Below are 53695 nucleotides of genomic sequence, written 5' to 3'. Positions count from 1 at the left end.
GCCCCGGTCGCGGAACACCAGCGCGCCTTCTTCCGCGCTCACGGCCAGCCGCATGCCGATGCCGAAGCGCACGTACTCGATCACCTCGCTGCCCCGGCGCGCGTCGTGCGCCATGTACGAGCGGAAATGGAAGGGCGGCCTGCCCGGAAAGCGGAAGACCCGGTCCCAGTGGAGCGTGGCGTCGTCGGGGCGGCAGCTGTAGTGCACTTCGATGGGCACGTCCTTGCCCTGATGCGGCACCAGCGCGCCGAACAGCCGGCCGAGGGGCATCAGCAGCGCGGCCCAGCGGGCGTGCCAGACCTCGCTCATGGTGCCGCGCACGCACACGTGGTCGTCGGAGAACGGTGCCATCGCGTAGTGGCGGCGGATGACGTCGCCGAGTCGTTCCCAGGCGGGGCCGAGCGCCTGCTGGAAGACCGGTGCGGTGGGCGGCATCGTCGTCATCCGGCCGCCGCCGCGCCGGCCGTGGCTTCGGCGCGTGCCTTGTAGAAGCGCAGGATGTTCTCGGACGCGTCTGCCAGCAGCAGGTGCATGACGCGGTCCGCATACCAGTTGAAGCTGGTGCTCATGCGCCACGACACCGCAACGCGCAGCTCGGTGCCGCCGTCGCGCGGCGTCAGCGTGTAGGTGGCGTCGCGCAGGTCGAAGTACTGGCCGCCGATCATCACGTGATCGTCGAGCGCACCGGCCGGGAAAGAGTCGGGCGAGAAGCGGAAGCGCCACTTCAGCTGGCGCTTGGGCTGCCATTCGGTGATGATTTCCTCGAAGTGCACGTTCTTCTGCCACTGCACCTGGCGCACGCGGCCTTCGGGCGTGTCGACCGTGACGCCCGACACCGGCATCGGCACGCCGATGCGGTAGGCCCAGGCGTCGCCGACTTCGGCGGGACGGATGTCGCGCGCGGCGTTCAGCTCGTGCCACACGCGCTCGGCCGGCGCGGCGATGAAGAGCGTGCGCGACGTGTTCGACAGCCGTTCGGGGTTGGGCAGCTGCGGCTCGATGGCGCCGAGCACCAGCGGCAGCACCGCGAAGCTGTAGATGGCCTGCTTCGGCCAGTTGGTGATGCGGCACACGATGCCCATCGCCAGTCCGCCGACGCTGCCCATCACCGCGAACAGCGGCACGATGACGACGGCGCAGATCAGCCCCTCGATGAACACCGCCAGCGTGCCGCCGACGAAAAGCGCCGTTGCCACCCACGGCGCCCAGAGGTAGTAGCCCCAGCTGCGGCGCTCGATGCGCTCGGCCATGTACACGGTGACGGCGCCGCACAGCGCGGGCACGAAGTACACGAAGGAGCCGAGCATCGGCGAGAAGCGCTGGCCCGGGCCGCCGCTGAAAATGATGCGAAGCACCAGCGCGATGGCCGCGCCCGCCAGCATCGGCCAGAACCATGCGAAGGGCATGGCGCCGCGGGATTGGGGCGGCAGTTCGCCGGGTGCCTGGTCTGGCGCGAGTGCGGCGAGCCTGCTGTCCTGGTTGTCGTCTTGCATGCGTAGCTTTCTGCTGGTTGTTTCTTCTCGTGTTCGCTCAGCCGGCACTGCGCGTGGCCGTGACCATGCAGTAGTCGAAGTCGCGCCAGAACATGCCCAGCGCCAGCGCGCAATAGCTGGCCACGATGTGCTTGCGCCGCCACGCGCCGAGCTTGCCGCGCGCCTTCCAGAGTTCGACCAGGGTGAAGCGCGTGGCCAGCACCGGAATGTGCAGCGCGCTGGGCGCGACGCGCCAGCGCAGCGACTTGCACTCGATGTCCTCGAAGCCGTTGTCGCGCAGGGCGGCGATGAAGTCGTCGCGAACGGCCAGCGTTGGCACGGCCCAGCTGTCGGCCCACAGGCGGTGCAGCCAGCCGGCCACACGGCCAGGCTTGCGGCGCAGCAGGAAGCCGTCGGCCACCGCCAGCCGGGCGCCGGGCTTGAGCAGGCGCGCGGCCTCGCGGATGAAATCGGCCTTGGCGGTGCCCTCTGCATAGCAGGCGCTCTCCAGGGCCCAGGCGCCGTCGGCCTGCGCGGCGGGCAGGCCGGTGCGGGTGTAGTCGGCCTCCACGTGGGCCATGCGGTCGGCCACGCCCGCCGCCGCATCGAGCCTGGCGGCGATGCTGTTCTGCACGGCCACGTTGGTCACGGTCACTGCGTACAGCGACGGGTTGTCGCCCACCAGCGTGCGCGCGGTGGCGCCGGCGCCGCAGCCCATGTCGATCACGCAGCGGCGGGGCGCGGCGCCGGCTTGCGCATCGCCAAGCCGCAGCGCGCGGCCGACCACGCGGTTCATCTCGACCAGCATGCCTTCGCGCCTGAACGGGTTCAGCCCGGCGCGCCAGAAACCGAAGTGCATGTTGTAGCTGGGGCTCCAGGCGCTGTAGTCGAACGCGACTTCGGTGAAGTAGACCTGGGTGTCTTCGGCGGTGATGGAGGCGCCGGCAGGTGCCTGTGCGGGCGCTTCGAGCGGAAGGTGGAAGTCGGGCTGGAAAACTGTGGGCATGGCTGTTCCCTCGGGTGGTGTTTTTTCTTCAGAGGCGGCAGTTGCCGTCGTTGCAGGTAGGCGCGACGCGCCCCGCCAGCCGTGTCGCCAGCCAGCGCGGAATGCGGTAGCGGTTGCGCGCCAGCAGGGCATAGGCGCGGTCGGCCAGCGGCGCGACCAGCGGCAGGTCGAGCAGGCCGCCGCCGCTGGGCAGGCCCACCGCCGCGCGGCTCGCGCGGATGGCCGGCACGCCGACCAGCACCCGGCCCGTGGCATCCACCGCGTGGATCGCGGCCATGAGCGCGTCGCGCGGCGCCGGCCCGTCGCTGAACGATGCCGGCGAGCAATCGACGAAGCGCAGCCGGCCCGCGGTGTCGCGCGCCCCCAGGTTGCCCATTTCGGCCGAGCAGATGGCGCAGCTGGCGTCGAAGTACAGGGTCAGCGGATAGGCGGGGAGGGCGTCGCGGCTCATGGAATCCTTTGTTCTCGATATTTCTGTCAAAACAGAAATTAAAGGGCAAAAAAAGAGACGGGTTCAGATCATCGGCAGGCTGGCGTGGTGTGCGTCGGGGTCTTCGTCCTTGCCGGCCTTGTCGCCGCGCACGAACTTCTGCACGCTGGCGCCCAGTGTCAGCACCTTGTCGAGCGTGCCGGGCGACAGCCGCAGCATTTCGTCGGCCCAGGTGGCGAGCTTGTTCATGAGGTCCATGGTGGAGCGGATGCGGTCCTGCGCATCGGGCGGTTCCTTCTGGAAATCGGGGCTCGAGACCAGTTCGCGCAGCACGCGGATGGTCGGGTCGAACTCGCGTTCCTTGCGCTCGCGCACCACGGTGCGGAACAGCTCCCACACATCGACGCTGGTCTCGAAATAGTCGCGCCGGTCGCCCAGCGTGTGGGTGACGCGCACGAGGTTCCAGGCCTGCAGTTCCTTCAGGCTGTTGCTGACGTTGGAGCGCGCGACGCCCAGGGTTTCGGACAGCTCCTCGGCATGCATCGGCTTGCCGTGGGCGAAGAGCAGCGCGTGGATTTGCGAGACGGTGCGGTTGACGCCCCACATGGACCCCATTTCGCCCCAGTGGAGGACGAACTTGCGTTGAATTTCTGTGAGTTCCATGGCTTGGAGTTTAGGATTTGCGAAATTTCTGTCAAGAGAGAAATGTAAAAAGCGGGCGGCCACAAGAAAACAGTGAAATACTGTACAAATACACAGTAATGAGGTTCCGCCATGCCCGCAGCCCACATCCCCATCCACGCCATCAAGGGCCGCGGCGCGGCCACGCAGCTTGCGCATCGCTTCTCCAAGGACGAGCGCAATGCCTTCGACGACGGCTGGGGCACGCTCGAAGACGGCGTGGCCGAGGCGCAGGAGCTGCAGCCCATCGCCACCGAGGTGCGCTTCGAAGACGTCAAGTCGGCGCTCAACGAGAACGACTCGCCCGACATCTACTTCGACCGCTCACTCAACCCCTACCGCGGCTGCGAGCACGGATGCATCTATTGCTTCGCCCGGCCCACGCACAGCTACCTCAACCTGTCGCCCGGCCTCGACTTCGAGACCAAGCTGATCGCCAAGCGAAACATCGCCGACATGCTGCGCACCGAGCTCGGGCGCAAGAGCTACCGGCCCAGCTACATCGCCATCGGCACCGCCACCGACTGCTACCAGCCCATCGAGCGCGACTTGAGGCTCACCCGCTCGGTCATCGAACTGCTGCAGGAAGCGCGGCATCCGTTCGCGCTGGTCACCAAGTCGAGCGCCATCGAGCGCGACCTCGACGTGATCGCGCCCATGGCGGCCGACCGTCTTGCGGCCGTGTACGTGACCGTGACCACGCTCGACGGCGAACTCGCCCGCAAGCTGGAGCCGCGCGCCGCGGCGCCGCACCGCCGTCTGCGCACCATCCGCACGCTGACCGAGGCGGGCGTGCCGGTCGGCGTGAGCGTGGCGCCGCAGATTCCCTTCGTGACCGAAGACATGGAACAGGTGCTCGAGGCCGCATGGGAAGCCGGCGCGCGCAGCGCCTTCTACACGGTGGTGAGGCTGCCGTGGGAGGTGGCGCCGCTCTTCAAGGAATGGCTGGCACTGCACTATCCGCAGCGCGCCGACCGCATCATGGCGCGCATCCACGAGATGCGCGGCGGCAAGGACTACGACGCCGACTTCGCCACGCGCATGAAGGGCTCGGGCCTGTGGGCCGACCTGATCCACCAGCGCTTCGAGAAGGCGACGAACCGACTGGGCTACAACCGCGAGCGCATTCCGCTGGACATCACGGCGTTCCGGCCGCCTGGCGCCGCGGGGCAGGGCAGCCTGTTCTGAACGGCGGCGTGGCCGCTTCGCGAACCTTCTACACGTAACCCAGCGGCAGCGCCGTGGTCTGCTTCAGTTCCTGCATGGCGAAGCTGGAGCTGACGTCGTGCAGGTTCGTGCCCGAGATCAGTCGCTTGTAGACGGCGTCGTAGGCGGCGATGTCCGGCACCACCACGCGCAGCAGGTAGTCCACGTCGCCGCTCATCCGATAGAACTCGACCACTTCCGGAATGGCATGGACCGTGGCCGTGAAGCGGTCGAACCACTCCTGCGAGTGCGTGCTGGTCCGCACCGACACGAAGACCGTCACCGCCACGTTGACCTTGCGCGGGTCGAGCAGGGCCACCGAGCGCGTGATGACGCCCCCCTCCTTGAGCCGCTGGATGCGCCTCCAGCATGGCGTGGCAGACAGGCCCACCTGCTCGGCGATCTGCGCCACCTGCAGCTCGGCGTCTTGCTGCAGGAGATCAAGAATCTTGATATCTATGGAATCCAGTTTCATCAAATATCCTTGATTGAGCATTGGATTCCAATCTTATCGGCATAGGCAGCATAAAAGGCAAGCCGCTGCTCCGCCCCGGGCGGCAGACTCTACCGGGTGCGCGGCGTGGTCGCCCGCCACGCCCGCCAAGCCTGCAAACGCTTGCATCTCTTCTCCCGGAATCACCTGAATGGACATCTACCTCGACGCCAACGCCACCACGCCCGTGCTGCCTCGCGCCCGGGCCGCGGCACTCGCAGCCATGGCCGACGACTTCGGCAACCCCAGCAGCGTCCACAGCACCGGGCTGAAGGCGCGCGCGCTGATGGATTCGGTGCGCTCCCGCGCGCGGCGGCTGCTCGGTGCGCCCACGGGCGACCTGCTTTTTCTCAGCGGCGCCACCGAAGGCATCCAGACGGCGGTGCTGTCGGCGTTGAGCGCGCTGCGCGGCCGCGAGGACGTCGACTGCGTGCTGTACGGCGCGACGGAGCACAAGGCGGTGCCGGAAGCGATCAGCCACTGGAACAAATTGCTGGGCCTGAACCTGCGCGTGCTGCCCATCCCGGTCGGCCGCGACGGCCGCCATGACCTGCACTGGCTGCGCGCGCATGCCGCACGTGCCGGGCTGGTCTGCACCATGGCCGCCAACAACGAGACCGGCGTCGTCAGCGACCTGGACGGCATCGCCCAGGCGCTCGACGGGAGCCCGGCCTTGTGGATGGTCGACAGCGTGCAGGCGCTGGGCAAGCTCGAGCTCCGGCTCGAGGCCCTCCGCATCGACTACGCGCCGTTCTCGGGGCACAAGCTCTATGCCCCCAAGGGCATCGGCCTGCTGTACGTGCGCGCCGGCGCGCCGTTCACGCCGCTGATGGCGGGCGGCGGCCAGGAGGGCGCATTGCGCTCGGGGACCGAGAACATGTCCGGCATCGCCGCGCTCGGCGCCGTGCTGGAAGCGCTCAAAGACGGCCAGACCTTCCGGGACGCTCTCACGCTGGAGGCGTACCGCGACCGCATCGCCGCCGCGCTGAAGAATGCGTTCCCCGGCGTGGTGTTCAACGCGCCCTTTGAACTGAGCTTGCCGACGACCCTCAATTTCTCGGTGCCCGGCCTCGACTCGAAGCTCCTGCAGGACCTGTTCGACGCGGCCGACGTGCGGGTGAGCGGAGGCTCGGCCTGCGGCGCGTCGAAGGCGCTGCCGAGCCACGTGCTGCAAGCCATGGGGCTGCCCGCCTGGCAGGCGGCCTCGGCCGTGCGCCTGTCGTTCGGGCCGGCCAGCGACGCGGCCTTCATCGACGAAGCCTGTGAAAGGATCGGCTCCTGTGGCGCTTCGCTGCGCGCAAGCTGCCTCAATACCGGCGCCGACACCTCCCGTCCGGGCGACGCGCTCGACGGCCTGACCCGCTTCGTGGCCGGCGGTGCATGCTGCTACCTCCTGGCCGACGCCGGCAGCCGGCGCTGCGTGGTCATCGATCCGCTGCCCGAGTTGACCGGCCGTATCGCGCAGCTGCTTCGCTGCCAGGACTACACGCTGGCCGCCGTGCTCGACACGCACAGCCATGGCGATCATGTTTCCTCGGTGGGCGAATTGCGCGCCGCGCTGCCGGAACGCCTTGTCCAGCAAGGCGAGGTCGATGCGCTCGGCTGGCCCCTGGGCGCCGATGCCATCTGCCTGGGCGCGCAGACGCTGACCCGGCTGGCAACCCCCGGGCACACCGCCGACTCGACCGCCTACCTGCTGCACGACGAGCAGCTGAAGATCCGCCTGGCATTCGTCGGCGACACGGTGATGCCCGGCGCCCTGGGGCGAAGCGATTTCGCGCAAAGTGCGCCGCTGGCATTCGGCCCGTCGCTCAAGAAACTGGCGCAGGCCGCGGGCCCCGGCACGCTGCTGCTCCCGGCGCACGACTACGACGACCGCTTCGCGAGCACCCTGGCCCGCGAATGCGCGGCCCAGCCGCTGCTCGCGCAGGTGCTGTCCGGCAGCATCGACGCGGCAGGCTTCGCCTCGGCAAAGGCCGAACTCGAGAAAGACCTCGCGCTGACCGAATACCAGACCCTTGCCTGCGGTGCGCGCATCGACAACGGCTGCGCCGGCGCGGGCCACGAGATGAACGCCACGCAGGCGCAGCGGCTGCTGCTCGAGCATCCGGGACTTGTGCTGGTGGACGTGCGCGAGCCCTACGAGCAGCGCGTGAGCGAATCGTCGCCCTTCGGTGCCGACACCCACCGCGAGGCGGTGCCGCTGTCGGGGCTTCTGAATGCGCTGCCCGGCTGGATGGCGCTGCCGGCCGGTGCGCCGGTGCTCTTCTACTGCCGAAGCGGCAATCGCAGCGCGCAGGCGGCCAAGGCGCTGCGCCGCCTCGGCCATGCGCAGGCATGGAGCCTGGCGGGCGGCCTCGCGCTGTGCTCCGCTGCGGGCGCCGTCGCGCAGCCGGCGGCGTCAATGCACTGAGCCAGGAGAGCTCGAGCGGAATCGCTCCGACAGTGACGACGTGTGTCGATCGACCAGCAAGGCACCAAGTCGCGCGAACAGAGCCTTGCCGTTCAACCGGCCTTCGCAGTCCGGTCGATGCCGACGGCGGGGCAAGACGACGCCGGGGCCTTGCCGGGCTCATCCGCGCCGCACCAGTCGCCACCCAGCGCCTTCACCAGGAACACCGCCGTCAGCAGCCGCTGCCCCCGCAGCTGCGCGGCCTGGCGTTCCACCGTCAGCAGCGACTGCTGCGCGGTGATCACGTCGAGGTAGGTCGACGCGCCGCCCTCATAACGGCTGGTGGCCATGTCGAGCACGCGGCGCGCGGCCGTGACGGCGGCCTGCGCCTGGGTCGTTGCGCTGTCGAGCGCGGCAAGCCCGGTGATGCCGTCTTCCACTTCCTGCATTGCGGTCAGCACGGTGCGGCGGTAGTTGCCCACGGTGACGTCGTAGCCGGCCTTCGCGAAATCGACGTTGGCGCGGATGCGCCCGCCGTCGAACAGCACCTGCGTGGCCGACACGCCCACCGACCACAGCAGGCTCGGGCCGTTGAACAGGGTCTCGATCATCCGGCTGTCAACGCCCACGGTGGGCGAGATGAAGATGCTCGGGTAGAAGGCCGCGGTGGCGACGCCGATCTGCGCGTTGGCGGCGGCCATCGCGCGCTCGGCCGAGGCCACGTCGGGGCGGCGCTGCAGGATTTCGGAGGGCACGCCCAGCGGCACGGCCGGCGGCCTGATCTCGCGCAGGTCCACCGGCAGCGAGAAGCTGGGCGCCGGCGTGCCGGTGAGCGTGGCCAGCGCATGCTCGTACTGCGAACGCTGCTTTCTCAGCACGTCGACCTGCGTCAGCGTGGTTTCCAGCAGCGCCTGCTGCTGCGCCACGTCCAGGCCCGACACGGCGCCCAGGTCGTGGCGCGCCGTGACAAGCTCGAGCGCGCGGCGCTGCAGCGCGATGGAGCGGGTGAGCACGTCGAGTTCGACGTCGGTCGAGCGCAGGTTGAAGTAGCTGCTGGCCACGTCGGCGCTGAGCAGCAGCCGGGTGTTCTGCAGGTCGGCGGCCGATTGTTCCGCCGACGCCTTGGCACCCTCTACCGTGCGCTGCACGCGGCCGGCCAGGTCGACTTCGTAGCTCGCGTTCAGCGACAGCGCGAAGTCGCTCTGCACGGTCGTCGAATTGGGCGTCGCGTAGTTGGTGAGCGGGCGGTTGGCGGAAATCCTCAGGCGCGAAGCGCGGGTGCCGAGGCCGACCTGCGGATACTGCCCGGCCGCATTGGCCGCGAGCGTGGCGCGCGCCTGCGCCAGCCGGGCATTGGCGATGGCCAGCGTGGGGCTGCCGGCCAGCGCCTGCTGCTGCAGCGCGTCGAGCTGCGGGTCGCCGAAGCGGCGCCACCATGGGCCCTTGTCGGCTGTGTCGCTCGGCGTGCTCACGCGCCAGGGCTCCTCCAGCTTCCAGCTGACCGGCAGCGGCGTGTCCGGCGTCCTGTAGTCGGGGCCGACCGCGCAGCCCGACAGCAGCATGGCGGCCAGCAGCGTGAGCGGAGCGGCCAGGCGCGGCGGCGTCACGCCGGGGCCTTCGGTGTCGGCGCCTTCGCCGGCGGCGCTTCGGGCGCCACCGCCACCACGTCGCCTTCGGCCAGCGAGTCGGACGGGTTCAGCACCATGCGGTCGGTTTTCTCGAGGCCGTCGATCACCTCGACGTTCTCGCCGTAGTTGCGGCCCAGCGTCACGGCGCGCAGGTTGACGCGGCCCTGCGCATCGACCACCGCGATGCGCGTGCCCTCGGCGCGGAACAGCAGCGCGTTCGACGGCACCGAGAGCGTGCGGCTCGCGGCCAAAGGCAGCGAAACCTGCACGTAGGCGCCCGGCAGCAGCGCGCCGTCGCTGTTGGGCAGCGACACCTCCACCTGCATCATCCGCGTGGTCGTGTCGATGGAGCCGGCGGTGCGCGCCACCTGGCCCTTGAAGGTCTGGCCGCGCAGTTCGGCCTGCGTCACTACCACGGGCTGGCCGGTCTTCACGAGCTGGGCGTAGGCCTGCGGCACGTTGATGTACACGCGCAGCGGATCGGTCTGCGCAAGCAGGAACAGCGCGCGACCGGCACCGCCGCCCGCGCCCGCGTCGATCAGGTCGCCCACGTCCACGTTGCGCCGCGTGATCACGCCCGCGAACGGCGCCACCACGCGCTTGAAGCCCTCGGTCTGCTTCAGCCGCTGCACGTTGGCGTCGGCCGCCGCCACGTTGGAGGTGGCCTGCGCCACCGCGCTGCGGCGCTCGTCCAGTTCCTGCTGCGAGACCACATCCTTCTTGCGCAGCGCTTCCCAGCGCTCGGCGGTGCTGCGCGCCAGTTCCAGGCCGGAGGCGGCCTGTGCGCGCGCGGCCACGGCCTGCGACAGCTGCTGGTCGATCTCGGGCGTCTCGATCTCGGCGAGCAGCTCGCCCTTTTCGACGCGGCTGCCGATGTCCTTGGTCCAGCGCTTGAGGTAGCCGCTGGCGCGCGCCGAAATGGGCGACTGCACGAAGCCCTGCAGCGTGCCCGGCAGCGACAGCGTCTGGCCGGCGGTGGTCACGCGGGGCAGGGCGGTCTGCACGTACTGCTTCGCGCGTTCGGTCGTGCCCGCTTCGAGCGCGCGGGCGTTGGCGATGCGCACGAACACGGTGCGCGCCGCGCCCAGCCCCAGCAGCACGAGGACGATCAGCACCAGCCAGCGCGTGCGCCGCACGATCTGCCGGCGGCGCAGCAGCTCGCCGTCGCTCTCCCCGGTGGGATGGATGGTCAATGCCGCGTGGCGTTGCTCCGTCATGAAATCAATTCTCCTGGGGCGTTGCGCCCGCTGGCGGTTGATGCTGCTGCTGGGAGGCTTCGCGCGCCGCCCGGCGGCGGGCAAGCCGACTGTGCACTCCCGCGAACACGGCGGGTACGAAAAACAATGTCGACACCGTGGCAAAGACCAGGCCACCGATCACCGCGCGGCCCAGCGGCGCGTTCTGCTCGGCGCCTTCGCCCAGGCCGAGGGCCATCGGGATCATGCCGATGATCATCGCCAACGCCGTCATCAGCACCGGCCGGATGCGGGTGGCGCCTGCTTCCAGCGCGGCCGACAGCGGCGGGATGCCGGCCTGCAGCCGCTCGCGCGCGAAAGACACCAGAAGAATGGAGTTGGCCGTGGCCACGCCCATGGTCATGATCGCGCCCGTGAGCGCCGGCACGCTCAGCGTGGTGCCGGTGATGAACAGCATCCACGCGATGCCCGCCAGCGCGGCCGGCAGCGCGGTGATGATGATGGCCGCGTCCAGCCACGACTGGAAGGTGACCACGATCAGCAGGTACACCAGCACGATGGCCATCGCCAGCCCCACGCCCAGGCCGATGAACGACGACTGCATGGTCTGCACCTGGCCGCGGATGTCGACCCGGCTGCCGCGCGAGAGCCTGGGCCGCATCTCGTCGACCAGCTTCTGCACCTTGGAGGCCACGCTGGCCAGGTCGGTGCCCTGCACGCTCACGTACACGTCGATCACCGGCGCGATGTTGTAGCGCGACATGACGGCCGGCAGCCGGTCGGCCTGCGCGCTCACGAGATTGCCCAGCAACTGCTGCGAGCCCGGCCCGCCCGCGCCGCCGCTGGCGCCCACCGGAATGTTGAGCAGCGAATCGAGCGAATCGACCGTGTATTGCGGCGTCTGCACCGCGATGCTGTAGACCACGCCGTTGGCCGGGTTCAGCCAGAAGGCGGGTGCCGTCTGCGAGCTGCCCGACAGCGCGATGAGCACGTTCTGCCCCACGTTGGCGGCGGTCAGGCCGTATTGCTGCAGGCGCGTGCGGTCCATCTGCAGGCTCAGCGCGGGGCCGTCCAGGCGCTGGTGCACGTGGGCATCGACCGCGCCCGGAATCTGCCGTATCGCCTTGGTCAGCTCGGCCGCGCGCGCCGCGTTGCCGGCGATGTCGTTGCCGCTGAACTGCACGTCAATGGCCGCGGGCAGGCCGAAGTTCAGGATCTGCGTGACGATGTCCGCCGGCTGGAAGAAGAACTCGATGCCCGGAAAGCGCTTGGGCAGCTCGGCCCGCAGCAGCGACACGTGCTGCTCGGTCGGCTTGTGGCCTTCTTTCAGCGACAGCAGCAGCTCGCCGTCGAAGGTGCCGATGGTGCCGGCGTTGCTGTACGACAGGTTGATGCCGCTGTTGGGAATGCCGAGGTTGTCCAGGATGGTTTCGAGCTGGTCTGGCGGCACCAGCTCGCGGATGGCGGCCTCGACCTTGTCGGTGAGGCGCGCGGTTTCCTCGATGCGGGTGCCGGTTGGCGCGCGCAGGTGCAGGCGGATCTGGCCTGCATCGACGGTCGGGAAGAAGTCGCGGCCCAGTGCCGGGTAGAGCAGGCACGACAGCAGGCAGAAGCCGAGGAACAGGCCGATGAAGCCGGCGCGCCTGGAGAGCACCGCCGACAGCACCAGCGTGTAGGCACGGCGCACGCGCTCGAAGCGCTGGTCGAAGGCGCGGTACAGGCGCTGCAGCGCGCTCTGCCTTGCGCCTTCGCCCGGCTGCGGTTGCTGCGGGCCGTGCGAGCCGCCCATCAGCAGCATCACCAGCGTCGGCACCAGCGTGCGCGAGAGCAGGTAGGAGGCCAGCATGGCGAACACCACCGCCTCCGCCAGCGGCACGAACAGGAAGCGCGCCACGCCCGAGAGAAAGAACATCGGCACGAACACGATGCAGATGCACAGCGTGGAGACGAAGGCGGCCGAGCCGATCTCGCCCGCGCCGACCTCGATGGCCTCCTTCAGCGGCGTGCCCATGTGCAGGTGCCGCTCGATGTTCTCGATGGTCACGATCGCCTGGTCGACCAGGATGCCCACCGACAGCGCCAGCCCGCCCAGCGTCATGAGGTTGAGCGTTTCGCCCAGCGAGTACAGCACCAGGATGGACGCCAGGATCGACAGCGGAATGGTCAGCCCGATGATCAGCGTGCTGCGCCAGTTGCCCAGGAACAGCAGCACCATCGCGGCGGTGAGCGCGGCGGCCAGGATGGCTTCGAACACCACGCCCTTCACGGCCGCCTTGACGAACACGGACTGGTCGAACAGCGGCGTGATCTTGATGTCCTCGGGCATCGTCTGCGCGGCGACGGGCAGCATGGCGCGGATGTTCGACACGATGTCCAGCGTGGAGGCGCCGCCGTTCTTCAGCACCGACAGCAGGACGCCGCGCACGCCGTCCTGGCGCACCACGTTGGTCTGCGGCGAGAAGCCGTCGCGCACGTAGGCCACGTCGCGCAGGTAGGTGGTGGCGCCGTTCACCGTGCGGATCGGCAGGTCGTTCAGGCCCGCGATGGCGTCGGGCGAGCCGTTCATCTTCACGTTGTATTCGGTGGCGCCGAACTTGGCCGTGCCCGAGGGCAGGATCAGGTTCTGCGTGTTCACCGCGTTCACCACGTCGGCCGGCGAGAGGCCGCGCGCCTGCAGCGCCTGGGTGTCGAGGTCGACCGAGATCAGCCGGTTCTTGCCGCCGTAGGGAAAGGGAATGGCCGCGCCCGGCACCGTGATGAGCTGCGGGCGCAGCTGGTTGACGGTGGCGTCGAACAGGGAGTTTTCAGAACGCGTGGGGCTGGAGAGCGCCAGCTGGATCACCGGCACGCTGGAAGCCGAATACTTGATGACCAGCGGCGGCGTGATGCCCGGTGGCAGCTGCCGCACCTGCGCCTGCATGGAGGCCACTACCTGCGAGATGGCCATCTCGATGTTGGCCGTGGGCTGGAAGAACACCTTGATGATCGACACGCCCGCCAGCGACTGCGACTCGATGTGCTCGATGTCGCTCACGGTTGTGGTCAGCCCGCGCTCGACCTGGCCCGAGATGCGCTGCCCCATTTCCTGGGCCGGCAGGCCGGTGTAGTTCCAGATGACGCTGACCACCGGAATGTTGATTTCCGGAAAGATGTCGGTCGCCATGCGCGCCAGCACGAAGGGCGTGGCCAGCACGATCAGCATCGCCATGACGATGAAGGTGTACGGACGACGCAACGCAAGCTGGACCATGGCGGGGGCTCTCTGCTTCCGACGGAAAAAGGTTTCGCATCATAAGGAAGTAGATTTAAGTTTGCTGGCCAGGTCAGGGCGGCTGTCGCGCTTTACCAAATGGGTGTCGAATGACACCAGATGCCATTCGCACAGGGCACTCTCAGGCCTTGCCCGCCCGCATTGCCTCGAGAGCCACGGACACGCGGTTCATTGCGTCGGCGACGATTTCCAGTTCTTGCGCAGTGGCTGGCGCAACCATCGCACTCACGAGTTCGGCCTGGATCGCCAGGCACTTCCGGGCGATTGCCATGCCGTCATCGGTCAAGGTCAGGCGCCTGATTCGCGCGTCGGCACCGTCGCTGTCGCGCCGCACCCATCCCCTGGTCTCCATCTGCGTGAGCAGCATGCTGACGCCACTCTTGGCGACGAAGCAACGAGCGGCCAACGCCTGCTGCGTGATGCCCGGCGTGGTCGCGATGGTGGCCAGCACCTCGTGTTCGCCCACGCGCAAACCGATCGCGGCGAGTCGTGACGTCATGACCGCGTCGCACAGGTTGTAGGCCCGTACCACCGCCAGCCAGGCTTGGGTTCCATGAGGCGACGAGGGCGCGCGGTCGAGTTCGGTCGGCTTTTTTGGCTTTGGGGTTTTGGTGGTGGCCATGGGGATGGTTCAGTATTGAACATATACTGTTCATTGCTGAACCAATTATGGCCTGCCCATGAATCTCTACTTGCGCCTGCTGATGACTCTGCTGCGTGCCTGGCGTGCACCGCGCCTGGTGCCAGGCGACACGCTGGAGCGGCGGCTTCGGGTGCTGCCCAACGACCTGGACATCAACGGCCACATGAACAACGGCCGCTATCTGACCATCATCGACCTGATGCTGGTCGAGTACTTCGTGCGCACCGGCTTTGCCGCGACCATGTTGCGTCAGGGCTGGCGGCCGATGTCGGGTGGCTCGCTCATCAGCTATCGGCGTGGGCTGAACCCGTTCGAGGTGTACACGCTGCGTTTCCGGCTCGACGCCACCGACCAGCACTGGAACTACATGCGCTTCGAGTTCGTCAAGGGCGACAAGGTATGCGCCGCCGGCTACATGAAGGGCGCGGCCGTAGGGCGCAACGGGCTGGTGCCCAACCTGGAGTCGTACGCCGCCATGGGCCTGGTGCCGCCGGCGCATGCACTGCCGTCGCCCGTGCGCGACTGGATCGCGGCAGAGCAGGGCGTGATGAGCGCGGCCTGGTGATGCAACTCAGGCCTCGGGTGCACCGAGCGCCAGCCGCAACTGCGTGACATTGGGGTTGCCCGGATCGCGCCGCACCTTGAAGCCCAGCTTGCGCGCCAGCGCCAGCATCGCGACGTTGTCGAACAGCGTGATGTCCGCGAGCTGCTTCACGCCGGCCTCGGCGGCCGCATCGATCAGCTTGCGCATGAGCTTGTGGGCCACGCCCCGGTGCTGCCAGGCGTCGGCGATGACCACCGCGAATTCCGCGACGTGCGCCGTCTCGGGTGTGTCGCCGCGCACGTAGCGCGCCACGCCCACCTGCTGCTCGGCGCCGTCGGCCACGGTGGTCGCGATGAGCGCCAGTTCGCGGTCGTAGTCGATGTGGGTCATGCGCCAGAGTTCGTCCGGCTGTGGCTTGCGCGGCGACAGCAGGCGGCGGTAGCCGGTTTCGTTCGACAGGCCCGCCACGAATGCCGCGTGCATGGCCAGGTCGTCGGCGCGGATCGGGCGGATGCGCACCGCCGTGCCGTCGCGCAGTTGCCAGTCCTCGACCAGGTGGCGGGGGTAGTCGAGGGCCGGCATGGCATCGCTCGGGCGACTCAGCCGATGACTTCGGGCCAGTCGGTGTGGAAGAACTGGCCTTCGGGCTTGTCGACGCGCTCGTAGGTATGGGCGCCGAAGAAGTCGCGCTGCGCCTGCAGCAGGTTGGCCGGCAGGCGCTCTGTGCGGTAGCTGTCGTAGTAGGCCAGCGACGCGCTGAATGCCGGCACGGGAATGCCGTTGCTCACCGCCAGCGCCACCACTTCGCGCCAGCTCTGCTGCGTGCGGTTGAGCAGGTCCTTGAAGAACGGGTCGAGCATCAGGTTGCCCAGCGCCGGGTCGGTGCGGAAGGCGTCGGTGATGCGGTTCAGGAAGCGTGCCCGGATGATGCAGCCGCCGCGCCAGATCGATGCGATGCCGCCCAGGTCGAGCTTCCATTCCTTCTTGTCGCCCATCGTCTTGATGAGGTCGAAGCCCTGCGTGTAGCTGATGACCTTGGAGGCGTAGAGCGCGTCGTGCACCTTGGCCACCAGCGCCTTCTTCTCGAGCGACAGCTCGATCTTCGGCCCCTGCAGCTGCTTGCTGGCCGCCACGCGCGCCTTCTTCTGCGACGACAGCACGCGCGCCTCGACGGCGGCGTTGATGGTGCTGATGACCACCGCGTTCTCGGCCGCGTTGATCAGCGTCCACTGCCCCGTGCCCTTCTGGCCGGCCTTGTCGAGGATCACGTCGACGATCGGCTTGCCGGTTTCCGGGTCTTTCTGCTCGAGCGCCTTGGCGGTGATCTGGATCAGGTAGCTCTGCAGCTCGCCGTCGTTCCATTCGTTGAAGATGGCGGCCATCTCGTCGGTGCTGAAGCCGGCCGCCTTGAACAGGCTGTAGGCCTCGCAGATGAGCTGCATGTCGCCGTACTCGATGCCGTTGTGCACCATCTTCACGTAGTGGCCCGCGCCGCCGGGGCCGATGTGAATGACGCAGGGGTCGCCGTCGACCTTGGCCGCGATGCTCTCGAAGATCGGCTTCATCACTTCCCAGGTGGAAAGCGGGCCGCCCGGCATGATCGACGGGCCCTTGCGCGCGCCTTCCTCGCCGCCCGAAACACCGGCGCCGATGAAGCGCAGGCCCTTGCTGCTCAGGTAGGCGTCGCGGCGCTCGGTGTCGGTGTAGAGGCTGTTGCCGCCGTCGATGACGATGTCGTCCTTGTCGAGCAGCGGGATGAGCTGCTCGATCACCTGGTCGACCGGCGCGCCGGCCTTGACCATGATCTGGATCTTGCGGGGCTTGGCCAGGCTCTGGACGAACTCCTCCAGCGTCTTGGTGCCCACCAGCTTCTTGCCGGGGTTGGCGGCAATGAAGGCTTCGGTGGTGGCTTCGGTGCGGTTGTACACGCTGACCTGGAAGCCGCGGCTTTCCACGTTCAGCACGAGGTTCTGGCCCATCACGGCCAGGCCGATCAGTCCGAAATCGCTTTTGGTGCTCATGGCCCTTCTTTCATTCATGTGCGCGGGCGGAGCGCTCCGCGCACGGGGTTTGGTTCCAGAACCATTTTGCCGGGGTCGGGAAAGGGCCGCAGTCGGAGGCGGTCTATACCCGCTTGGCAACCCGGCGGGGCTTGGGTATGTTCGCGCGCATGAGCAATGCCATCCACCGCTGGTCGACCGACGCCGTGCCGCCCGCGCAGCGGCTGGACTACTGGGTGGGCGCGGTGTGCGAGGGCTTCCTGGAGATGGACGTGACCAGCGCCGAGGCCGGGCGCTTCGGGGCCACGCTGGAGTCGGCGCCGCTCGGGTCCATCGTCGTGAACCGGGTGCGCGGCAGCGCGCAGGACGTCTACCGCACCCGCCGCGCCATCGCCCAGAGCCGCCACAACTACTTCTACCTGCTCTGCAAGACCGACTCGGCCTGGGTGGCGGTGCAGGACGGCCGCTCCGCGCGGCTGCTGCCCGGCGACGCGGTGCTGGTCGATTCGCGCCGGTGCTACGAATTTCACCTGCTGCAATCGGCCGACACCCTCTCGCTCGAACTGCCCACCGCCTGGGTCGACGAATGGATACCCGATGCCGGCGACCAGGTGGCGCGGCGCATCGACGGGCAGGCCGGGTGGGGCGGCGTGCTGTGCGGCTTTCTTCGGCAGCTGTCGCCGGAAGTTGCAGTGCAGCCGCCGCTGCCCGCCGGTTTGCTGAGCGACCAGCTCGGCAGCCTGCTGGCGCTGGCGACCGGGCAGGGGCAGTCGAGCGCGCCCGACAGGGGCCGGGAGGCGCTGCGCCGCCGCGTGCTCGACGCCACGCGCGAGCGGCATGCCGAACCCGGCCTCACGGCCGCGAGCGTTGCGCGCGGGCTGGGCATTTCGGAGCGCAGCCTGCACCGCTGCCTGGCCTGCGGCGTCGGCGAGGGTGAAGGTGCCATCACCTTCGCCGGCGCGCTTGCGGGCTTCCGCATGGCGGCGGCGCGCCGCATGCTGGGCGACGCGCGCTTCGACCGGCTGGGCATCGCGGAAATCGGCTTTCGCGTGGGGCTGACGGACGCGTCGCACTTCGTGCGGCAGTGCCGTGCGCACCTTGGCGCCACGCCGGGTGAACTGCGGCGCCGGCGCTGAGCCGGCAGCCGCCGCGCGCTCAGATGGCGCGCAGGTTCACCCGCCTTGAAAGCGCCTGCGCGCTTTCGCGCCGCTCGCTGTAGCGATCGACGAGGTAGCCGGCACAGTCGCGCGTGAGCAGCGTGAACTTGACCAGCTCCTCCATCACGTCGACCACGCGCTCGTAGTACGGCGAAGGCTTCATGCGGCCGGCCTCGTCGAACTCCATGAAGGCCTTGGCCACCGACGACTGGTTGGGGATCGTGAGCATGCGCATCCAGCGCCCGAGCACGCGCAGCTGGTTCACCGCGTTGAACGACTGCGAGCCGCCCGACACCTGCATCACCGCCAGCGTCTTGCCCTGCGTGGGCCGTACCGAACCGACCGACAGCGGGATCCAGTCGATCTGCGATTTCATGATGCCGGTCATGGCGCCGTGCCGCTCTGGCGATGTCCACACCATGCCTTCGGCCCACTGCGCGAGGCTGCGCAGTTCGCTGACCTTCGGGTGGTCTTCGGGCGCGCCGTCCGGCGGGGGCAGGCCGTGCGGGTCGTAGATGCGGGGCTCGGCGCCCATGGCGTCCAGCAGGCGCGCGGCTTCCTCGGTCAGCAGCCGGCTGTAGGAGCGTTCGCGAAGCGAGCCGTAGAGCAGCAGGATGCGCGGCGCATGCGTGGCGCGCTGCGCGGGCAGCAGGGAGTGCAGCCCGGGCAGGCGGAAGGCCTCGGGGTCGAGGTTGGGAAGGTCAGGAGTGAATGACACGCTGGCCTTTCGCATCGATGACGGGCTCGCCATCCTCCTTGGAAAACGCACCCTGCTGCGGGCGCGGGAGGATGTCGAGCACCAACTCCGAAGGCCGGCAGAGGCGAGTGCCCAGCGGCGTCACCACCACCGGCCGGTTGATGAGGATCGGATGCGCCAGCATGAAGCCGATGAGCTGCTCGTCGGTCCACTTCGGATCGTCGAGGCCGAGTTCGTCGTACGGCGTGCCCTTGCGGCGCAGCAGGTCGCGCACCGGCATGCCCATCTGCGCGATCAGCCGCTGCAGCGTGGCGCGGTCCGGCGGGTTCTTCAGATACTCGATGACGACGGGCTCCTCACCCGTGTTGCGGATCAGCGCGAGCACATTGCGGGACGTGCCGCAGCCGGGGTTGTGATAGATCTTGATGTGGTTGTTCATGGCAGTGCGATGCTCAGTCGAAGCGCCAGTGCCGCCAGGGTGACGAACAGCACCGGCAGGGTCAGCACGATGCCGACCCGAAAATATTCGCCCCAGCCGATCAGCGTGCCCTTCTTCGCGAGCACGTGCAGCCAGAGCAGCGTGGCGAGGCTGCCTATCGGCGTGATCTTCGGGCCCAGGTCGCAGCCGATCACGTTGGCGTAGACCATCGCTTCCTTCACCGCGCCGCTCGCGGCCGACGCGTCGATGGAAAGCGCCCCGACCAGCACCGTGGGCATGTTGTTCATGACCGAAGACAGCACCGCCGCGAGAAAGCCCGTGCCCATTGCCGCACCCCAGACGCCGCCTTGCGCGAACACATCGAGCAGCGCCGCGACCTGCCCGGTGAGCCCCGCGTTGCGAAGCCCGTACACCACCAGGTACATGCCGAGGGAGAACACCACGATCTGCCAGGGCGCGCCGCGCAGCACGCCGCGGATGCCGATCACCGGACCGCGCCCGGCCACCGCCAGCAGCACCACCGCGCCGAATGCGGCCACAGCGCTCACTGGCACGCCCAGCGGCTCGAGTCCGAAGAAGCCGACCAGCAGCAGCGCCAGCACCACCCAGCCGGCGCGGAAGGTCGCCGGGTCGCGGATCGCATCGGCAGGCGCCTTGAGCCGGGCCGCGTCGTAGCGTGCCGGAATGCCTCGGCGGAAGTACAGCATCAGCACCAGCAGGCTCGCGAGCACCGCCGCGATGTTCACCGGCACCATCACCGAGGCATACGCGCCGAAGCCGATCCGGAAGAAGTCGGCCGAGACGATGTTCACGAGGTTGGACACGATCAGCGGCAGGCTCGCGGTGTCGGCGATGAAGCCCGCCGCCATGACGAAGGCGAGCGTGGCCGCGGGCGTGAAGCCGAGCGCGGCCAGCATCGCCATCACGATGGGCGTGAGGATCAGCGCGGCGCCGTCGTTGGCGAACAGCGCCGACACCGCCGCGCCCAGCAGCACGACGAACGCGAACAGCAGCCTGCCGCGCCCGCCGCCCCAGCGCGCCACGTGCAGGGCGGCCCATTCGAAGAAGCCGGCCTCGTCGAGCAGCAGGCTGATGACGATCACCGCGACGAAGGTGGCGGTCGCGTTCCACACGATGCCCCAGACCACGGGAATGTCGGACAGCTGGACCGCGCCCAGCAGCAGCGCGATGACGGCGCCGAGCGATGCGCTCCAGCCGATGCCCAGGCCGCGCGGCTGCCAGATGACCAGCACGAGCGTGAAGACGAAGATCAGGACGGCGGTCAGCATGCCGGCCTCAGCAGCCGCATGCCGAAGGAGCCTCGACGGCGCAGGCCTCGCCCTGGCAGCAGTTCTCGCCGAGGTAGCCGAGCAGGGCGTTCATCTGCTCGAAGGCGGCGCGGTACACGAGGTTGCGCCCCTGCCGTTCCTGCGACACCAGCCCAGAATTCATCAGTTCCTTGAGGTGAAACGACAGGCTGGTGCCGGGCACCTCCAGCGATTCGGTGAGTGCACCGGGCGTCAGTCCGGCAGGGCCGGCGACCACCAGCGCGCGGAACACGCGCAGGCGAATAGGTTGCGCCAGGGCGGCGAGGGAGCGGACGACATCGTTTTCTTCCATATTTCAAGTATCGTTGAATAATTGAATGGAAGCAATCGCGTCGGGCCTTGGCACGAATCGGCCATCCGGCTGGCAGGCATGGGCTATTCAAAATGGATCACTGTTTCTAAAGTGCTCATCCGTCGCAACAACGAAAGAGACTTCCATGTCAGACACCTACGTTCTGGTTCACGGCGCATGGCACACCGGTGCCGAGATCGAAGCCGTGGCCGACGGCCTGCGCGCGGCCGGCCACACCGTGCATTGCCCCACGCTCGCCGGCAACAACCCCGGTGACGACCGCGCCAGCACCGGCCTGGAAGACGCCATCGCCTCGGCCGTGCGCTACATCGAGGAAAAGAACCTGACCCAGGTGCGGCTGGTGGGCCACAGCTACGGCGGGATGGTGATCTCCGGCGTGGCGGACCGCATCGCTGCGCGGTTGAAGCGGCTGGTCTACATCAACGCCTTCGTGCCGCTGGACGGCGAATCGCTCAACGACATGGTGCCGCCGCATTACGTGAGCATGTTCGATGCCGTCGCCGAGGCCAACGGCAACGCCGTGACCTTGCCGTTCGAGATCTGGCGCGAAGCCTTCATCAACGACGCCGACCTCGCCACGGCCACCGCCGCCTACGCCAGGCTCAACCCGCATCCGTACCGCACCTTCACCGACAAGATCCGGCTCAAGCAGCCGCTGGCCGCGCTGGCGCTGGGCAAGTCCTACGTCAATTGCCAGCAGGACACGGCGATGCCGCACGGCCTGCCGTGGCATCCGCGCCTGTCGGAGCGGCTGGGGCTGTTCAGGCTGGTGGAGTGCCCCGGCAGCCACGAGATGTTCTTCTCCAACCCGGCGCGGCTGGCGCAGGCCATCATCGAGGCGGGGCGCGACTGAGCGCGCGGGTCAGCGGCTGCTGAAGAGTGCGTCGTACACGCGGATCGACGCATAGGCGTCGTTCGCGGCGTAGCGGATCTGCGCCTCGGTGAGCTGCCTGTTGGCCCAGTTCGAGGTGGTCGCCTTGCGCGACTTGATGAAGCGGCGGTTGAACACCAGCGCCACCGCCGCCTTCACGCCGACCGACTTGCGGTAGCCGCGCCTGCGGAATTCGTCGTCGATGTCGAACACCGCCTTCGGCTCGATGCCGAGGCGGTTGCGTATCAGCGTGAGGTCGCCCGACAGCCCGAAGCCGACCTTGCGCAGCTCGGTCGATGCAATGAGCGCGGCCACCACCGGGTTGCATTCGGTGCGGTGCAGCTGGAACAGCCAGGCCGTGTCGCGGGTGGAGAACTGCACCACGTGCGGGCCGCCCGACACCTCGTTCTTTGCGAAGGTGGGCTTGGATTCGGTGTCGAAGCCGGCAATGCCCGCGGCCAGCAGCGCGCCGGCCGCATGCTCGGCGTCCTGCAGCGTGGCGACGACCACGATGTCTTTGAGGCCGAGGCCTTCGAAGGGTTCGAGCAGCGCGATCTGTTCGCGCTCGGGCAGGGGCGGGAGTGCCGGCTTGTGTTGCTCGCTCACCGGGAGGCTGCTTTCGTTGTCGTCTTTTTCTTCACTGCGGCTTTCTTTGCGGGAGGTTTCTTCTGTTTGGGCGGCTGGCCCGAGCGCAACGCGGCTTCATAAGCGCGGCGGCCCCAGAGGGCTGCCTCGTGCCGGTCCTCGAACAGGTCCGCCGGGGCCAGCCGGTAGGACATCGGCATCGACTGGCCCTGGCGTTCATAGGTGAAGGGCGGAAGGTCCAGCGCGTCGAAGTGCGGCGCGCTTTCTGCGTCGGCCTTGAGATAGAGCGTGTCGTTCACCACGAGGGCGATCATGCGGTCCTCGTGCCAGATGCCGTGGCCGCCGAACATGCGGCGCGTGCGAATGCGCCCAAGCCGCTCGAACACCTCGTGCAGGCTTTCGACGAATGCGCTCATTCGACAACCTTCGTGCTTCGCACTGCGGAGCGAGCTTGCTTGGGGCGGCCCGGCGCTGCGCTCATGCAGTGATCTCGATGCGGTTGCCGTCGGGGTCCAGCACCACGCTCTCGTAGTAGCCATCGCCGGTGCGGCGCGGCCCGTCGAGCAGCGGGTAGCCGTCGGCCTTCAGGCGCTGGGTGAGCGCGTCGACGGCCGCGTCGGAGCCCACGCTGATGGCCAGGTGCGTCCAGCCCATGCGCTGGGCGCCGGCCTCGGCCGTCACCGGGGAGAGCGTGGAGGTGGTCATGGCCTCGATGCGCGCGCCGTCGCCCAGGCTCAGGAAGCACGAGGCGAAGCCCTTGGCCGGGTTGGCGTACCCCGCGCCGGCGGTGGCGCCGAAGTAGTCGACATAGAAGCGCTTGCAGCGTTCGAGATCGGTGGTCCAGAGTGCGATGTGATCGATGCGCATGGAGGGCGGGAAGAGAGGCTGGATCAGCCCACGCGCCACGGCGGGCGAGCGGGCGACCAATGGTAGGCGATGCGTTCGCGGCCGCTGCCCGGATGGCGGTCGACCGTGCCGCGCTCCAGGCCGTAGCGCTCGTAGAAGCGCTGCGCCGAGGTGTTGGTCACTGCCACGTGCAGCCGCCAGCCGGTTGGAATGCGCACGCAGGCCTCGTCGAGCAGCGCCTTGCCAAGGCCCTGGGCGCGCAGGTGCGGTTCCACGAAAAGCTGTGCCACGTACTCGCGCCGCTCCAGCAGCACCATGAACGCCAGCACCTGGCCCTCGCGTTCCGCCAGCACCACGTCGGCGGGCGGGCCGAACTCGGTGTGCACGCGATGCAGCCAGTGGCCGATGGGTTCGATGAAGGCGGCGCCGCGGTTGGCCGCCGTCCAGGCCCGTCGCCAGATGCCGGCCAGCACCATGTTCTCTTCTGCGGAGCCTTCGCGCGACCGCAGGTGGAAGGCGGGAATTTGGGCGGCGGACATGCGGCTCATGATACGGCGCGAGTCCGCCCCGGTCGACCCGGGCCGCCGCTCAGGCGCGCAGGCTCTGCGCGTGGTGCGCGATGTGGTCGGCCATGAAGGTCTGGATGAAGTAGTAGCCGTGGTCGTAGCCCGCGTGGCGGCGCAGCGTGAGCGGCTGGCCGGCGGCGAAGCAGGCCGCCTCGAACGCCTCGGGGTGCAATTGCTCCGCGAGGAATTTGTCGCTCAGCCCCTGGTCGATCAGAATGCCTTGCGGGTAAGGCGCGGCCACCTGCGACTTCATGAGCGCGCTGGCGTCGTGCGAAAGCCATTGCGCGCGGTCGTCGCCGGGCGCGCCCAGGTAGCCGGCGAAGGCCTTCTCGCCCCACGGGCACTGCGTGGGCGCGCAGATCGGCGCGAAGGCAGAGAGCGACTTGAAGCGCCCCGGATGCCGCAGCGCCAGCGTGAGCGCACCGTGGCCGCCCATCGAGTGGCCGAAGATGCCGACGCGATGGCCGTCGATGGCGAAGTGCGCGGCCACCAGCGGCAGCAGTTCGTGCACGATCCAGCTCTCCATGCGCCAGTGCGTGGCCCAGGGCTCGGCCAGGGCGTCGAGGTAGAAGCCCGCGCCGATGCCGAAGTCCCAGTTGTCCTTGGCGCCCGGAATGCGCTCCGCCTCGGCGCCGCGCGGGCTGGTGTCGGGCGCGATCAGCGCAATGCCCAGGCTCGCGGCCATGCGCTGCGCGCCGGCCTTCACCGCGAAGGTTTCTTCGTTGCAGGTCAGGCCCGCGAGGTAGAGCAGGGCGGGCACGGCGCCGATCGCGGCCTGCGGCGGCAGGTAGACCGAGAAGCGCATCGGCAGGCCGATTTCGTGCGAGCGGTGCTCGTGGAAGCTTTGCACGCCGCCGAATGCGTGATGCTCGGAAAGGGTCTTGGGTGTGTTGTCTGTCATGGGGTGTTCTTGCGCAACGCAGGGACCAGTTCGAGCACGGCATCGGCAAAGGTGCGCGGCGCTTCCTGCGGCATGTTGTGGCCCACCCCGGGCACGAGGCGGTGCGAGCGCGGGCCGGAAAAGCGGTGCGCGTGGGCCGACGCCTCCGCGGGCGGGCGCACGCCGTCGTCGATGCCGTCGAAGGTGATGGTCGGCACGGTGATGGCGGGCTGGGCCGCGAGCCGGCGCTCGATGTCCGCATAGGCCGGGTCGCCCGGCACCAGGCCGAAGCGGTGGCGGTACGACTGGATCACCACGTCCACGAAGTCGGGGTGGTCGAATGCGGCGGCGCTGCGCTCGAAGGTGGCGTCGTCGAACTTCCAGGTCGGCGACCACAGCTTCCACAGCAGCTTCGTGAATGCCCTGCGGTCTTTCTCGAGACCCGCGCGGCCGCGCTCGCTGTGGAAGTAGTACTGGTACCAGAGGCTGTGCTCGTTGGCCGGCGTGTCGGGCTCCATCGCCTTCGCGATGTTCTGGATGTTGTAGCTGTTGAAGGACACCAGCCCCGCCACGCGCTCCGGCCACAGCGCCGCCACCACGCAGGCGGCACGGCCGCCCCAGTCGTAGCCGGCCAGCACCGCGCGCTCGATCTTCAGCGCATCGAGCAGCGCCAGCAGGTCGGCGCCGAGTGCTGCCTGCTCGCCCGAACGCGGCGTGGCGTCGCTCAGGAAGCGCGTGGCGCCATAGCCGCGCAGGTACGGCACGATCACGCGGCAGCCCTGGCCGGCCAGCATCGGCGCGACTTCCGCGTAGGTGTGGATGTCGTACGGAAAGCCGTGCATCAGCAGCACCGGCAGGCTGTCTGCCGGACCGGTTTCGAAGTACGCGACCTCGAGGACGCCGGCCTCGATCTTCTGCAAGGGCTCCATGCGTGTCATGGCCGGTGCCTCCGGGGCTTTTAGTAGATGACCACGCCGCGGATGGACTCGCCGCGCTTCATGAGGTCGAAGCCCTTGTTGATGTCTTCCAGCGGCATGGTGTGGGTGATGAGGCTGTCGATGTCGATCTTGCCTTCCATGTACCAGTCGACGATCTTCGGCACGTCGGTGCGGCCGCGCGCGCCGCCGAAGGCCGAGCCTTCCCACTTGCGGCCGGTGACCAGCTGGAACGGCCGCGTGCTGATCTCCGCGCCGGCCTCGGCCACGCCGATGATGATGCTGCGGCCCCAGCCCTTGTGCGTGCATTCCAGCGCCTGGCGCATCACCTTGGTGTTGCCGATGCACTCGAAGCTGTAGTCGGCGCCGCCGTCGGTCAGCTGCACGATGGCATCGACGATGTTCTCGTGGTCCTTCGGGTTCAGGAAGTGCGTCATGCCGAACTTGCGGGCCATGGCTTCGCGCTCGGGGTTCAGGTCGATGCCGATGATCTTGTCGGCGCCCACCATCCTGGCGCCCTGGATCACGTTCAGGCCGATGCCGCCCAGGCCGAACACCACCACGTTGGCGCCGGCTTCCACCTTGGCGGTGAAGATCACCGCGCCGATGCCGGTGGTCACGCCGCAGCCGATGTAGCAGACCTTGTCGAAGGGCGCGTCCTCGCGGATCTTGGCCAGCGAGATCTCGGGCGCCACGGTGTAGTTGCTGAAGGTGCTGGTGCCCATGTAGTGGGCGATGGGCTTGCCGTCGAGGCTGAAGCGGCTGGTGCCGTCGGGCATCTGGCCCTTGCCCTGCGTGCCGCGGATCAACTGGCACAGGTTGGTCTTGCGGCTCAGGCAGAACTTGCACTGGCGGCATTCGGGCGTGTACAGCGGAATGACGTGGTCGCCCTTCTTCAGGGTGGTGACGCCGGGGCCGACGTCGACCACGATGCCCGCGCCTTCATGGCCCAGGATGGCGGGGAAGATGCCTTCGGGGTCCGCGCCCGAGAGCGTGTAGTAGTCGGTGTGGCAGATGCCGGTGGCCTTGATCTCGACCAGCACTTCGCCGAACTTGGGGCCTTCGAGGTCCACGGTTTCGATGGTGAGCGGCGCTCCGGATTTCCACGCGACGGCGGCTTTGGTTTTCATGGTGTTGGGTTCTTCAGAAGGCGGGAGGGGTGAGGATACTCAGGCGGGGCCAGCGGGGAAGATACCCGACATGCCGATGAACCCGCGCACGTGGCGGACATTCCACACCCAGTTTCGCAGTGCGGGAAATTCGTCAAGCGAAATGCCGCCTTCGCCGGCCAGCGCCACGTACGGAAAGCAGGCGACGTCGGCAATGGTCGGCTCGGGCGCGGAGGCCAGCCAGCGCAGGCCCGCGCTGGCCTGTTCCGCCAGGTGGTCGTCGAGCACGCGGAACACGGCGCGCGCGCCGCCGCGGCAGGCCTCGATGTCCAGGTGGTGGTAGCCGAGCGCGTCGTGCAGCCGCGCGGCCGAGGCGGTACGGGTGATCTCGTCGGCGGTGGCGAGCCACATCGCGATCTGGCCGCGCAGCCTGGGGTCGCCGGGGTACCAGCGGCCCTGCGGGTCGTAGCGGCTCGCGAGGTAGACCAGGATGGCCTGCGCATCGCGCAGCAGGAAGCCGTCGTCGTCGAGCACCGGCAGCTGGCCGAGCGGGTTGACCCTGGCCAGGAACGCGGCCGACTTGTGTTCGCGGCCCGGAAAGAAATCGACCGGCACCGTCTGGTATTCGACGCCCAGCCACGCGAGCATCTGCCGCACCTTGAAGCAGTTGCCCGACAGCGGGTAGTCGTACAGCTTCACGGTCATGCCGCCGCCCTCACGCCGAAGCGCATGCCGCGCTCGCGCAGCCAGCGCCGGTAGGTGACGGAGGAGGTGTCGCCGCGCGTCGGCGTCTCTGCGCGGCCTTCGAGCGGCATGCGCTTGAAGGCGTGGTTCTCCAGAATGGGCTTGTCCTGCCCGAAGATGGTGTGCTGGAAGGCGATGAGCTCCGCGTCGGTGGAGTCGTCGTCGAAGCAGGCGAGCATGGTGTGCGCGATGACATGCTCGTCGTCAACGGGCTGCAGGAAAAGGCCGATGGCGTCGAGCTGCCCTTCGCGGAAGCTCGACTTGTAGAGCATGGCCGAGAAGGGCTGCATCACGCGGTACTTGTAGAGCACCTCGCTGCCTGAGCTGTCGTGCGCGGCCGAGGCCCGGGGCTGCCAGAAGCGGCAGTCGGTGGCCCAGATCTCGCCGGTGGCGGGCTCGACCTGCAATTGGTATTGCGCCACCTCGGTGTGCGGCACCTTGCCGAGGTAGTCGGCATGCACGAAGGGAAAGTGCGCCATGTCCAGGAAGTTCTCGATCACGCGCAGGCCCGACACCGCCACGCCGATGCCGCCGCAGTCGATGGTGCGGCGGCCGGGCTCGCTGTATTCGGGAAAGTCGAACAACGGGCGTGCCGGGTTGCCGCTGGGGCAGGCCCAGAGGTAGCCGTAGCGCGACTGCACGGCCAGCGGCTGCTTTCCGAGGCGGCACCGGGGCGTGCCGTCGGAGTCGTCGATCCACAGCTGCACGGTCTCGCCGAGCAGACGGGTGGTGCGAGGTGCGGACGTGGCGGGGCCGATGACAAGCCAGTCGTCGAGCATGTTGGGGTCGTCGGTGACGAAGGGCATGGGATCTTTCAGCCGAGGGCTTCGATGCCGGCGCGCAGGCTGCGCGCGGCGGTGTGCAGGGCCTGCATGGCGAGGGAGCCCGGGGCGGCGTCTGTCCAGAGGTGGACGAAGGCGAGCCGGGGCTGGGCGTCGAGCACGAGCGCGGCGGCGGCCACCCCGTCGAGCTGGCCGCGCCAGGCGCCCGAGGCTGCTTCGGCGATCAAGCCGCGTTGCGCCAGTGCCGCTCGCACGGTGTCGGCGGGCATGTTCACGGTCAGCGTGCGGCAGAAGTGCCAGCCGGCGGGCACGGCGTCGGCCAGGGCCGGTGCCGCAGGCGGTGCCTCCGGCGACAGGCGGACCCAGAGCATTCCGGCAGCCTCCGCCGTTGCGAAGGTCCTGGCGCAGACATTGCGCGGCACCTGCATGGCCGGGTGCGCCGGGATGCGGGTGCATTGCCCGCTGCCGGCCGCGTACTGCCAGCCGTGGTAAGCGCAGGCCAGGTGGTTGTCGACCACCTGGCCCAGCGTGAAGCGCACGCTGCGGTGCGGACAGCGGTTTTCCCAGGCCTGCGCGGTGCCGTCGGTGGCGCGCCAGAGCGCGAGTTCCTGGCCTTCGGCAAAGCCGGCGACGATGTTGTCACCGGGGCGAAGATCGGCCGAGCGCGCGACGGGGTGCCAGACGGCGGTGTTCTGTGTGTTCATGGCGGTGATACCGTACCGCTTCCCACGCACCGATGAAAGCCACATGGAGAGACGCTACTTTTCATTCCTGCAACGCCGGGCCGCATGAGCCGGATCGATCTTGCGCTGGTCGAGGCCTTCGTGCTGGTCGCGAAGAGCGGCAGCCTGACCAGGGCCGAAAGCCTGTCGGGCACGTCCAAGGCCACGCTGAGCCGGCAGCTCACGCGGCTCGAAGAGTTGCTGGGTGCCCAACTGCTGCTGCGCAGCCCGCGCCGCATCGCGCTCACCGAGGCGGGGCGCGCCTTTCTGCTGCGCGGGGAGGGGCTGCTCGACGAAGTGACGGGCCGGCTCGAGGCGGCCAGCACGGAGATCCACGAGCTGACCACCGGCGTGTCGGGCCGCCTCTCGCTGCTGTCGGACACGCAGTTCAGCACCTCCTTCGTCTGCCACGTGGTCAAGCTTTTCCTGGAATCGCACCCCGAGGTGCGCTGCCAGCTCGACGTGGCCAACGGCTTCCATGCCCCGCGCATCGGCGACGTCGACTGCTATGTCTGCGCCGAGCCGCCCGACGCGCCGAACCTCGTGGCCAAGCTGCTGGGGCGGCTGAACTACGGGCTCTATGCGAGTCCGCAGTACCTGGCGCGGCACCGTGCGCCGTCGTCGCCGGCTGAGTTGGCCGCCCACCGGTCCATCGTGATGAAGGAGCCTTCTTCGGGGCGTTTGCAGGTGCTGCTGGTGTCGGGCGCGCAGAGCTTTGCCTTCCAGCCCGAGCCTGCCTTCGAGACCAACGACCACTGGGTCATGAAGACCTTCTGCATCGACGGCCTGGGCATCGCGCTGCTGCCGGCCTTCTTCGTGCGGCCGGAGGTGGAGCAGGGCGTGCTCATGCCGGTGCTACCGCAGTGGCAGCCCGAGCCGCGCCGCATCTACTGCGCCTACCAGCGCCAGCGCTACATGGGGCAGAAACTGCGCGCGTTCGTCGACCTGATGGCGCGCTGCGTGGTCGACATCGACTCTTACAACTACTACGTCGGGTCATCGGCCGCGCGGCGCCGCCGGACGGCCGCGAGACCATAATCGGCGCCTGCCAGACCGACCCTCATTCATACAGCCATCATGAAGAAAATCCTCGTCCTCAACGGCCCCAACCTCAACCTGCTCGGCACGCGCGAGCCCGAACAGTACGGACGCGACACGCTGGCCGACGTCGAACGGCTGTGCAAGGAAACCGGCGCCAAGCACGGCGTGGAAATCGAATGCCGCCAGTCGAACCACGAAGGCGTGCTGATCGACTGGATCCAGGAGGCCGGCCGCGAGGTGGCGGCGGGCAACATGCTGGGCGTGGTGATGAACCCGGGCGCCTATACCCACACCTCCATCGCCCTGCACGACGCCATCAAGGGCGCGAGCGTGCCGCTGATCGAACTGCACATCTCGAACGTGCACGCGCGCGAGCAGTTCCGCCACCACTCGTACATCTCGCCGGCGGCGAAGGGGATCATCGTGGGCCTGGGCGTGAAGGGCTACACGCTCGCCATCGCGGCGCTGGTGCCCTGACCGCCCTGAACTAGTACTGCTGCTTCGGCGCCGCCGCCTTCCAGCTGCGGCTGACGCGGCCCTGGCTGTCGACGCTTTCGAGGTGCACGTCGAAGCCCCAGAGCCGCGCGACGTGCTTCAGCACTTCCTCGGCGCCGTCGTGCAGGGGCAGGTGGTTGCGCTGCGTATGGCGCAAGGTCAGCGAGCGGTCGCCGCGCGTGGCCACGTTCCAGACCTGGATGTCGGGCTCGCGGCTGCCGATGTCGTACTGGCGTGACAGCGATTCGCGCAGCGCGTGGTAGCCGCTGTCGTCGTGGATGGCCGACACCTCCAGCTCCGACTCGCTCTGGAAATCGCGGATCGAGAACAGGCGCAGGTCGCGCATCGTCTTCGGGCTCAGGAACTGGCCGATGAAGCTCTCGTCCTTGAAGTTGCGCATGGCGTAGTCGAGCGTCTTGACCCAGTCGGTGTCCACGAAGTCGGGGAACCAGCGGCGGTCTTCCTCGGTCGGCTTCTCGCACACGCGGCGCAGGTCGGTCATCATCTTGAAGCCGAGCGCATACGGGTTGATGCCGCTGTAGGCGCGGTGCCCCACCGGCGGCTGGTAGATCACGCCGGTGTGCGAGCTGAGCCATTCCATCATGAAGCCGTCGGCCAGCTGGCCCCGGTCGTACATGGTGTTGAGCAGCGTGTAGTGCCAGAAGGTGGCCCAGCCTTCGTTCATGACCTGGGTCTGGCGCTGCGGGTAGAAGTACTGCGCGATCTTGCGCACGATGCGCACCACCTCGCGCTGCCAGGGTTCGAGCAGGGCGGCGTTCTTCTCGATGAAATACAGCAGGTTCTCCTGCGGCTCCGACGGGAAGCGCTTCGACGAATCGGCCTCGGCAGCCTGCTCGCTCTTGCGCGGCAGGGTGCGCCAGAGGTCGTTCACCTGCTGCTGCATGTGCCGCTCGCGCTCGGCGCGCTGCGCGCTTTCCTGCGCCAGCGAACGCTTCTGCGGACGGCGATAACGGTCGACGCCGTAGTTCATCAGCGCGTGGCAGGAGTCGAGCAGCTGCTCGACCGCATCGAGGCCGTGGCGCTCCTCGCATTCGGCGATGTAGTGCCGCGCGTAGACCAGGTAGTCGATGATGGACGAGGCATCCGTCCACATGCGAAACAGATAGTTGCCCTTGAAGAAGCTGTTGTGGCCGTAGGCCGCATGCGCGATCACCAGGGCCTGCATGGCCATGGTGTTCTCTTCCATCAGGTAGGCGATGCACGGATCGGAGTTGATGACGATCTCGTAGGCCAGCCCCATGTGGCCGCGCTTGTAGTTCTTCTCGGTCGAGATGAACTGCTTGCCGTACGACCAGTGGCGGTAGATCATGGGCATGCCCACGCTGGCGTAGGCGTCCATCATCTGCTCGGCCGTGATGACCTCGAGCTGGTTCGGGTACACGTCGAGGCCGTAGCTCCTGGCCGTCCTGGCGATCTCGGCGTGGTAGGTCTCGATGAGTTCGAAGGTCCAGTCGGAGGGGCTGGGCAGGCGTTCGTGAACACGGTCGGTGATCATGATGTCACCCCTTCCTTCTTGAACAGGTCGCGGAAGACCGGATAGATGTCCTGCGCGTCGGACACCTTGCGCATCGCGAAGTTGGGCTGCACGCCTTCGAGCTGCTGGTACTCCTGCCACAGGTTCTGCTCGGTCTCGGCCACCTGCACGTAGGCGTAGTAGCGCACCACGGGCAGGATGTTGTCGACCAGCAGCTCGCGGCAGCGGCCGCTGTCCTGGTGCCAGTTGTCGCCGTCGCTGGCCTGCGCGCCGTACACGTTCCACTCGCCGCTGGGGTAGCGCGCCTTGATGATCTCGTCCATCAGCACCAGCGCGCTCGACACCACGGTGCCGCCCGTCTCGGTGGCGTGGAAGAACTCTTCCTCGGTCACCTCCTGCGCCTGCGTGTGGTGGCGCAGGAACACGAGGTCGATCTTCTCGTAGTGCCGCGTGAGGAACATGTACAGCAGCATGAAGAAGCGCTTGGCCATGTCCTTGCGCGCCTCGTCCATGGAGCCCGACACGTCCATCAGGCAGAACATCACCGCCTTGGCGCTGGGCACGGGCGTCTTCACGCGGTTGCGGTAGCGCAGGTCGATCGGGTCGATGTAGGGCACGTGCCGCATGGTGCGGCGCAGCTCGGCGATGCGCTCCTCGGTCTCGCGGATCTCGTTCTGGACGAGGGCCTGCGCGGCCTGCGGATGCTGCTTCAACTGCTCGAGGTGCGCCTCCAGGCGCTTGAGTTCCTTGCGCGGCTCGCCGCCCAGCGCGATGCGGCGGGCGAGGGCGCCGCGCATCGAGCGCACCACGTGCAGGTTGTTGGGGGAGCCGTCGCTGGTGAAGCCGGCGCGGTGGCTCTTCCACTCGGGCACGTCGGCGATCTGCGTGCGAATGAGGTGCGGCAGCGCGAGGTCGTCGAAGAAGACGCGCATGAACTCCTCGCGCGTGAGGCGGAAGACGAAGTCATCCTCGCCTTCGCCGCCGTCGCTGGCTTCCCCGCTGCCGGAGCCGCCGCCGCCCCCGCCTTCGGGGCGCTTGATGCGGTCGCCCTTCAGGTATTCCTGGTTGCCCGGGTGCACGTATTCGCGGTCGCCGCCGCGCGCATGGCCGAACACGGGCTCGGACACATCGTGGCGCGGCAGGGTCACGTCTTCGCCTTGCTCCAGTTCGCGGATGTTGCGCCCGCTGACGGCGCGCCTCACCGCTTCCTGGATCTGCCCCTTGTAGCGCCTGAGAAAGCGCTCGCGGTTGCCAATGGACTTGTTCTTGCCCGATAGCCGGCGGTCGATGATCTGCTGCAGGATGGCCACGATGTCTGCTCCCTTAATGACGGATCACGCGTTCCTTCGTGAACGCCGTGGAACCGGCTTTGCCGGGCCGCTGGCGTTGCCCCCTGCAAGGGGGTTGGCGAAGCGACACGAAGTGCGCGAAGCCTGGGGGTGTGCCATATCAAGAGCTTTTGCGCACCCGCAGATACCACTCGCAGAGCAGGCGCACCTGCTTGGCGGTGTAGCCCTTCTCCACCATGCGCGTCACGAAGTCCTCGTGCTTCTTCTGCTCGTCGGCGCTGCTCTTGGTGTTGAAGCTGATCACCGGCAGGAGCTCCTCGGTGTTGGAGAACATCTTCTTCTCGATCACCGCGCGCAGCTTCTCGTAGCTGGTCCACGCCGGGTTGCGCCCCGCGTTGCCGGCCCGTGCGCGCAGCACGAAGTTGACGATCTCGTTGCGGAAGTCCTTCGGGTTGCCGATGCCTGCAGGCCGCTCGATCTTCTCGAGTTCGGCGTTGAGCGAGGCGCGGTCGAACACTTCGCCGGTGTCCACGTCGCGGAACTCCTGGTCCTGGATCCAGTAGTCGGCGTAGGTCACGTAGCGGTCGAAGATGTTCTGGCCGTACTCGCTGTAGCTCTCCAGGTAGGCGGTCTGGATCTCCTTGCCGATGAACTCGGCGTAGCGCGGCGCCAGTAGCTCCTTGATGTAGCTGATGTACTTCTGCTCGACCTCGGGCGCGAACTGCTCGCGTTCGATCTGCTGCTCTAGCACGTACATCAGGTGCACCGGGTTCGCGGCCACTTCGGAGCTGTCGAAGTTGAAGACCTTGGAGATGATCTTGAAGGCGAAGCGCGTGGAGACGCCGCTCATGCCCTCGTCGACGCCCGCGTAGTCGCGGTACTCCTGGATCGACTTGGCCTTGGGATCGGTGTCCTTGAGGTTCTCGCCGTCGTACACCTGCATCTTGCTGAAGGTGCTGGAGTTCTCGGGCTCCTTCAGGCGCGTGAGCACCGAGAGCTGGGCCATCATGCGCAGCGTTCCCGGGGCGCAGGGTGCCTTGGCGAGCGACGAATTGCGCACGAGCTTCTCGTAGATCTTGATCTCTTCGGAGGCGCGCAGGCAGTAGGGCACCTTGACGATGTAGATCCGATCGAGGAAAGCCTCGTTGTTCTTGTTGTTGCGGAAGGCCTTCCACTCGCTCTCGTTGCTGTGCGCGAGCACGATGCCGTCGAAGGGGATGGCGCCGAAGCCTTCCGTCCCCTTGAAGTTGCTTTCCTGCGTGGCCGTGAGCAGCGGATGCAGCACCTTGATGGGCGCCTTGAACATTTCCACGAACTCCAGCAGCCCCTGGTTGGCCAGGCACAGGCCGCCGGAGTAGGCGTATGCGTCGGGGTCGTCCTGGGCGTAGGTCTCGAGCTTGCGGATGTCGACCTTGCCGACCAGCGAGGAGATGTCCTGGTTGTTCTCGTCGCCGGGCTCGGTCTTGGCGACGGCGATCTGCCGCAGCACGGACGGGTAGCGCTTGACGACCTTGAACTGGCGGATGTCGCCGCCGTACTCCTCGAGCCGCTTGACGGCCCAGGGCGAGAGGATCCGGTTCAGGTAGCGGCGGGGGATGCCGTATTCCTTTTCGAGGATCTCGCCGTCTTCCAGCGCGTCGAAGAGGCCGAGCGGGGATTCGTTGACCGGCGAACCCTGTATCGCGTAGAACGGCACGTGCTCCATGAGCTGCTTCAGGCGCTCCGCGATGGAGCTCTTGCCGCCACCCACCGGGCCCAGCAGGTAAAGGATCTGCTTCTTTTCTTCCAGTCCCTGCGCGGCGTGGCGGAAATAGGACACCACCTGTTCTATGGCGTCTTCCATGCCGTAGAACTCCTTGAACGCCGGGTAGATCTTGATGACCTTGTTGGCGAAGATGCGCGACAGACGGGGGTCGTTGCGCGTGTCTACCAACTCCGGCTCGCCGATAGCCTTGAGCATTCGCTCGGAGGCCGTGGCATACGCGGTGGGATCGCGCTTGCAGATGTCAAGGTAGTCCTGCAGCGAGATGACTTCCTCGCGTGTGCGCTCGTAGCGGGCGGCAAAGTTGCTGATCACATCCATGGTCACGCCTCCATCAAGAGTCAGTGGGCTTTTGGCCCGATGGCGTGCAACAAAGGCTTTGCGCAACATTTAAGGTGTGCCTGCCCTTGGCTGCATGCCGCGGAAAACTCCCTTACAACAATCTGCTAACAATCAGCATAAAGCAAAGATTGAACCCGGCAAATCATTTGTTAATTCAGAACCACGCTATCAAGTAAAGTTCCGCGAAAAACAAGGAACAAATTTCCGGATTTCGGCTAAATTCAAGGGCTGACTTTTTGATTTTCTCCGGGTGAAAACGCCTATGTCGAACGGCCATTGGCCGTTTTTGATTTTTCTCCGGGAAAAACTCGCCTATTGAGCTTCAAGTCTCAAAAAAGCCTGCCTTCTTCTGCAATAACGCGCGATCTGCCGTTTGGTTTATTGCTCTAACAAAAAAATATAAAAGCAATCCTCGCGCCACCTCGCGATAGGTGGTTTGCGCCAACCGGCGTGGGAACGCTGCCGGTGCCCGCACCAACTTGGTGATCCATGAAAGACAAAGGGCCGCGATCGCGGCCCTTGTAGTGATGTGGTGCGGTCATGTCACCGCGGCGGCATCGAGTTCAGCTGAAGAACTCCTTCGCCTTGTCGAACCACCCCTTGTCGGTCGGGCTGTGCTTCTCGCCGCCCTTCTTGAGGGAGTCGTCGAGGTCCTTCAGCAGCTTGCGCTGGAACTCGGTGAGCTTCACGGGCGTCTCTACGCGCACGTGGCAGTACAGGTCGCCGGGGTAGCTCGAGTTCACGCCCTTGATGCCCTTGCCGCGCAGGCGGAACTGCTTGCCACTCTGCGTGCCTTCGGGAATGTCGATGGCTGCCGCGCCCTTGAGCGTGGGCACGTTGATCTCGCCGCCCAGCGCTGCCGTGGTCATGCTCACCGGCACCACGCAGTGCAGGTTGTCGCCGTCGCGCTCGAAGATGTCGTGCTTCTTGAGGCGGATCTCGATGTACAGGTCGCCCGGCGGGCCGCCGTTGACGCCCGGCTCGCCGCTGCCGGTGACGCGCATGCGCTGGCCGTCGTCGATGCCCGCGCGGATCTTCACTTCGAGCGTCTTGTTGCGCTTGATCTTGCCCTGGCCGTGGCACGCGGTGCAGGGCTCGGGAATGATCTTGCCGCTGCCGTGGCAGGTGGGGCAGGTCTGCTGCACGCTGAAGAAGCCCTGGCGCATCTGCACCGCGCCCGCGCCGTGGCAGGTGGTGCAGGTGATGGGCTTGGTGCCGGGCTTGGCGCCCGAGCCGTGGCAGGTGTCGCACTCGTCCCAGGTCGGGATGCGGATCTCGGTCGTCTTGCCTTCCGCGGCTTCCTCGAGCGTGATCTCCATCGCGTAGCTGAGGTCGCTGCCGCGGAACACCTGGCGCCCGCTGCTGGTGCGGCCGCGGCCGCCGCCGCCAAACACGTCGCCGAAGATGTCGCCGAAGGCTTCCGCGAAGCCGCCGAAGCCTTCCGCGCCCGGACCGCCGCGCATGTTGGGGTCTACGCCGGCGTGGCCGTACTGGTCGTAGGCTGCGCGCTTCTGTCCGTCGGACAGCATTTCGTAGGCTTCCTTCACCTCCTTGAACTTGGCCTCGGCGTCCTTTGCGGTGTCGCCGTGGTTGCGGTCCGGGTGGTGCTTCATCGCGAGCTTGCGATAAGCCTTCTTGATTTCGTCCTCGCTCGCGTTCTTGGGGACGCCGAGGGTTTCGTAGTAGTCGCGTTTGGTGGCCATGGCAGGTCGGTCAGCAGATCAGGGAAGCAGCGGGAACTCGGGTAACTTGAAGCGAGAAAGGCTGGAGCACCTGCGCAGGTGTTCCAGCCTTGCCGAAGGGTCTGAAGATCAGCCCTTCTTGACTTCCTTGACTTCGGCGTCGACCACGTTGTCGTCGGCCTGCGCATGTGCGCCGGCTTCCGCGCCCGCCGGACCCGAAGCCGCCGAGGCGCCGGCCGCGGCCTGCGATTCGGCATACATCTTCTCGCCGAGCTTCTGGCTCGCGGTCATCAGCGTGTTGGTCTTTTCCTCGATCGCGGCCTTGTCTTCACCCTTGAGGGCTTCTTCCAGGTCCTTGATCGCGGCTTCGATCGCATCCTTCTCGGCGGCTTCCAGGCTGGCGCCGTGCTCGCCCAGCGACTTCTTCACGCTGTGGACCATGGCTTCGCCCTGGTTGCGGGCCTGCACGATCTCGAGCTTCTTCTTGTCGTCGGCCGCGTTCAGCTCGGCGTCCTTCACCATCTTCTGGATCTCGTCTTCGCTCAAGCCCGAGTTCGCCTTGATGGTGATCTTGTTTTCCTTGCCGGTGCCCTTGTCCTTGGCGCCGACGTGCAGGATGCCGTTGGCGTCGATGTCGAAGCTCACCTCGATCTGCGGCGTGCCGCGCGATGCCGGCGGAATGCCTTCGAGGTTGAACTCGCCGAGCAGCTTGTTGCCCGAGGCGATGTCGCGCTCGCCCTGGAACACCTTGATGGTCACGGCCGGCTGGTTGTCCTCGGCGGTCGAGAAGGTCTGCGCGAACTTCGTCGGGATGGTCGTGTTCTTGGCGATCATCTTCGTCATCACGCCGCCCATGGTCTCGATGCCCAGCGACAACGGGGTCACGTCGAGCAGCAGCACGTCCTTGCGGTCGCCCGAGAGCACCTGGCCCTGGATGGCGGCGCCGACGGCCACGGCTTCGTCGGGGTTCACGTCCTTGCGCGGTTCCTTGCCGAAGAAGGCCTTCACCTTGTCCTGGACCTTGGGCATGCGGGTCATGCCGCCGACCAGGATCACGTCGTTGATGTCGCCCACGCTGATGCCGGCGTCCTTGATGGCCAGGCGGCAGGGAGCGATGGTGCGCTCGATCAGCTCGTCGACCAGGCTTTCGAGCTTGGCGCGGGTGAGCTTGATGTTCAGGTGCTTCGGACCCGTGGCATCGGCAGTGATGTAGGGCAGGTTGATGTCGGTCTGCGCGCTGTTCGACAGTTCGATCTTGGCCTTTTCAGCGGCTTCCTTCAGGCGCTGCAGGGCCAGCACGTCCTTGCTCAGGTCGACGCCCTGTTCCTTTTTGAACTCGCCGATGATGTAGTCGATGATGCGCTGGTCGAAGTCTTCGCCGCCCAGGAAGGTGTCGCCGTTGGTCGACAGCACTTCGAACTGCTTTTCGCCGTCGACGTCGGCGATCTCGATGATCGACACGTCGAAGGTACCGCCGCCGAGGTCATACACGGCGATCTTGCGGTCGGCCTTGTCCTGCTTGTCCAGGCCGAAGGCCAGGGCGGCAGCGGTGGGCTCGTTGATGATGCGCTTGACGTCGAGGCCCGCGATGCGGCCGGCGTCCTTGGTGGCCTGGCGCTGGGCGTCGTTGAAGTAGGCCGGCACCGTGATCACGGCTTCGGTCACGGTCTCGCCGAGGTAGTCTTCGGCGGTCTTCTTCATCTTGCGCAGGATGTCGGCGCTGACCTGCTGCGGGGCCATCTTCTTGCCGCGCACTTCCACCCATGCGTCGCCGTTGTCGGCCTTGGCGATGGTGTAGGGCATCAGGTCGATGTCCTTCTGGACTTCCTTTTCCTCGAACTTGCGCCCGATCAGGCGCTTGATCGCGTACAGCGTGTTCTTGGGGTTGGTGACGGCCTGGCGCTTGGCCGAGGCACCGACCAGCACTTCACCGTCTTCCTGGTACGCGACGATCGACGGCGTGGTGCGCGCACCTTCCGAGTTCTCGATCACACGCGTGGTGTTGCCTTCCATGATCGACACGCACGAGTTGGTGGTGCCGAGGTCGATGCCGATGATCTTTGCCATGTTCTTACTCCTGAAAGCCTGAAAAATATGTTGTTATGAACTTGTGGATAACCCGTCGCGATTCAAGGCATGAAGCGGGGATTTCCTGTGGGAATCTTGTGTGCGGGTGTTGGCTGGGGCCGATTACTTCGGCGCGCTGACCGTGACCAGCGCCGGGCGCAGCACGCGCTCGTTGATGGTGTAGCCCTTCTGCAGGACGGTCACCACCGTGTTCGGCTCCTGGTCGGCGGGCACCACCGAGATGGCCTGGTGCTGGTGCGGGTCGAACCTGGTGCCGGGGGCGGGGGCCACTTCGATCACCTTGTTGCGTTCGAGCGCGCTCTTGAGCTGGCGCAGCGTGGCTTCGGCGCCTTCGCGGATCTGCTCGGGCGTGGCGTCCTTGACGGCCAGGCCGGCTTCGAGGCTGTCGGTCACCGGCAGCAGGCTTTCGGCAAAGGCCTCGACGGCGAACTTGCGGGCCTTGGAGACTTCCTCGTCGGCGCGGCGGCGGGCGTTCTGCACGTCGGCCTGGGCGCGCAGGTACTGGTCGGCCAGTTCGGCGTTCTTGGCCTGCAGGGCAGCCAGCTCGCCTTGGGCCTGCGCCAGTGCGGCGAGGGCATCGGCTTCGTTGGCGGCTTGCGCGGCCTCCAGTTCTTCGGGGCTTGGCTCGCCTTGCAGCATTTGCGAATTCTGTGCGGATTGTTGCGGGTCAGACATTTTTCAAAGAACCGGCGTGAGCCGGAAAACAAACGATAGCCAGCCACTTGGGGCTGGCCAGAAGCATTTCAAGCGAAAAAAAGCAGCAAAAAGCGCCGCGCAGGCATGAAAAAGGCCCGAAAACGGGCCTTGGGGCCGTCGGCGCGAACGCTCAGTGCGCGTCGAGCAGCTCTACGTCGAACTTGAGCGTGGCGTTCGGGGGGATCACGCCGCCGGCGCCGCGGGCACCGTAGCCCAGCGATGCGGGGATGATCAGCGTGCGCTTGCCGCCGATCTTCATGCCGGCCACGCCTTCGTCCCAGCCCTTGATGACCTGGCCGGCGCCCAGCGAGAACGCGAACGGGTCGTTGCGGTCGCGGCTGGAGTCGAACTTGGCGCCCTGGGTGCCGTCGTTGTAGAGCCAGCCGGTGTAGTGCACGTGCACGTGCTGGCCAGCCTTGGCTTCGGCGCCGGTGCCGACTTCGGTGTCTTCGTATTGCAGGCCGGAGGGGGTGGTGGGCATGGGAAACGCTCCTTGCGTCGATGTGAGAAGAATGAATCGAAGGCGCGGAGTTTAACGAGGCCGGATTCGCCCGGCCTGTAGTGCGTCAGCCGTGGCTGGTGTCGTCGCCGGGCTGCGCGGGTGTGGGAGCGGGCGCCGCGGCCGGGGTTTGCGGCTCCGGCGCGGGGACGGCAGCGGCGGGCGCGGGCACTGCCGGCGCTGCCGCCTTCTTGATCTGCCCCAGCTGCCACTTGCCGGCAAACGCCTGCAGGTCGGACAGCCGCTTGAGCAGGTCCTGTCCGCTGAGCGTGAGGCTGTAGCCGTCGCTGCCGTGGCCGACGATGCCGGCTTCGCGCAGTTCCTTGATGCGGGTGTTGAGCGTGTTGGGAGTGATGCCGCCCACGCTGTCCTGCAGCAGGCGGAAAGTCTGGGCATGACCGTCGCGCAGCGCCCAGAGCACGCGCAGTGCGTAGCGGGCTTCGAGCAGGGCGAGCAGCTGGCTGACGGCTGCGTTTTCCTTGGTACTCATCGACATCATCTCCTCGAAGCTGGGCGGGCCGCCGACCTGGGGGCAGGGGCGATGGCGCGCGTTCTCTTGTATGTGGTTATGAACCGTCAGGGTGGCAGACGACTATAGCGCAAAGGATCGTGATGCTACTAGTTTTATAGCTGTGAACGCAAGCGGCATGCGGGTTGTGAGACAAAGCCTCACAAATTGGAGTAATTGGCCATGGCTTCGCCCAGCCGGATCGCGCGCCCTGGCGACCAGTCCGGGTTGAACGCCAGCGCAGGCGCCGGGAACAGCATGACGACCGTCGAGCCGAGCAAGAAACGGCCCATCTCGTCGCCCTTGCGGATGTCGATCTGCTGGTCGTTGTAGCTCCACTCGCGCAGTTCGCCCACGCGCGGCGGATTGACCACGCCGTGCCACACCGTGGCCATGCTGCCGACGATGGTGGCGCCCACCAGCACCAGCACGAAGGGGCCGTGCGCCGACTCGAACACGCACACCACGCGCTCGTTGCGCGCGAAGAGGCCTGGCACGCCGCGCGCCGTGGTCGGGTTCACCGAGAACAGGTCGCCCGGCACGTGGATCATGCGCACCAGCCGACCGTCGCAGGGCATATGGATGCGGTGGTAGTCCTTCGGGCTGAGGTAGAGGGTCGCGAAACTGCCGTGCGCGAACTTGGCCGCCAGCGTGGCGTCGCCGCCGACCAAGGCGGTGGTCGTGTAGTTGTGGCCCTTGGCCTGGAAGATCTGGTCGCCCTGGATCGGGCCGAACTGGCTGATCGCGCCGTCCACCGGGCAGGTCAGGTCGGCCTGCGCGAGCGGGCGCACGCCCGGCTTGAGCTCGCGCGTGAAGAACTGGTTGAAGCTCTTGTAGTGCTCGATGTCCGACTCGAGCGCCTCGCCCATGTCCACGCCGTACTTGGCCACGAAACGCCGGATGATCCACGTCGTGACCGCCCCCCGCTCCTTGCCCGCGACCCAGCCGGCGAAATTGGTCAGGGCCTGCTTGGGGAACAGGTATTGGGGCAGTACGGCGGAGCGGTCGGACACGTGGTGGGGGCCTGGAATGCGAATTGGAGGGGCATTCTATAAAGGGCTTCCCGGGCGGGGCCTAGGAAGCTTCCCTCGGTATTGGCCACGCGGGCCACGGGCGCGGCGTTGCGTGCTAGTCGGCCTTGATTCCCGCGGCCTTGATCACCTGCGCCCACTTTTCCACCTCGGCCTTCTGGAAGGCCGCGATCTGCGTGGTCGTCAGGTCGGCCGGCTCCATGCCGAAGCCCTTGAGCTTGTCCTGCATCTCGGGTGTCGCGAGGATCTTGCGGATCTCGGTGTGCAGCCGGTCGACCACGGGCGCCGGCGTGGCGGCGGGCACGAAGATCGCCTGCCAAGACACCACTTCGAAGTCCTTCAGGCCCGGCAGGCCCGACTCCGCGATCGTCGGCACGTCGGGCAGCGAGGCCAGCCGCTTCGACGACGTCACCGCGATGGCGCGCAGCTTGCCGCTCTGGATGTGCGGGCCGGCCACCACCGTGGTGTCGAACATCATGTCGACCTGGCCGCCGATCGCGTCCTGGATCGCCGGGCCGCTGCCCTTGTACGGAATGTGCGTGAACTTCACGCCCGACTTGTAGGCCAGCAGTTCGAGCGCCAGGTGCTGCGAAGTGCCCGTGCCCGCCGAGGCCGACGACAGCCCGCCCGACTTGGCCTTGCTGGCCTCCAGGATGTCCTTCAGCGTCTTGTAAGGGCTGTTCTGGCTCACCACCAGCACCACCGGGTTGGTGCCGATCAGCGTCACAGGCGCGAACGACTTGATCGGGTCGTAGCCGATCTTGGGATACAGGCTCACGTTGATGGCGTGCGAGCTGATGGTGCCGCCCACCAGCGTGAAGCCGTCCGGCGCGGCTCGTGCGCCGACCTCCGAACCCACGCTGCCGCCGGCGCCGCCCTTGTTGTCGATGATCACGCTCGTGCCCAGCACCGGGCCGAGCTTCTGCGCGATGAGCCGGCCCAGCACGTCGGTCGTGCCGCCCGCGGGAAAGGGCACGAGGTAGGTGATGGCCTTGCCCGTCGGCCAGTTGCCGCCGCCCTGCGCGAAGGCTGCCGGAAGACCGGCGGCGAGCGAAGAGGCGAGGGCGGTGCGGATGAGTGTGCGGCGTTGCATGGTCTTGTCTCCTTTGATTTCAGCGCGGCTCAGGGCTTGATGCCGAGCTTGGTGATCAGCGCCTTGAAGTACTCGTTGTCCTTGGCCAGCGTTTCCTTGAAGGCGGCGCCGTCGGTGTAGGCGTAGCCCAGGTTCTGCTTGTCCATCACCTCGCGCAGCAGCGGCTCCTTGGCGGTCTTGGCGGCGATGTCGCGCAGCTTGGCCATCACTTCGGGCGGCGTGTTCTTCGGCGCGCCGAGGCCGCGCCAGGTGCCGATGGAAATGTCGATGCCGCGCTCCTTGGCGGTCGGCACCTTGTCGAAGGCGGCCAGGCGCTTGTCGGCCATCACCATCAGCATCTTGAGCTTGCCGGCCTGAACGTAGGTCGACACCTCGGCCGGGCTCACGGCCACCGCGTCGACGTGGCCGCCGAGCAGCGCCAGCACGGCCGGGCCCGCGCCCTGGAACGGGATGTGGTTGAACCTGGCGCCGGTCTTGTCCTCCAGCGCCGATGCGGCCAGGTGCCAGATCGAGCCGGTGCCCGAATTGCCCACGCCCAGCTCGCCCGGCTTCTTCTTGGCCGCGGCCAGGAATTCCTCGATGGTGTTGTAGGGCGAGTCGGCCTTCACCGTGATGGCGGCCGGGTCGGCGTTGAGCTGCGCGATCGGCTGGAAGTCGTCGTAGTTGAACTTGGCCAGGCCCAGGTGCGGCAGCGTCAGCAGCTCGACCGTGAGCACGGCCAGCTTGTAGCCGTCGGGCCGCGAATGGATCACCTCGTTCCAGCCGATGGCGCCGCCGGCGCCGGGGCGGTTCACGATCACGATGCTCTCGGACATGTGCTTGCGGCTCGCGTCGGCGAAGGCGCGGGCCAGCGCGTCGGTGCCGCCGCCGGGCTGGTAGGGCACGACCAGCTCGACCGTGTGGTTCGGGTAGTCGTTGCCGGCTGCTTGCGCGGCGGGCGCCGCAAGGCCGAATGCAAGGCCGACCGCGCCCGAGAGGGCCGCGAGCTTGCGCAGGAATTTCGTCGTCATCTGTCTCGTCTCCGTTGTTGGTCTTGCTGTTGCTGGAAAAAAGCGTTCGCGGTCAGGGCATGTACTGCCCCCCGTTCACTTCGATCACCTGCCCCGTGACATAGCCCGAGAGCTGGTCCGAGGCGAGATACAGGAAAGCGCCGACGCACTCCTCGGGCTCGCCGAGGCGGCCCATGGGAATGCTGGCGCGGAAGTTGTCGAGCATCGCGGGCGTCGAGAAGCGGTCCTGGAACGGCGTCTGAATGACGCCCGGCGCCACCGCGTTCACGCGGATGCGGTCGCCCACCAGTTCCTTCGCGAGGCCGTGCGTGGCCGTGCTCACGAAGCCCTTGGAGCCCGCGTACAGGTACGCGGCCGGCCCGCCGCCGGTGCGCGCCGCGACGGAGGTCACGTTAATGATGTTGCCGCCGCCCTGCGAGCGCATCAGCGGCACCACCTCGCGGCAATAGGCGAGCACCGAGCGCGCGTTGATGTGCATCACCTCGTCGAACAGCGCGTCGTCGAACTCGGCGATGGGCACGCGCTTGACCAGGCTGCCGGCGTTGTTGACCAGCACGTCGATGCCGCCGAACTCGGCCACCGTCTGCTTCACGCTGTCGCGGATCGCGCCGGTGTCGCGCACGTCGGCCTTCACGGCCACTGCCGCGCCGCCCGCCGCGCGGATGGTCTCGACCACCTGGTTGGCCGCGGCCGCCGAGCTGTTGTAGTGCACCGCCACGCGCATGCCGCGCGCCGCGAAGGCAATGGCCACAGCAGCGCCGATGCCGGTGCTGGCACCGGTGACGAGGGCTGTCTTGTCCTTGAGGTCTTCCATGTGTGTGCTCCGTACGGGGTTGTTCAGGTCACCGGCGCCGGGTTGAAAAGCACCAGCGCGTTGTGCAGCTTCCAGTGCTCGGCCCAGGTCTTCTTGCGGCCGCTGGCCACGTCGAGCATCAGGTGGAACATTTCCCAGCCGATGTCTTCGATGGTGGCCTCGCCGTCGGCGATGCGGCCCGCGTTCACGTCCATCAGGTCGTGCCAGCGGCGCGCCAGGTCGCTGCGCGTGGCGACCTTGATGACCGGCACTTCGGCCAGCCCGTAAGGCGTGCCGCGGCCGGTGGTGAACACATGCAGGTTGATGCCGGCCGCCAGCTGCAGCGTGCCGCAGATGAAGTCGCTGGCCGGCGTGGCCGCATAGATCAGGCCCTTCTGCGTGGCCTTCTCGCCCGGCGCGAGCACGCCCGTGATCGGCGCCGAGCCCGACTTGACGATGGAGCCCATCGCCTTCTCGACGATGTTCGACAGGCCGCCTTTCTTGTTGCCCGGCGTGGTGTTGGCGCTGCGGTCGACGCGGCCCTTCTGCAGGTAGGCGTCGTACCAGGCCATCTCGCGGATCATGGCTTCGGCCACCTCCGGCGTGGAGGCGCGCGAGGTGAGCTGGTCGATGCCGTCGCGCACCTCGGTCACTTCCGAGAACATGACCGTGGCGCCCGCGCGCACCAGCAGGTCGGTGCAGAAGCCCACGGCGGGGTTCGCGGTGACGCCGGAGAACGCGTCGCTGCCGCCGCACTGCACGCCCACCACCAGTTCGCTGGCCGGCACGGTCTCGCGGCGGCGTGCGTTCAGGCGCGCCAGGTGCACCTCGGCCTGCCGCATGACCGAATCGATCATCGACATGAAGCCGATGTGCTCGTCGTCCTGCAGGCAGACCACGTCGAGTTCCGCGTCGCCCTCGGTTTCGCCGCGCTTGTCGACGATGGGAATGCTGCCCGGCGGCAGGAGCCGCTCGGGCTGCAGCTTCTCGCAACCCAGGCTCACCACCATCACCTCGCCGCCGAAGTTCGGGTTGAGGCTGATGTTGCGCAGCGTGCGGATCGGCACGATGGCGTCGGGCGCGTCGATGGCCACGCCGCAGCCGTAGCCGTGCGCCAGCGCCACCACGTCGTCCACGTTCGGGTACCTGGGCAGCAGCTCGGCCTTGATGCGCTGCACCGCGAAGTCGATCACGCCGGCCACGCATTGCACCGTCTCGGTGATGGCGAGGATGTTGCGCGAGCCCACCGAGCCGTCGGCGTTGCGGTAGCCCTCGAAGGTGTAGCCCTCCAGCGGCGGCAGGGCGGGGGGCTTGACGGTCGCGATGGGCAGGCCGTCGAGCTCGGGTGCCAGCGGCATGCGCATCACGCGCTCGTGCACCCAGCTGCCGCGCGGCAGCGCCTTCTGCGCATAGCCGATCACCACGTCGTAGCGGCGGATGGCGTCGCCTTCGGCCAGGTCGACCAGCGCGACCTTGTGGCCCTGGGGTACGTTGTCCACCAGCCGCAGGCCGTCGGCGAACTCGGCGCCGGCCTTCAGGCCGCCGTCGTTGGCGACGATGGCCACGTTGTCGTTGGCGTGGATGCGGATGTAGAGCGGTGGACGTGAGCTTTCGGGCATCGCGGTTTCCTTTGCTTACTTCACCACCATGAACATGCTGGGCAGCCAGGTCGAGAAGGCTGGCACGAATGTGACCACACCGAGCGCAAAGATCAATGCCCCATAGAACGGCCAGATGGTGCGCATCACCGTTCCCACCGACACACCGCCGATCGCGCAGCCGACGAATTGCGTCGTGCCCACGGGCGGCGTGTTCAGGCCCAGCGCGCAGTTGATCAGCATCACGATGCCGAACTGCACCGAGGTCATGCCGTAGTGCTGGGCGATGGGCAGGAAGATCGGCGTGCACAGCAGGATGGTGGCTGCCATGTCCAGGAAGGTGCCGAGCACGAACAGGATGATGTTGATCAGCAGGAAGATCACCCAGGGCGTGCTGGTCACCTGCGACAGCATCTGGCCCGTGAGCTCGGCCACGCCGTACAGGCTGATGAGGTAGCCGAAGGTGCTGGAGATGCCGATCAGCAGCAGGATCACGCCGGTGGTGCGCACCGCCTTCGAGGCCGCCTTGATGAAGTGTTCCCACTTCAGCGTGCGGTACACGAAGATCGTGAGGCCCAGCGCATACAGCACGGCGACCGCGGCCGATTCGGTGGCCGTGAACACGCCCGAAAGAATGCCCCCCAGGATCAGCACCACGATGAACAGGCCCGGCAGCGCCGCCGCGAACGAGCGCGCCACGATGGACCAGCCCGGGAAGCTGCCGGCCGGATAGCCGCGCTTCACCGCCACCAGGTAGGCGGCTGCGAGGTTGCTGATGGTGAGCACGGCGGCCGGCAGCAGGGCCGCCAGGATCAGCGCCGCGATCGACACCTTGCCGCCGGCTGCGAGCGAATAGATGATCAGGTTGTGGCTGGTGGGCATCAGCGCGCCGACCAGCGCCGCATGGGTGGTCACGTTGACGGCGTAGTCGGCGTGGTAGCCCTCCTTCTTCATCATCGGGATCATCACGGCGCCCATGGCCGAGACGTCCGCCACGGGCGATCCCGAGACGCCGCCGAACAGCGTGCAGGCCACCACGTTCGACATGCCGAGCCCGCCGCGGACGTGGCCCACGAGGTCACGCGCCAGGTTGACGATGCGGTCAGCGATGCCGCCGTAGAGCATCAGCTCGCCCGCGAAGATGAAGAACGGGATGGCGAGGAACGAGAAGATGCCCATGCCGGACGTCATCTGCTGGAAGCCCACGGCCAGCGGCAGGCCTTCATAGAGCAGCGTGGCCAGTGCCGACAGGCCGATGGAAAAAGCGACCGGCACGCCCAGCAGCAGGAAGAGCGTGAACGAGAGGCAGAGAATGAGCAGGGGAATGGTCATAGTGGCTCAGGCCCAGGCAGGTTCGACTTCGCGGCCTTGGGCGAGCGCGATGATGTGTTCGATGGAGAACATCACGATGAGGACGCCCGAGATGGCGGCGGGCACGTATTTCCACCCCTCCGAGATCCAGAGCGTGGGCAACCTGTAGTCCCACACCGATTCGGCGAGCGAGGCGCAGTTCCATGCCATGGCAACGCCGAACAGCAGGATCAGTGCGTGGATGAGGTATTCCATCTTCAGCCGCAACCAGTCGGGTGCGAGCACGAGAAAGGATTCGAGCCCGATGTGGCCCGCGTCGCGAACGCCCACAGCCACGCCGAGCATGGTGACGTAGAGCACCAGCAGCAGCGCGAGGCTTTCGGCCCAGGTGGGGGTGTTGTTCAGCACGTAGCGGCCGAACACCTGCCAGCTCACGGCGCAGATCACCGCGACGAGACCGAAGATGCCCAACCACATGCAGGCACGTGCGAGGGTGCGGCAAAGTTTGGTGTACATAGATTTTCTTTGCCCTTCCCCCGAGGGGGAAGGAGGGAAGCGGGTCGAGCCGACGAGGGCGGGCTTACTTCGTGTCCTGCACGCGCTTGACCAGGTCTTTCAGCTTCGCGTCGGTGATGAACTTGTCGTACACCGGCTTCATCGCGGCCTGGAACGGGGCCTTGTCGACTTCGATGATCTCGGCGCCGCCGGCCTTCACCGTGGCGAGCGACTTCACTTCACGCTCTTCCCACTGCTTGCGCATGTAGGGCACCGATTCCTTGGCGGCCTGGCGGATCCAGCCCTGCTCTTCGGCGGAGAGCTTGTCCCACACGCGCTTGGAGAACAGCAGCATCTCGGGCGCCATCGAGTGCTCGGTCTTGCTGTAGTACTTGGCCACTTCGAAGGCGCGCGCGCTTTCGTACGTGGGGTAGTTGTTCTCGGCGGCGTCGATCAGCCCGGTCTTCAGGCCGGTGTAGACCTCGCCCATGGGCATCGGCGTGGCGTTGGCGCCCATGGCCTCGAGCATCGACACCCACAGGTCGGACTGCTGCACGCGCACCTTCAGGCCCTTCATGTCGGCGAAGCTGCGCACCGGCTTCTTGGCCGTGAACATCGAGCGCGCGCCGCTGTCGTAATAGGCCAGCCCCACGAAACCCTGCTTCTCGCACGACTTCAGGATCTCTTCGCCGATCGGACCGTCGAGCACCTTGTGCAGGTGGTCGACCGAGCGGAACAGGAAGGGCATGGTGGGCACCTGCGTCTCGGCGCAGATGTTGTTCATGGGCGCGATGTTCACGCGCACCATCTGCAGCGCGCCGATCTTGGTCTGCTCGATCGTGTCTTTCTCGCTGCCGAGCGAGCTGTTGTTGAACACCTTGATGCTGTGCTTGCCGCCGGACAGCGCCTTCAGGCGCTCGCTCATGAACTTCACCGCGGTCACGGTGGGGTAGTCGTCGGGGTGGATGTCGGCCGAACGGAACTCGGTGGCGTGTGCAGCCATGGCGGTCAGCGCGGCTGCTGCGCACGCGGAAAGTGCGATCAGTGTCTTCTTTGCGAATTTCATTTGTCTCGTCCTCTGCTTTGGTGGTTGTTGAAAAGGGTTCAGGCGCCGAAGGCCGGCTCGGGCATGCCCTGTGCGCCGGGCCGCAGCGCAAACACGCCGCCGGCCAGTGGTTGGTCCGACAGGTCGATGCCGCCGGGCCGGATGGAGGTGACGAAGAGGGTGTCGAGCCCGGCGCCGCCGAAGGCGCACATCGCGGGTTTCTTCACCGGCACTTCGAGCGAGCGGTCGAGCCGGCCGTCGGGCCTGAAGCGGTGCACCAGGCCGGCGTCGTTGCCGCAGATCCAGTAGCAGCCGTCGGTGTCCATGGCCGCGCCGTCGGGGCGCCCGGGCAGGGGCTTCATGTCGATGAACAGGCGGCGGTTGCCGGGGGTGCCGGTTTCCGTGTCGTAGTCGAAGGCCCAGACGGCCTGCACCGTGGGGTGCGAGTCCGAGAGATACATCGTGCGGCCGTCGGGGCTGAAGGCCAGGCCGTTGGGCACGACGAGGTCGTCGAGGCGCAGGGCGGCGCTGCTGTCGCCCCTGCCGTAGCTGTAGAGCCGGCCCACGCGTGCGCCCGCCGCCATGTCGAGCAGCATCGTGCCGGCCCAGAAGCGGCCCTGGCGGTCGCAGCGGCCGTCGTTGAAGCGCATGGCCGGGGCGGCGTGCTCGACGGGCGCCAAAGACGAGGCGGCCAGCGTGCCGTCGGCCTGGGGCTTGAGCGAGAACAGGCCGCTTTCCATGCCGGCGATCCATTCGCCCGGCACGTCTGCGCGCGGCGCGATGCAGGCGATCATTTCGCCGGCGGTCCACTTCGCGTGGCCTTCGCCCGCATGCCAGCGGTTCAGCGTGCGCGCCGGAATGTCGACCCAGTAGAGCGCCTGTTCGCGCGCATGCCACACCGGGCTTTCGCCGGTGCCGTTGCGCGCGTCGAGAACGAGTTCAGCGCTCATCGCCGAACGGGCCTTGTGCCGTGAAGGCGCCGCCCTGGTAGATGGCGTTCGGGTCGGTCGGCGCGACGGGCGGCTGTGCCTCGACCTTGTCGCGGAACACTTCCGAGCTGTCGCGCGGCAGGAAGCCCAGGTGCGCGGCGGCGCTGTTGTCCCACCACACGTCGCGGTTGTTCGACATGCCGTAGACCACCGTGTGCTTCACGTCCGGCGTGAACAGCGACTTCTCGATCAGCGCGGTCAGGTCGTGGTAGCTGAGCCAGGTGCTCATCATCCGGCGGTTGGCCGGCTCGGGGAACGAGGAGCCGATGCGGATGCTGACGGTCTCGATGCCCCAGCGGTCGAAGTAGAACTGCGCCACGTCCTCGCCGAAGGACTTCGACAGGCCGTAGTAGCCGTCGGGCCGGCGCGGCGCATGCGCGTCGATGTGCTCGCTCTGCTTGTAGAAGCCGATCACGTGGTTCGAGCTGGCGAACACCACGCGTTTCACGCCGTGGCGGCGCGCGGCCTCATAGATGTGGAACACGCCCTTGATGTTGGCTTCGAGGATTTCCTCGAACGGCCGCTCGACAGACACGCCGCCCAGGTGGACGATGGCGTCGCAGCCGTCCACCAGCGCATCGACCGCCGCCTTGTCCGACAGGTCGCAGGGCACGACTTCCTCGTGCGCATCGGCGGCCGGCGCCAGCGAGGCGATGTCCGAGAGCCGCAGCACCTCGGCGAATGGCTTGAGGCGCTCGCGCAGCACCTTGCCGAGGCCGCCGGCGGCGCCGGTCAGCAGGAGGCGGTTCATCTTGTTGTCTTTCATCTTTGCCCGTCCGTGCACGCAGTGGTTGCGGTTTCCGGCAGCCCGCCGTCGCGGTGTCTTGCCGACGGCAGCGGCCGGTACGATGCCGGCAGGGCGAGGTCGAAAGGGCGCTGCATGTCGGTGCCGTGGAAACCGGGAAGCCGCTGGCGGATCGGCCGGCGGCTGCCAGGGGTTATTGAGTGTTGGGTTATCTGTTGTCGTACAACTAGTTTGGGGATTATCATCGTGACCATGGTTCAGTCGACTGCGGGTAATCCCTCGATATCGGAAGCGCCGGCGGAAGCGGCGTTCGTGGGGCGTCCGCGCCAGCGCGCACGCGGCCTCGCGCATGGGCTGGTGGAAGACCTGGGCGAGAAGATCCGCAACCAGTCGCTGCGGCCCGGCGACAAGCTGCCGACCGAGTCGGCCATCATGCAGGCCTACGGCGTGAGCCGCACCGTGGTGCGCGAGGCGCTGTCGAAGCTGCAGGCCGGCGGCCTGGTCGAGACGTTGCACGGCGTGGGCACCTTCGTGCTGCAGCCGCGCACGGGCGGCGTGTTCCGCCTCGACCCCGGCGAGATCGCTGCTTCGGTCGACGTGCTGGCCGTGCTCGAGCTGCGCATCAGCCTGGAGACCGAGTCGGCCGGCCTTGCCGCCAGCCGCCGCACCGACGAGCAGCTGGTGGCCATGCGGCAGGCGCTCGACGACTTCGAGCACAACGTGGTCGTGGCGGGCGACACCGTGGGGCCGGACTTCCGCTTCCACCTGCAGATCGCCGAATCGACCGGCAATCCCTACTTTGCGGACATCATGAGGCACCTGGGGACCACCCTCATTCCGCGCACCCGCATCAGCGCGATCCGCACGCACGAGGGCGGGGCGCCTTACCTGAGCCGCGTGAACCGCGAGCACGAAGAAATTTACGCGGCCATTGCGCGCCGCGACCCCGAATCGGCCCGCGCGGCCATGCGCATCCACCTGACAAACAGCCGCGAGCGCCTGCGCATGGCGCAAGAGGCCGCGCAGCAGCAGAAGGCGAAAGCCGATGCCGTCACCGCTGACGGTGCTGCTTCGGCTGACAACGCCACCTCGAGCTGAGTTTTTCTTGTTGTCCCGGCTGGACAACTTGTTTTGGTGGTTGTACGATGACTGATAACTTGATTGGGATATCAGGCTCAGTCACGACAGCCAGCGAACAAAAGGAGACAGCATGACCATCAACCGACGCGGCGCGCTAGGGGCCGCACTTGCCACGACACTGGCCGCGAGCCTGCCCGCGCGGGTTCTTGCGCAGGGCAGTGGCGGCAACTGGCCGTCCAAGCCGCTCAAGCTCATCGTTCCGTACCCGCCGGGCGGTTCGTCCGACATCATTGCGCGGGCGATCAGCCAGCCGCTGTCCGAGGCGCTCGGCCAGTCGGTCATCGTCGACAACCGCGCCGGTGCCAACGGCAACCTCGGCGCCGACCTGCTGGCCAAGGCGCCGGCCGACGGCTACACGCTGATGCTGTGCGACCTGGGTGCGCTGGCCATCAGCCCCTCGCTGTACCCCAAGCTTCCGTTCGACCCGTCGAAAGACCTGCGCGGCGTGGCCATGCTGGCCTACTCGCCGCACCTGCTGGTGGTGCACCCGTCGGTGCAGGCGAACACCTTGAAGGAGCTGGTCGAGCTCTCGAAGAAAAGCGATCTCAACTTCGCCGTCACCGCCAGCGGCAGCACCGCGCATCTAGCGGGCATCGAACTGCAGCGCAAGGTGGGCGCCAAGTGGGAGTACGTGCCCTACAAGGGCGGCGTGCAGGCGGTGCTCGACACCGTCGCGGGCCAGACGCAGGTGCTGATGAACGGCATGCTCGCCACCTATCCGCAGGTGCAGGCCGGCAAGCTCAAGCTCATCGCGGTGTCCAAGGCCACGCGCATGCCGCTGATCGGCAACGTGCCGACCATCGCCGAGCAGGGCGCCCCCGGCTACGAGTCGGGCACCTGGCAGGGCGTGGTCGCGGGACGCGGCGTGCCCGACGCCGTGATCGCGCGGCTCAACCGCGAGCTGGTGCGCATCATTCGCACGCCCGACATCCGCGCCCGGCTCGCCGGGCAGGGCGCCGAAGTCGTGACCATGGCCGCGCCGGAGCAGGACCAGTTCTTCGCCAAGGAGCGCGCGCGCTGGGCGCAGGTCGTCAAGGAAGCGAACGTCAGGCTCGACTGACCGGCCGCTTCGCACCCCTTTTCTTTCTCATTCAAAACTTCACTGGACTCTTTCCCATGAACCCGCAAGAACTCAAGACCATCATGGGCTCCGGCCTGCTTTCGTTCCCGTTGACCGACTTCGACGCGAACGGGGACTTCAACAAGAGCAGCTACGAGAAGCGCCTCGAGTGGCTCGCCCCCTACGGCGCCAGCGCGCTGTTCGCGGCCGGCGGCACGGGCGAATTCTTCTCGCTCACCGGCGACGAGTACCCCGGCATCATCAAGACGGCGGTGGACACCTGCCGCGGCGTGGTGCCGATCATTGCCGGTGCCGGCGGTCCCACGCGCTTTGCCATCCAGTGCGCGCAGGCAGCCGAGAAGGCCGGGGCGCACGGCATCCTGCTGCTGCCGCACTACCTCACCGAAGCCGGCCAGGAAGGCCTGGCCGCGCACGTCGAGGCCGTGTGCAAGAGCGTGAACTTCGGCGTGATCGTCTACAACCGCGCCACCAGCCGCCTCAAGCCCGACACCCTGGCCGGCCTGGCCGAGCGCAACCCCAACCTCGTGGGCT

At 67.3% G+C, this 53695-nt stretch carries 53 protein-coding genes and 1 pseudogene (2 of these 54 only partly in view); 10 read left to right on the top strand and 44 right to left on the bottom strand.

Annotated elements, in window-relative coordinates; genetic code table 11:
* The 5 genes from WIX39_RS23200 to WIX39_RS23180 all read right to left on the bottom strand — a co-directional run.
* Nucleotides 1-435 carry the 5' portion of a DUF4166 domain-containing protein gene (locus WIX39_RS23200; RefSeq protein WP_106937739.1) on the bottom strand. The gene continues 198 nt to the left of window position 1, outside the view, so 435 of the gene's 633 nt are visible here — the first part of the coding sequence; it begins with the start codon at nt 433-435; its stop codon lies off the left edge, out of view.
* Nucleotides 436-440: 5 nt separating this feature from the next.
* The gene (locus tag WIX39_RS23195) at nt 441-1493 is read right to left on the bottom strand and encodes a polyketide cyclase (protein ID WP_106937359.1); all 1053 of its coding nucleotides are present in this window, start codon (nt 1491-1493) and stop codon (nt 441-443) included.
* A 37-nt stretch (nt 1494-1530) separates the two neighbouring features.
* Entirely contained in the window at nt 1531-2478 is a 948-nt protein-coding gene (locus WIX39_RS23190; RefSeq protein WP_409195942.1) for an SAM-dependent methyltransferase, read from the bottom strand.
* A gap of 28 nt (nt 2479-2506) precedes the next feature.
* A complete protein-coding gene (locus tag WIX39_RS23185) occupies nt 2507-2929 on the bottom strand; it encodes a thiol-disulfide oxidoreductase DCC family protein (protein WP_409195941.1) in 423 nt (140 codons plus the stop codon).
* A gap of 63 nt (nt 2930-2992) precedes the next feature.
* The gene (locus WIX39_RS23180; RefSeq protein WP_409195940.1) at nt 2993-3571 is read right to left on the bottom strand and encodes a GbsR/MarR family transcriptional regulator; all 579 of its coding nucleotides are present in this window, start codon (nt 3569-3571) and stop codon (nt 2993-2995) included.
* Nucleotides 3572-3682: 111 nt separating this feature from the next.
* Between WIX39_RS23180 and WIX39_RS23175 the strand changes: the two genes are divergently transcribed.
* Complete coding sequence (locus WIX39_RS23175; RefSeq protein ID WP_106937363.1) at nt 3683-4777, top strand: PA0069 family radical SAM protein; 1095 nt, start codon at nt 3683-3685, stop codon at nt 4775-4777.
* A gap of 28 nt (nt 4778-4805) precedes the next feature.
* Here the strand turns inward: WIX39_RS23175 and WIX39_RS23170 are convergent, their stop codons facing one another.
* Nucleotides 4806-5270, bottom strand: a complete 465-nt coding sequence (locus WIX39_RS23170) for an Lrp/AsnC family transcriptional regulator (protein ID WP_409195939.1) — start codon at nt 5268-5270, stop codon at nt 4806-4808.
* A 169-nt stretch (nt 5271-5439) separates the two neighbouring features.
* On the opposite strand from WIX39_RS23170, the gene WIX39_RS23165 reads away from it, so the two are divergent.
* Nucleotides 5440-7701, top strand: coding sequence for an aminotransferase class V-fold PLP-dependent enzyme (locus WIX39_RS23165; RefSeq protein ID WP_409195938.1), 2262 nt, complete (start codon nt 5440-5442; stop codon nt 7699-7701).
* Between the two features lie 92 nt (nt 7702-7793).
* Here the strand turns inward: WIX39_RS23165 and WIX39_RS23160 are convergent, their stop codons facing one another.
* From WIX39_RS23160 to WIX39_RS23145, 4 genes are all read right to left on the bottom strand, one after another.
* Entirely contained in the window at nt 7794-9242 is a 1449-nt protein-coding gene (locus WIX39_RS23160) for an efflux transporter outer membrane subunit (RefSeq protein WP_409196360.1), read from the bottom strand.
* Nucleotides 9243-9283: 41 nt separating this feature from the next.
* Nucleotides 9284-10525: an efflux RND transporter periplasmic adaptor subunit gene (locus WIX39_RS23155; RefSeq protein WP_409195937.1), complete on the bottom strand. Its 1242-nt coding sequence runs from the start codon at nt 10523-10525 to the stop codon at nt 9284-9286.
* Nucleotides 10526-10529: 4 nt separating this feature from the next.
* Nucleotides 10530-13754, bottom strand: coding sequence for an efflux RND transporter permease subunit (locus WIX39_RS23150; RefSeq protein ID WP_409195936.1), 3225 nt, complete (start codon nt 13752-13754; stop codon nt 10530-10532).
* Nucleotides 13755-13896: 142 nt separating this feature from the next.
* A complete protein-coding gene (locus tag WIX39_RS23145; RefSeq protein WP_106937368.1) occupies nt 13897-14397 on the bottom strand; it encodes a MarR family winged helix-turn-helix transcriptional regulator in 501 nt (166 codons plus the stop codon).
* Between the two features lie 58 nt (nt 14398-14455).
* Between WIX39_RS23145 and WIX39_RS23140 the strand changes: the two genes are divergently transcribed.
* Nucleotides 14456-14983, top strand: a complete 528-nt coding sequence (locus WIX39_RS23140; RefSeq protein ID WP_081268580.1) for a thioesterase family protein — start codon at nt 14456-14458, stop codon at nt 14981-14983.
* A gap of 6 nt (nt 14984-14989) precedes the next feature.
* On the opposite strand, the gene WIX39_RS23135 is transcribed toward WIX39_RS23140, so the two are convergent.
* Together WIX39_RS23135 and gnd are read right to left on the bottom strand one after the other, a co-directional pair.
* Entirely contained in the window at nt 14990-15544 is a 555-nt protein-coding gene (locus WIX39_RS23135; RefSeq protein WP_106937369.1) for a GNAT family N-acetyltransferase, read from the bottom strand.
* 17 nt (nt 15545-15561) lie between these two features.
* Nucleotides 15562-16983 carry a decarboxylating NADP(+)-dependent phosphogluconate dehydrogenase gene (gnd, locus tag WIX39_RS23130; protein WP_106937370.1) on the bottom strand — a complete coding sequence of 474 codons (1422 nt, stop codon included), beginning with the start codon at nt 16981-16983 and terminating at the stop codon, nt 15562-15564.
* Nucleotides 16984-17132: 149 nt separating this feature from the next.
* Here gnd and WIX39_RS23125 point away from each other — a divergent pair, with 149 nt between their 5' ends.
* Nucleotides 17133-18098, top strand: a complete 966-nt coding sequence (locus WIX39_RS23125) for a helix-turn-helix domain-containing protein (RefSeq protein ID WP_106937741.1) — start codon at nt 17133-17135, stop codon at nt 18096-18098.
* 19 nt (nt 18099-18117) lie between these two features.
* Here WIX39_RS23125 and arsH read toward each other — a convergent pair whose 3' ends face one another.
* The 4 genes from arsH to WIX39_RS23105 are packed head-to-tail and all read right to left on the bottom strand — an operon-like array spanning nt 18118 to nt 20875.
* Nucleotides 18118-18852, bottom strand: coding sequence for an arsenical resistance protein ArsH (gene arsH, locus WIX39_RS23120; protein WP_106937371.1), 735 nt, complete (start codon nt 18850-18852; stop codon nt 18118-18120).
* Nucleotides 18821-19255 carry an arsenate reductase (glutaredoxin) gene (arsC, locus tag WIX39_RS23115; RefSeq protein WP_106937372.1) on the bottom strand — a complete coding sequence of 145 codons (435 nt, stop codon included), beginning with the start codon at nt 19253-19255 and terminating at the stop codon, nt 18821-18823. The genes arsH and arsC overlap by 32 nt, the downstream gene beginning before the upstream one ends.
* The gene (locus WIX39_RS23110) at nt 19252-20544 is read right to left on the bottom strand and encodes an arsenic transporter (RefSeq protein WP_106937373.1); all 1293 of its coding nucleotides are present in this window, start codon (nt 20542-20544) and stop codon (nt 19252-19254) included. The genes arsC and WIX39_RS23110 overlap by 4 nt, the downstream gene beginning before the upstream one ends.
* A 7-nt stretch (nt 20545-20551) precedes the next feature.
* Nucleotides 20552-20875 carry an ArsR/SmtB family transcription factor gene (locus WIX39_RS23105; protein ID WP_106937374.1) on the bottom strand — a complete coding sequence of 108 codons (324 nt, stop codon included), beginning with the start codon at nt 20873-20875 and terminating at the stop codon, nt 20552-20554.
* A gap of 145 nt (nt 20876-21020) precedes the next feature.
* On the opposite strand from WIX39_RS23105, the gene WIX39_RS23100 reads away from it, so the two are divergent.
* Nucleotides 21021-21749, top strand: a complete 729-nt coding sequence (locus WIX39_RS23100; protein ID WP_106937375.1) for an alpha/beta fold hydrolase — start codon at nt 21021-21023, stop codon at nt 21747-21749.
* A 9-nt stretch (nt 21750-21758) separates the two neighbouring features.
* Here the strand turns inward: WIX39_RS23100 and WIX39_RS23095 are convergent, their stop codons facing one another.
* The 10 genes from WIX39_RS23095 to WIX39_RS23050 all read right to left on the bottom strand — a co-directional run bounded on the left by WIX39_RS23095 (nt 21759) and on the right by WIX39_RS23050 (nt 28918).
* Nucleotides 21759-22373, bottom strand: a complete 615-nt coding sequence (locus tag WIX39_RS23095) for a 3'-5' exonuclease (protein WP_081268588.1) — start codon at nt 22371-22373, stop codon at nt 21759-21761.
* Complete coding sequence (locus WIX39_RS23090) at nt 22370-22768, bottom strand: TfoX/Sxy family protein (RefSeq protein ID WP_106937377.1); 399 nt, start codon at nt 22766-22768, stop codon at nt 22370-22372. Before WIX39_RS23090 ends, WIX39_RS23095 begins: the two co-directional genes overlap by 4 nt.
* Before the next feature lie 61 nt (nt 22769-22829).
* Nucleotides 22830-23219: a VOC family protein gene (locus WIX39_RS23085; RefSeq protein ID WP_285414437.1), complete on the bottom strand. Its 390-nt coding sequence runs from the start codon at nt 23217-23219 to the stop codon at nt 22830-22832.
* A 23-nt stretch (nt 23220-23242) separates the two neighbouring features.
* Nucleotides 23243-23737, bottom strand: a complete 495-nt coding sequence (locus WIX39_RS23080) for a GNAT family N-acetyltransferase (protein WP_234382446.1) — start codon at nt 23735-23737, stop codon at nt 23243-23245.
* A gap of 49 nt (nt 23738-23786) precedes the next feature.
* The gene (gene fghA / locus WIX39_RS23075; RefSeq protein ID WP_409195935.1) at nt 23787-24665 is read right to left on the bottom strand and encodes an S-formylglutathione hydrolase; all 879 of its coding nucleotides are present in this window, start codon (nt 24663-24665) and stop codon (nt 23787-23789) included.
* Nucleotides 24662-25582, bottom strand: coding sequence for an alpha/beta fold hydrolase (locus WIX39_RS23070; protein WP_409195934.1), 921 nt, complete (start codon nt 25580-25582; stop codon nt 24662-24664). Before WIX39_RS23070 ends, fghA begins: the two co-directional genes overlap by 4 nt.
* A 20-nt stretch (nt 25583-25602) precedes the next feature.
* Entirely contained in the window at nt 25603-26709 is a 1107-nt protein-coding gene (locus WIX39_RS23065; RefSeq protein ID WP_106937382.1) for an S-(hydroxymethyl)glutathione dehydrogenase/class III alcohol dehydrogenase, read from the bottom strand.
* A 39-nt stretch (nt 26710-26748) separates the two neighbouring features.
* Nucleotides 26749-27393 carry a glutathione S-transferase family protein gene (locus WIX39_RS23060; RefSeq protein ID WP_409195933.1) on the bottom strand — a complete coding sequence of 215 codons (645 nt, stop codon included), beginning with the start codon at nt 27391-27393 and terminating at the stop codon, nt 26749-26751.
* A complete protein-coding gene (locus tag WIX39_RS23055) occupies nt 27390-28238 on the bottom strand; it encodes an aromatic ring-hydroxylating dioxygenase subunit alpha (RefSeq protein ID WP_409195932.1) in 849 nt (282 codons plus the stop codon). Before WIX39_RS23055 ends, WIX39_RS23060 begins: the two co-directional genes overlap by 4 nt.
* Before the next feature lie 8 nt (nt 28239-28246).
* A complete protein-coding gene (locus WIX39_RS23050; protein WP_409195931.1) occupies nt 28247-28918 on the bottom strand; it encodes a Rieske 2Fe-2S domain-containing protein in 672 nt (223 codons plus the stop codon).
* Nucleotides 28919-29002: 84 nt separating this feature from the next.
* Between WIX39_RS23050 and WIX39_RS23045 the strand changes: the two genes are divergently transcribed.
* Both WIX39_RS23045 and aroQ read left to right on the top strand, forming a co-directional pair.
* Entirely contained in the window at nt 29003-29974 is a 972-nt protein-coding gene (locus tag WIX39_RS23045) for a LysR family transcriptional regulator (RefSeq protein WP_409195930.1), read from the top strand.
* 39 nt (nt 29975-30013) lie between these two features.
* The gene (gene aroQ, locus WIX39_RS23040; RefSeq protein ID WP_081268598.1) at nt 30014-30454 is read left to right on the top strand and encodes a type II 3-dehydroquinate dehydratase; all 441 of its coding nucleotides are present in this window, start codon (nt 30014-30016) and stop codon (nt 30452-30454) included.
* Nucleotides 30455-30464: 10 nt separating this feature from the next.
* On the opposite strand, the gene WIX39_RS23035 is transcribed toward aroQ, so the two are convergent.
* From WIX39_RS23035 to WIX39_RS22950, 18 genes and pseudogenes are all read right to left on the bottom strand, one after another.
* Entirely contained in the window at nt 30465-31988 is a 1524-nt protein-coding gene (locus tag WIX39_RS23035; RefSeq protein ID WP_409195929.1) for a SpoVR family protein, read from the bottom strand.
* Nucleotides 31985-33277 carry a YeaH/YhbH family protein gene (locus WIX39_RS23030; RefSeq protein ID WP_409195928.1) on the bottom strand — a complete coding sequence of 431 codons (1293 nt, stop codon included), beginning with the start codon at nt 33275-33277 and terminating at the stop codon, nt 31985-31987. The genes WIX39_RS23035 and WIX39_RS23030 overlap by 4 nt, the downstream gene beginning before the upstream one ends.
* Nucleotides 33278-33416: 139 nt before the next feature.
* Nucleotides 33417-35339 (bottom strand): PrkA family serine protein kinase, encoded by a 1923-nt coding sequence (locus WIX39_RS23025; protein ID WP_106933825.1) that lies wholly within the window; start codon nt 35337-35339, stop codon nt 33417-33419.
* 584 nt (nt 35340-35923) lie between these two features.
* Entirely contained in the window at nt 35924-37063 is a 1140-nt protein-coding gene (dnaJ, locus tag WIX39_RS23020; RefSeq protein ID WP_205367295.1) for a molecular chaperone DnaJ, read from the bottom strand.
* A gap of 108 nt (nt 37064-37171) precedes the next feature.
* Entirely contained in the window at nt 37172-39109 is a 1938-nt protein-coding gene (dnaK, locus tag WIX39_RS23015; protein ID WP_081268602.1) for a molecular chaperone DnaK, read from the bottom strand.
* Between the two features lie 123 nt (nt 39110-39232).
* Nucleotides 39233-39805, bottom strand: a complete 573-nt coding sequence (gene grpE / locus WIX39_RS23010; RefSeq protein ID WP_081268603.1) for a nucleotide exchange factor GrpE — start codon at nt 39803-39805, stop codon at nt 39233-39235.
* A gap of 151 nt (nt 39806-39956) precedes the next feature.
* Nucleotides 39957-40307 (bottom strand): FKBP-type peptidyl-prolyl cis-trans isomerase, encoded by a 351-nt coding sequence (locus WIX39_RS23005; protein ID WP_056590059.1) that lies wholly within the window; start codon nt 40305-40307, stop codon nt 39957-39959.
* Nucleotides 40308-40512: 205 nt separating this feature from the next.
* A pseudogene (locus WIX39_RS23000) lies at nt 40513-40815 on the bottom strand (winged helix-turn-helix transcriptional regulator); the annotation flags it as partial.
* 179 nt (nt 40816-40994) lie between these two features.
* Nucleotides 40995-41846: an archaetidylserine decarboxylase gene (asd, locus tag WIX39_RS22995; protein WP_409195927.1), complete on the bottom strand. Its 852-nt coding sequence runs from the start codon at nt 41844-41846 to the stop codon at nt 40995-40997.
* 115 nt (nt 41847-41961) lie between these two features.
* Nucleotides 41962-42957, bottom strand: a complete 996-nt coding sequence (locus WIX39_RS22990) for a Bug family tripartite tricarboxylate transporter substrate binding protein (protein ID WP_409195926.1) — start codon at nt 42955-42957, stop codon at nt 41962-41964.
* Nucleotides 42958-42986: 29 nt separating this feature from the next.
* Nucleotides 42987-43967 carry a tripartite tricarboxylate transporter substrate binding protein gene (locus WIX39_RS22985; protein ID WP_409195925.1) on the bottom strand — a complete coding sequence of 327 codons (981 nt, stop codon included), beginning with the start codon at nt 43965-43967 and terminating at the stop codon, nt 42987-42989.
* A gap of 52 nt (nt 43968-44019) precedes the next feature.
* Complete coding sequence (locus tag WIX39_RS22980; protein ID WP_106933829.1) at nt 44020-44781, bottom strand: SDR family NAD(P)-dependent oxidoreductase; 762 nt, start codon at nt 44779-44781, stop codon at nt 44020-44022.
* A 23-nt stretch (nt 44782-44804) separates the two neighbouring features.
* The gene (gene garD, locus WIX39_RS22975; RefSeq protein WP_409195924.1) at nt 44805-46379 is read right to left on the bottom strand and encodes a galactarate dehydratase; all 1575 of its coding nucleotides are present in this window, start codon (nt 46377-46379) and stop codon (nt 44805-44807) included.
* A gap of 15 nt (nt 46380-46394) precedes the next feature.
* Nucleotides 46395-47690 (bottom strand): TRAP transporter large permease, encoded by a 1296-nt coding sequence (locus WIX39_RS22970; protein ID WP_081268609.1) that lies wholly within the window; start codon nt 47688-47690, stop codon nt 46395-46397.
* Nucleotides 47691-47696: 6 nt separating this feature from the next.
* Nucleotides 47697-48185 (bottom strand): TRAP transporter small permease, encoded by a 489-nt coding sequence (locus tag WIX39_RS22965; RefSeq protein WP_081268610.1) that lies wholly within the window; start codon nt 48183-48185, stop codon nt 47697-47699.
* A 64-nt stretch (nt 48186-48249) separates the two neighbouring features.
* Nucleotides 48250-49230, bottom strand: a complete 981-nt coding sequence (locus WIX39_RS22960; protein WP_409195923.1) for a TRAP transporter substrate-binding protein — start codon at nt 49228-49230, stop codon at nt 48250-48252.
* Between the two features lie 38 nt (nt 49231-49268).
* Complete coding sequence (locus WIX39_RS22955) at nt 49269-50159, bottom strand: SMP-30/gluconolactonase/LRE family protein (RefSeq protein ID WP_409195922.1); 891 nt, start codon at nt 50157-50159, stop codon at nt 49269-49271.
* The gene (locus WIX39_RS22950; protein WP_409195921.1) at nt 50149-50964 is read right to left on the bottom strand and encodes an NAD-dependent epimerase/dehydratase family protein; all 816 of its coding nucleotides are present in this window, start codon (nt 50962-50964) and stop codon (nt 50149-50151) included. The genes WIX39_RS22955 and WIX39_RS22950 overlap by 11 nt, the downstream gene beginning before the upstream one ends.
* A gap of 231 nt (nt 50965-51195) precedes the next feature.
* Here WIX39_RS22950 and WIX39_RS22945 point away from each other — a divergent pair, with 231 nt between their 5' ends.
* From WIX39_RS22945 to kdgD, 3 genes are all read left to right on the top strand, one after another.
* Nucleotides 51196-52041 (top strand): FadR/GntR family transcriptional regulator, encoded by an 846-nt coding sequence (locus WIX39_RS22945; protein WP_106933834.1) that lies wholly within the window; start codon nt 51196-51198, stop codon nt 52039-52041.
* A gap of 112 nt (nt 52042-52153) precedes the next feature.
* A complete protein-coding gene (locus WIX39_RS22940; RefSeq protein ID WP_106933835.1) occupies nt 52154-53143 on the top strand; it encodes a Bug family tripartite tricarboxylate transporter substrate binding protein in 990 nt (329 codons plus the stop codon).
* Nucleotides 53144-53199: 56 nt separating this feature from the next.
* On the top strand, nt 53200-53695 hold the 5' portion of the coding sequence (kdgD, locus tag WIX39_RS22935; protein ID WP_081268616.1) for a 5-dehydro-4-deoxyglucarate dehydratase. It continues 416 nt past the right edge of the window; 496 of the gene's 912 nt are visible here — the first part of the coding sequence; it begins with the start codon at nt 53200-53202; its stop codon lies off the right edge, out of view.

This window comes from Variovorax sp. AB1(2024), from assembly GCF_037482385.2.
Classification (GTDB): Bacteria; Pseudomonadota; Gammaproteobacteria; order Burkholderiales; family Burkholderiaceae_C; genus Variovorax.
Note: the sequence above shows the minus strand (reverse complement) of the source record. Positions and strands in the feature narration are given on the sequence as shown.

What these genes read in the sequence shown, in the direction of transcription:
- WIX39_RS23195 (WP_106937359.1), bottom strand. Translation starts at nt 1,493, where the DNA reads ATGCAAGACGACAACCAGGACAGCAGGCTCGCCGCACTCGCGCCAGAC.
- WIX39_RS23190 (WP_409195942.1), bottom strand. Translation starts at nt 2,478, where the DNA reads ATGCCCACAGTTTTCCAGCCCGACTTCCACCTTCCGCTCGAAGCGCCC.
- WIX39_RS23185 (WP_409195941.1), bottom strand. Translation starts at nt 2,929, where the DNA reads ATGAGCCGCGACGCCCTCCCCGCCTATCCGCTGACCCTGTACTTCGAC.
- WIX39_RS23180 (WP_409195940.1), bottom strand. Translation starts at nt 3,571, where the DNA reads ATGGAACTCACAGAAATTCAACGCAAGTTCGTCCTCCACTGGGGCGAA.
- WIX39_RS23175 (WP_106937363.1), top strand. Translation starts at nt 3,683, where the DNA reads ATGCCCGCAGCCCACATCCCCATCCACGCCATCAAGGGCCGCGGCGCG.
- WIX39_RS23170 (WP_409195939.1), bottom strand. Translation starts at nt 5,270, where the DNA reads ATGAAACTGGATTCCATAGATATCAAGATTCTTGATCTCCTGCAGCAA.
- WIX39_RS23165 (WP_409195938.1), top strand. Translation starts at nt 5,440, where the DNA reads ATGGACATCTACCTCGACGCCAACGCCACCACGCCCGTGCTGCCTCGC.
- WIX39_RS23160 (WP_409196360.1), bottom strand. Translation starts at nt 9,242, where the DNA reads ATGCTGCTGTCGGGCTGCGCGGTCGGCCCCGACTACAGGACGCCGGAC.
- WIX39_RS23155 (WP_409195937.1), bottom strand. Translation starts at nt 10,525, where the DNA reads ATGACGGAGCAACGCCACGCGGCATTGACCATCCATCCCACCGGGGAG.
- WIX39_RS23150 (WP_409195936.1), bottom strand. Translation starts at nt 13,754, where the DNA reads ATGGTCCAGCTTGCGTTGCGTCGTCCGTACACCTTCATCGTCATGGCG.
- WIX39_RS23145 (WP_106937368.1), bottom strand. Translation starts at nt 14,397, where the DNA reads ATGGCCACCACCAAAACCCCAAAGCCAAAAAAGCCGACCGAACTCGAC.
- WIX39_RS23140 (WP_081268580.1), top strand. Translation starts at nt 14,456, where the DNA reads ATGAATCTCTACTTGCGCCTGCTGATGACTCTGCTGCGTGCCTGGCGT.
- WIX39_RS23135 (WP_106937369.1), bottom strand. Translation starts at nt 15,544, where the DNA reads ATGCCGGCCCTCGACTACCCCCGCCACCTGGTCGAGGACTGGCAACTG.
- gnd (WP_106937370.1), bottom strand. Translation starts at nt 16,983, where the DNA reads ATGAGCACCAAAAGCGATTTCGGACTGATCGGCCTGGCCGTGATGGGC.
- WIX39_RS23125 (WP_106937741.1), top strand. Translation starts at nt 17,133, where the DNA reads ATGAGCAATGCCATCCACCGCTGGTCGACCGACGCCGTGCCGCCCGCG.
- arsH (WP_106937371.1), bottom strand. Translation starts at nt 18,852, where the DNA reads ATGCGAAAGGCCAGCGTGTCATTCACTCCTGACCTTCCCAACCTCGAC.
- arsC (WP_106937372.1), bottom strand. Translation starts at nt 19,255, where the DNA reads ATGAACAACCACATCAAGATCTATCACAACCCCGGCTGCGGCACGTCC.
- WIX39_RS23110 (WP_106937373.1), bottom strand. Translation starts at nt 20,544, where the DNA reads ATGCTGACCGCCGTCCTGATCTTCGTCTTCACGCTCGTGCTGGTCATC.
- WIX39_RS23105 (WP_106937374.1), bottom strand. Translation starts at nt 20,875, where the DNA reads ATGGAAGAAAACGATGTCGTCCGCTCCCTCGCCGCCCTGGCGCAACCT.
- WIX39_RS23100 (WP_106937375.1), top strand. Translation starts at nt 21,021, where the DNA reads ATGTCAGACACCTACGTTCTGGTTCACGGCGCATGGCACACCGGTGCC.
- WIX39_RS23090 (WP_106937377.1), bottom strand. Translation starts at nt 22,768, where the DNA reads ATGAGCGCATTCGTCGAAAGCCTGCACGAGGTGTTCGAGCGGCTTGGG.
- WIX39_RS23085 (WP_285414437.1), bottom strand. Translation starts at nt 23,219, where the DNA reads ATGCGCATCGATCACATCGCACTCTGGACCACCGATCTCGAACGCTGC.
- WIX39_RS23080 (WP_234382446.1), bottom strand. Translation starts at nt 23,737, where the DNA reads ATGTCCGCCGCCCAAATTCCCGCCTTCCACCTGCGGTCGCGCGAAGGC.
- fghA (WP_409195935.1), bottom strand. Translation starts at nt 24,665, where the DNA reads ATGACAGACAACACACCCAAGACCCTTTCCGAGCATCACGCATTCGGC.
- WIX39_RS23070 (WP_409195934.1), bottom strand. Translation starts at nt 25,582, where the DNA reads ATGACACGCATGGAGCCCTTGCAGAAGATCGAGGCCGGCGTCCTCGAG.
- WIX39_RS23065 (WP_106937382.1), bottom strand. Translation starts at nt 26,709, where the DNA reads ATGAAAACCAAAGCCGCCGTCGCGTGGAAATCCGGAGCGCCGCTCACC.
- WIX39_RS23060 (WP_409195933.1), bottom strand. Translation starts at nt 27,393, where the DNA reads ATGACCGTGAAGCTGTACGACTACCCGCTGTCGGGCAACTGCTTCAAG.
- WIX39_RS23055 (WP_409195932.1), bottom strand. Translation starts at nt 28,238, where the DNA reads ATGCCCTTCGTCACCGACGACCCCAACATGCTCGACGACTGGCTTGTC.
- WIX39_RS23050 (WP_409195931.1), bottom strand. Translation starts at nt 28,918, where the DNA reads ATGAACACACAGAACACCGCCGTCTGGCACCCCGTCGCGCGCTCGGCC.
- WIX39_RS23045 (WP_409195930.1), top strand. Translation starts at nt 29,003, where the DNA reads ATGAGCCGGATCGATCTTGCGCTGGTCGAGGCCTTCGTGCTGGTCGCG.
- aroQ (WP_081268598.1), top strand. Translation starts at nt 30,014, where the DNA reads ATGAAGAAAATCCTCGTCCTCAACGGCCCCAACCTCAACCTGCTCGGC.
- WIX39_RS23035 (WP_409195929.1), bottom strand. Translation starts at nt 31,988, where the DNA reads ATGATCACCGACCGTGTTCACGAACGCCTGCCCAGCCCCTCCGACTGG.
- WIX39_RS23025 (WP_106933825.1), bottom strand. Translation starts at nt 35,339, where the DNA reads ATGGATGTGATCAGCAACTTTGCCGCCCGCTACGAGCGCACACGCGAG.
- dnaJ (WP_205367295.1), bottom strand. Translation starts at nt 37,063, where the DNA reads ATGGCCACCAAACGCGACTACTACGAAACCCTCGGCGTCCCCAAGAAC.
- dnaK (WP_081268602.1), bottom strand. Translation starts at nt 39,109, where the DNA reads ATGGCAAAGATCATCGGCATCGACCTCGGCACCACCAACTCGTGCGTG.
- grpE (WP_081268603.1), bottom strand. Translation starts at nt 39,805, where the DNA reads ATGTCTGACCCGCAACAATCCGCACAGAATTCGCAAATGCTGCAAGGC.
- WIX39_RS23005 (WP_056590059.1), bottom strand. Translation starts at nt 40,307, where the DNA reads ATGCCCACCACCCCCTCCGGCCTGCAATACGAAGACACCGAAGTCGGC.
- WIX39_RS22990 (WP_409195926.1), bottom strand. Translation starts at nt 42,957, where the DNA reads ATGCAACGCCGCACACTCATCCGCACCGCCCTCGCCTCTTCGCTCGCC.
- WIX39_RS22985 (WP_409195925.1), bottom strand. Translation starts at nt 43,967, where the DNA reads ATGACGACGAAATTCCTGCGCAAGCTCGCGGCCCTCTCGGGCGCGGTC.
- WIX39_RS22980 (WP_106933829.1), bottom strand. Translation starts at nt 44,781, where the DNA reads ATGGAAGACCTCAAGGACAAGACAGCCCTCGTCACCGGTGCCAGCACC.
- garD (WP_409195924.1), bottom strand. Translation starts at nt 46,379, where the DNA reads ATGCCCGAAAGCTCACGTCCACCGCTCTACATCCGCATCCACGCCAAC.
- WIX39_RS22970 (WP_081268609.1), bottom strand. Translation starts at nt 47,690, where the DNA reads ATGACCATTCCCCTGCTCATTCTCTGCCTCTCGTTCACGCTCTTCCTG.
- WIX39_RS22965 (WP_081268610.1), bottom strand. Translation starts at nt 48,185, where the DNA reads ATGTACACCAAACTTTGCCGCACCCTCGCACGTGCCTGCATGTGGTTG.
- WIX39_RS22960 (WP_409195923.1), bottom strand. Translation starts at nt 49,230, where the DNA reads ATGAAATTCGCAAAGAAGACACTGATCGCACTTTCCGCGTGCGCAGCA.
- WIX39_RS22955 (WP_409195922.1), bottom strand. Translation starts at nt 50,159, where the DNA reads ATGAGCGCTGAACTCGTTCTCGACGCGCGCAACGGCACCGGCGAAAGC.
- WIX39_RS22950 (WP_409195921.1), bottom strand. Translation starts at nt 50,964, where the DNA reads ATGAAAGACAACAAGATGAACCGCCTCCTGCTGACCGGCGCCGCCGGC.
- WIX39_RS22945 (WP_106933834.1), top strand. Translation starts at nt 51,196, where the DNA reads ATGGTTCAGTCGACTGCGGGTAATCCCTCGATATCGGAAGCGCCGGCG.
- WIX39_RS22940 (WP_106933835.1), top strand. Translation starts at nt 52,154, where the DNA reads ATGACCATCAACCGACGCGGCGCGCTAGGGGCCGCACTTGCCACGACA.